Raw genomic sequence first — 56,326 nt, forward strand, 5'->3', positions numbered from 1 at the left:
CGCTCAAGCAATTGAGCGAAGGCATTTTCCTGGCCGGCAATATAAAGCGAGATGAGAGCGGAGTCGCTCGGCTGCATGGTTTCCATAAAGACTACGAGAAGTAAGGGACGTAGAGCTTTAGGCCATAGAGTGCAGTTACCGGGAAATCCCAGGGTGAAGAAAGAATGAAGAACTCGCTGAAACCAAATGTAGAGAACCGCCGGACGAAACACAACGGGTAAGCGCGGGAAATGCCAGAATTTTTTTGGGCAATCGAAAAATTAAATAATAGCCATCCTGAATCAAGGATATACTATTGCTATTCCCCAGCTGCAGGTAAGTCGGAAACAGGGCAAAAAAGGCTGGTTTTTACCAGAAGAGGAAAAACCAGCCAGTGCTGAACTATCAAAGCAAGAACCGTGCGTTTATGGCCGGAGCTGTTGGCTGAGCTGTTGAATGCGGGCCTCCGATTCGGGGGGGAGGGCGGTGCCGGATGCCGCGGCAGTGGCCCGCTCATTCAGCAGCACGCTGAGCTGGCGCAGCTGCTCCAGCCGCTGAGTAGTGCTCTGCAGCATTGGGGCCAGGGCCGCCAGGTTGGTAGCCGTTGGAATACTGACGGTGGTGGTGCCTGCCGAACCGGTCGTTTGCTCATCATGTTGGTAAATGGCCTCGGGCGTCATCATATCGTCGCGGTAGATGACTACGTCGCCCTGCATATTCACGGCTTTGCCGTTCTCCAGCAGCTGGCGCGTCCCATTCCTGCCCACCATAATGCCATCGGGCCGCAGGGTGAGGCCGTTGGAAAAGCGTAAAGGGGCCGAAAGCGGCGACGCTTGCCCGGCTTGCAGGCGGAAAATTTTGCCGTCGCGCCGGAAGGCTCCGTCCTTAAGCTGAGCGGTAGCAGCAACAGCGGGCACAGTCTGGGCGAGGGTCGTTGCTTCGGCCACCAGCAGTAGTGCGCCCAGCAGGGCATAGCGAAGGAAAGTGGAAGTGTGCAACATATGTGAAAACGATACGGGGTGAGGTATGAACCAGACGCAATGAACTACGCCCGTAGTATCAGGCGCTGTCGTGGTGCTGGCGGCCGTTGAGCCAGGCCAGGGCACTAGTTTCTTCGGTGAAGAGACGTACATGCGCTGTTTCATCGAGCACCATCGGGGAACCGGTTGCCTGCGCTTCGGGGCTGAGTTGCCCGGCGGCTACCAGAAAAGCTAGGTACACGCGGCCTCCCAGCTTAGCCGCCAGGCCGGGCACAAACTCGGTGAGCACCCAGTGGGTGTCATCTTCGCTGGCGGGGCCACGTCTGTGCAAATCGAGCAGCCAGTACCGCGTGGGGCGGGCTGCTGCCAGAGCCTCATAGCTCTGTTGCAGCTCCCGGGCCGAAACCGGCCGCAGCCACCGCCCTGTCAATATCCCCAGCTCAGGCCGGTAGTGGAACTCAATAAACTCGGCAACGGACGTGGGGAAGGAGGCAGGCATGGCAGCAAAAAGAGTGAGGCACCCGGAAGGCCGTTGATCCAGACGCATAAATCGGGCGGCGTACACGGAATATAGGCATACGTTAAACAGCCCGCAACGGCTTGCCGGGCTTATGAAGCTGGCTCCCGTAAGCTATAAAAGTACCGTGGCTGAGCTTAGCGGGCGGGCGGTGCGGCCTACCTTTGCCATGCCGCTGCTTCCCGGCTTTTTGCTTCATGTCAGTACCTGCTTCCGATACCCCGCGCCACGACCCGTACGCCGCCCTTCACATTCCGGACTTTCGCAAGCTGATTTCGGCGCGGGTATGCCTCACGGTTGCCACCCGGATTCAGGGGTTGGTCATCAGCTGGCAGATTTTTCGGCTGACCGATGATCCGCTGGCGCTTGGTCTGATTGGGCTGGCGGAGGCTGTTCCCAGCATCGGAGTATCGCTCTATGCCGGTCACGTAGCCGATTCAGTGCGCAGGAAGAACATTATCATTGCCTCGGTGGCCACGCTGCTGCTGTGCGCGGTGGCCCTGGCACTGCTTTCCTCGCCCAAAGGGCTGCAGCTGCTGGCGCGGGATTCCTTTTATACGATGCCGCTCTACAGTGTCATCTTTGTGAGCGGCATTGCGCGGGGTTTTCTGGGGCCGGCCTTGTTTTCCTTTATGCCCCAGCTGCTGCCCGACCGGGAACGGCTGGCCAATGCCGTCACTTGGAACAGCACCACTTACCAGGCCGCCTCGGTGCTGGGGCCGGCCATTGGAGGGTATCTGGTGGCGCATCTGGGGGTAGGCAATTCTTACACGGTGGTTGTGGTTCTGCTGGGGCTGGCTTTGCTGCAGTTTGCGGCCATTGCCTCGCGGCCATTGCCGGAACAGGTAGGAGAGAAGCTGGGCCTGCGGGATAGTGTTCTGAGCGGGCTGCGCTTCATCTGGCACAATCAGCTGGTGCTGGCAGCTCTTTCGCTGGATCTGTTTGCGGTGCTTTTCGGGGGCGCCGTGGCCCTGCTGCCGGTATTCGCGGTAGATATTCTTAAGGTGGGCGCGGCCGGTCTGGGCCACCTGGAGTCAGCGCCGGCGGTGGGCTCGGTATTGATGGCTGCTTTCCTGACGTACTTCCCGTTGCGGCGTCATGCCGGCCGTAAGCTGCTGTGGGCGGTGGCGGGCTTTGGGTTGGCCACCATTGCGTTTGCGCTGTCTACCAATTTCTGGCTGTCGCTCTTCCTGCTGTTTCTCACCGGGGTTTTCGATTCGGTGTCGGTAATTGTGCGTTCCACCCTGCTGCATACCTTCACCCCGGAGCATATGAAGGGCCGCGTATCAGCCGTCAACAATATTTTCATCGGCTCTTCCAACGAAATAGGCTCCTTTGAATCGGGCGCGGCGGCCCGGCTGCTGGGCGTAGTCAACTCCGTGGTGTTCGGCGGGATTATGACCATTGGCGTAGTTGGCCTTACGGCATTGCGCGCCGACAAACTACGCCGCCTGGACATGACACCCGAGAAAAAAGAGTAGCCTGAAATGAGGCTCCCCTGCAGCGCAACCGGCCCTGATACATAAGTGGTGTCAGGGCCGGTTGCGTTGCAGGAGAGTGCCGGTGTCTTATTTCACGGCCTGTGGGCAAATAGGATCAGGCTTCATTTCCAGAATTTTATCGACTACCAGAGCTTCCTCGGTACCAGTGCCGGCTTGGGCCGTTTGACTTTTTACGGTAGCTGATACGCGCAGAAATACGGCCTTGCCAGCTTCCTTGCGGGTGGTGCCGTACTGGCGCTGCAAATCGGAGTTAAGGTCGGCGGGGGCCACGGCGTAGCGTTTGTCGGAGCCGCATTCCACAAAAACCGCCGCATCAGCTAAGTAGGTGTAGCGGCCCGTGAATTCGCGCCGGGTACCCGTTTCGCTCAGGTTGCCGTCGGTTTGGTAGTTCAGCGTGTAGTCAGCGTTGTCGGCCTGCATGGGCTTGCCATCGGCATCCAGCAGCCGCAGCTTACGGGCGGCCTCTACCTGATAGCGGCGCACCGGGTCATTTCCGCTCGGGGCCAGCGTGACTACCTGCCCGCGCACCCGCCACGGTCCCCGACGATAATTGGTAGGATTGGGGCGGCCCAGATACACCTCCTGAAGCTCGTAAAGGCTATCGGGTTTGAGCGTGAGGCGGGTGGCAATGCCTTGGCAGTCGTTGCAGGGAACCGTATCGGTGTAGACTCCTGCCAGGGGAGTGGCTGCCGCCCCGGTGTCTTTGTCGGCGGCCGGGTTATCGGGACCGGTACCGTAGGGCTGCTCGCGGCCCTGGCAGGCAGCAAACAGCAGGCATGTGATGGCGGGTACAAAGAAGCGGGAAGTTTGCATAAAGATCGGCTGGTGAAGGAATCAGTTCCTACGCAGCCCCCTTCTGAATAGATGCACAAGGAGGAAGGGCCTTCCTGCGAAAACTGAATGTGGATAAGTGTGTGGATAAACCTGTTCTTATGCACATTTCTGAAATTATGCAAGTTGCTTTTGCTGAAACTTATAGATAATAGCCAACGGCAACTTGTGCAAAGCGGTTGACTAGGCGCGCATTGGAACCAGAATAAAGGTGCCCTGCAGGCAACGTACGAAGCCGTGGCGGCGGTTGTCCTGATTCAGGTCGTGGCGTTGGTAGCGGCCGTTCAGCGAGGCCTGTCCCAGCACGAGAATGGTGTAGCCCCGGCGCCGCACCAGGTAGCGCCGCTGGCCACTGGCCCGCACCGGAAGGTAGCGTTGCTCGAACTGCTGGGTGGCTTCCCAGGCAGCCAGCAACGGCTGGGCATCGGTACCGGCGGCGCGTGCCTGCTGGTAAAGGGTAGCCAAGCGGATATCGGTAGTGTAATGAGCTTCCGGGTGATGGCGCACTACTAAATCGTGGGCCTGCCAAAGATGCTTCAACGCATTTTTCCGCAGCAGAATCTCGCCGCAGTGCCGGCAGATGTGTTCCTCGGCACCACACACTAGCTGGCCCGGCTGCCGGGCTGGCTCCCCCGAATCCGGGGTAGTCCGCTGCTCCCGCAGCACCTGCATCAGAGCCGAAAATAACTCTCCCTCACTGGCTCCGTGTTTGCGCCGCAGAATCTCCAGCGTGTGCCGGCTGAGCATCCCGAAGGAAAGGACATCGTGCAGATCGGTACGCAGGTGCAGCATGGGAGCATATAAACCCAGCCGAGACCAACGGGTTCCGCCGGAAGCTACAGTTCACCAAACAAAAACGCCGAAGCTGGCTCCGGCGCTTTCGTTTGGCTTCTGGCAATGACTAACGACTAGCCTGCGCGGTTTTGGCGTTTTTCTTGGCCGCTTTTGGTGTGGCGGTGGTTTTTTCGGCCGCTCCACCGGTAGTGGGCAGGGGCTGGGGCTGCTCGGTGTTGGCGAAAATCCATTCGCGCAATACGTTTAGGGTTTTGGGCGAGAAAACGGGCTGCTGCTCGCCGTTTACCAGCGGCCAGTCTTTCATTTCTGGTTGGTACCAATGGTTGATGCCTGCCATTTTCACGGACTTCACTTTCGCATTCTTCAGGCCCTGCTTAAGCGGGCCCATGTTCTGCTGCGGATCCACCTGCAGGTCGCTGCCGCTGCCTAGTAGCAGCACGGGGCATTTCACCGAGGCCAACGAACGGGTGGGGTCGAAATCGAGGAAGTAGCGCGACCAGGGCGAGGTGAGCTGGATGGCGCGGGCGCGGGCCATATGCGGGTCGAGGTCCACGTTGTTAAAGCGCAGGGTGGCGGCTACTTTGCCCCGGGCCTGATTGTCGTTGGGCGTCTGGCGGATGATTTCCACCATTTCCTTGTGCAGCTCCAGGGCGGCTTTCACCTGGGCCGGATTGGAGCCGATCAGGCGCATAATTTCCAGCTGCTGGCGCATAATCACGTCGCGCCCGGGTACGCCGTAGCCCGAGAGCGACACGATGAAGGCTGGGGTAGCGGGTTGCTGCTCGGCGGCGGCCAGCAGGGCCACATTGGCCCCTTCGCCGTGGCCCAGCAGGCCAATGTAGCGTTGGTCGATGAGCGGGCGGCTGCGCAGGTACACCATGGCGGCCTGCGCATCGCCCACCAGGTCGGCGGTAGTGGTCGAGAAGTGGTTGCCCTGCGACTTTCCCACGCCCCGGTCATCAAAGCGCAGCACGGCAATGCCCCGGCGGGTCAGGTAATCGGCCAGGGAGCCGAACATGCGGTAATCCTGCTGCTCCACGTCGCGGTTCTGGGGGCCGTTATCGGAGAGGAGTACCACGGCCGGAAACGGGCCGGGGCCGGCCGGCGTGGTAAGCGTACCCGCCAGCAGCAGGTTGGCTTCCACGTTCCGGAACATCACGTCGTCTTCGCGGTAGGGTGGGGTGAGGCGGGGCTTGGCGACGGTGGCCGGTTGCTTGGCGGCCGCCATTCGGGTGAGCGTCAGGGGAGCCGTGAGGCCGGGCTGCGTCCAGGTGCCTTGCAGCACCGTGCCACCGTTCTTGACTTTGCCCACGAACCGGCTGCCGGCCTGTTCGATACTGATGGTCAGGTCGAGGCCTTTCAGCGTGACTTCGGCCGGCATGCGGCTGATGCGCTGTTGGGGCGCGTCAAGGGCCGCATAATACGCGCCGTTTGACAGTGGAACGATGGTAATGATCAGCTCAAGCTGACCACCCGGAACCTTCAGCGGGCCCTTCCACTGGCCGTTCAGCACAGTGGGCGTATCGGCCGCCGCCCGGGTACTGGTAGGTAACCAATATAGCAGCCCGAGTAAGAAAAATACGGGTATGAATTTCTTCATAAAATGAAAGTCAACAAGGGTATTTTACTGCCGTAAGGGCAACTAGAGAATGAAAATATCAAACTTGACGGATACATGCCAGCCCGGGTTACGCTGGCAGTTCAAGAACGTGCCGCAGAAGATCAAAACGCCTAAAAAACTTTTGAAAACCGATCCGCCAGAGGCCCGAAAAGTATTCGGGGGGGGCTATGCTTAAGCAAGCCCCACCGCAACCTGGCGCTAACTGGTTTTCGTAGCGTATGGAGGACCAACGCAACCTGCTGCCGTTGCCTGCCGACCTTGCCCGACGCCTGTCTGCCGGTCACGGCCGCTTTCTTCGCCTTTCATCCCTTTGTGCCTGATGCTCACTACCGCTTTCCACCGCTTTTTATGCGCCAGTTTGCTACTGCTGGCCGTAGCCGGTTCTACCGCCACGGCTCAGGCCCAGGTGCAACCCGTCAACCCCAGCCAATGGACCCCCGAGCTGCGCGCTTTCACCCGCCAGGATAGCCTTACACCGCCCCCCCAAAGGCCCGTGCTGTTCTACGGCAGCTCCTCCATCCGCAAGTGGGAAACGCTGGGCCAGGATTTTCCGGGCCGGCCGGTGCTGAACCGGGGCTTCGGTGGCTCCCGCTTCCCCGACGCGCTTTACTATTTCGATAAGCTGGTAGTGGCCTACAACCCGCGCCAAGTGATACTCTATGAGGGCGACAACGACATCGGGTCGGGAGCTACTCCTCAGGAGGTATTCCGGTCGTTTCTGGCTTTCGAAAAGCTGATGCAGCAGCGGCTGCCCAAAGTGCCGCTGGTGTTTCTGGCCATCAAGCCCAGCCCCTCCCGCTGGGCGCTCTACCCGCAAGTGCAGGAAGCCAACGGCCTCATCCGGGCCTACATTACGGCTCACCCGAAATACCTGCACTATGTGGATACCGCCACGCCGCTGCTGGGCGCCAACGGCCGGCCCCAGCCGCAGTTCTATGTGTCCGACAGCCTGCACATGACGCCCGCCGGGTACGAGGTGTGGCAGCGGGCGGTGAAGCCAGCGTTAAAGAAATAAGGTAGCCCATTTCAGCCCCCACCAGCCGCACAGGTGTTCCAAGTACATACTTCTATCTCTCTCTCGACCCGGAGGGAGGATAAACAAAGAAGGGCCGGCAACTACAGTTGCCGGCCCTTTTTACGGGGGAAGAAACGTCTATTTGCTTAGCAGAAACCCAATGGTGAAGTTGGCATCCCAGTCGAAGACGAACTGCTGGCAGCCAGTGGCTTCCTGCACAGCCCGGTAGATGTTCTGACCAGCTTTCGACTTGGCGTTATCGAGCTTGTAGGCATCAGCGGCGTTGAGAACGGTATACCGCTCGTCGCCCTTACGGCTCTGCTTAGCCAGCTCATATGGAATGCCACCAATGATGAAGCAGGTTTTCCGCAGTCCGGCTGGCACCTGGCCGGCTTTGGCTTTCACGTCGGCAGCCACTGCCGCGTCGTCGGTACCGTTCTGGAAATACTTCGCGCCGTAGGTTTCCAGCGCCTTTGGCGTACCGCTTTCCAGCCAGGAGATTTTTGTGTTGCCGGAGCCGATATCCACTACAAACGACTTGTCGGCGTAGTCGCGGGGCAGCACCGAACGGAGGGCCAGCTGGCCTTCGCGCTCCGGCGTTACGGTGTTTACCACGTAACCCAGCCCTTTCAGCGCCTTGATGATTTTCTGGGTTCCTTCCGCTTTCAGTGCGCCCGAGCTGACCACGAACTGAATGTCGCGGCCGGGTACGCCGAAGTCCAGCATCTTGGCAATGTAAGCCTTCAGACCCGTGCGGATGTCGTTGTCGGAAGCCATGTTTTCGATGGCCAGGCTGGTGCCGAACTCCGCCTTTTCCAGCTTCCAGTTCTTCTGCTCATCAATGCGCACAATGAACGAGTTGAAGCCGCTGGCCCCCAGCTCCACCACGCCTTTCAGCTTGCCATTCACGGGGGCCGGAGCCGCGTAGGTGAAGGCCGTCGCCGCGGCTGTAGCGGCGGTATTCGTGGTGATGGGGCTGCCATCGGCCGCCGTTGGGGTGGTGCCCGGCGTGGTTACTTCGGTGGGCGTGGCCGTGGTGGAGTCCGGCTTCAGCATTTTGTCGCCGAGGAAGTAGCGGACGCCGAAATACGCGGCTACCAGCACGATGGCCGTGATAATGAGCCGGCCGGCTAAGGTTAGTCGTTGCATGTTTTTGAGCTGTGAGTAGGAAGGAAGAGAGAGTTTTGTAGCCGGATAGCCCGAAGAGCTCAGTCCAGCAGGCTGCGGTAGTTGGCGTCTTTGGCGGGGAAGGTTTCCCCGGGGCGCGGGGCGGTGGGCGAGTTGGCGGGGTTAGTATCCAGGCTCACCAGCTTGAACTCGCCTTTGTTGTAGGCGTCCAGCATGGCCTCGCCCTTATCGGAGAGGATGCCGTTCTGCACGTCCACGGAGTTGATGAAATCCATTGATAAATCCATGGCCCGCTTCATTTCGCCTAGCTTCTGGCTCATGTCATCCTGAATGTATTCCATCGACTCATCGAAGTAAAACTTCTTGTCCGGGTCGCCCTTGAAGATGCTCACGGCCGTGCGCAGGGCGCTGGAGCTTTCCTTCACAATCTTGTACTCCACTTCCTTCAGGCGCACCTTGATTTCGGTTTCCTTGATGATGTAGTCGGCGCTCTGGTTCACCTTTTCCATGAAGGCCAGTACCATCTGCATGTTGCGCTGCAAGGGCAGCAGCTTCTGGTTCATGTCCTGCAAACCGGCGCCTTCAATGGTGGCCAGGGAAGCCGTTTCCTTCATGCCGGGCCGGTCGAGCATGGTGCTGGCCTTGTTGGCCTCCGCGAATTTCTGCTTGATTTCTGCGTTGTTCTCGTTGATTTTCTTATTCAGTTTCACCAGCTGACCGGCCAGCGTGTCAATCTGGCCCTGCATCTTCTGGCGCTTTTGCTTGAGGTCGTCGATGTAGATTTTGAGGATGGCAATGGGGTTGAGCTGAATCACGAGCCCGGCAATTTTGCGCATCAGCGTCTTGAACAGGAAGAATGTGGCCGTGCGCACGTCGCGGCTCGTGACCAGGAACACCACCACGCCCAGCGCCCCCAGCAGAAACGCCAGGTGCAGCGTGTTGGTCGCCACTTTTATCAGGAACTCGACTATCTGGTTGAAATAATACAGGCCCGTGCCCGCCAGTCCGGCCAGCACCACCAGCCCCAGAATACCCTCGGGGCGCGACCAGAACGAACGTTTTTCCACGTCCGTCCCCCCGCCCAGCTGCGAAAAATCAGGAGTTGCCATGAGAGGTGAAATTGTGAAGTGGTGAAATGGTGAGTTGATGTTGAGGCGGCGCGGAGGCGGTGAGATGGAGCCCACGGGCGTTTGCACGGCGGCCTTACGCTACGAAAGGTAAAATGATGCAGGCAAGCAGAACGTCAGACTCACCATTTCACCATCTCACCATTTCACCTACCGCAGGTGCTGCGCTATTTTGGTGAGGTCGTCCTTGATTTGTTGGGTGAAGTGGGCGTAAGTGGCCTCGTAGTTCTGGCGGTTCTGCTGCAGCTTGCCGCTCTGCTCCGTTATTTCGCCCCCGATGGCCGTGAGCCGCTCGGTATTGGCGGCCATCTTCTGCTGAATTTCGGTGAGCTGCCGGGCCAGGGCCTCGTTTTCGGTCTGCAGCTGCTGCTGCTCGGTCTGGAGGCCGCCCACGCGCTCCGCAATGGCGGCTTCCACGCTCTTACCGAACGCCTCCCGGTCCTGGCTCAGGGTGGTGAGGTACTGGTTGGCGGTGCTGCTGAGCTGGTTTACATCCGCTGAGCCGCCCAGCGCCTTGAAGCTGGCCCAGGCCGCCTGAAACTGCTTACTCTCGCTCAGCTCCAGCCCCGCCAGCCCCCGCAGCGCCTCCCGAAACTCAAAGTAATCGGGGCCGGGCAGGTTGTGTTTGGCCAGCACGTTGGCAAAGTGCTCGGCAAAGCGCGGGTCGATGGTGCCGGGCGGGAGGGGTGCGCGAACCGGAGCCACGCCGGCCGGGGGCGCGGGGCTACCGGCGGCCGGTTGGCCCGGCGTGGTGGGTTCATCCTTGAGGAAAAAGCCCAGGATTTTGCGCCCCAGGGTGTCGTCAGCTTCTGCCATGTGCATCCGGCGTGAATAGTGGATGCGCAATGTTACAGGTTTGGCGGATTAGTTGGCCGGAAGAAGGGAAGAACATCCGGGACCGGTAGAACCTACTGACTCCACACCAGCAGCTCCGGTATGACGGCCCATACGCCAGTCGTACGCTTTTCCCGGGCACTGCCTACCCGCTGCCGCCCTTGCTCGGCTGTGCCGAATGAGGCGCACACTTCGGCCACTGTGCTACGCGCATTTGCGCGGTTGAGGTACCGATGCGTCTCTACCCGCTTCAGGCAAATACAGCAATAAGCCCGCCGTGCAGCGCACAGCGGGCCTGAAATAGTGAAACGCAGCGTGGCCGCACCGGCCTAGCTGGGCCCCGACGGCGTGGGCAGGGGCTGAAGCCTGGGGCCGGCATCCACCACGTATTCGGCCGCTTTGGTGGCATCGGTGAGTTTCCAGTAGGCTTCGCCGGCGGCGCAGAGCCGCACCAGCTGCTGGTAGAGGCCGTTGGCAAACAGGATGCGCGCCCGGGTGGCCCCGGTGCGGGTGCTTTCGGCCTCCTTGCGGTCGGTGAGGCTCTCCACGAAGTCGGCGTTCTGGCTTTCGATGGCCGCCAGCATGGCCTCCGTGAGGCCCACACCCGCGTATTCCGCCAGGTACTTGCGGCCCTGCTTCACCAGCATGGTAGCCGCCAGGTGCAGCTTGGCGTCGGAGAGGTTCTCCACGTTGCTGGCCCCGAACCGCTTGTAGCGGGCCGTGCGGGGCGGGTCCTGCGCCCCGATGATGCCCAGCGCCTCCTGCATAGCCGTTTCCAGGGCGGTGCGCACGGCCTCTTTCTCGGCCGTCACGGTAGCCCCTTCCTGTTGCACCACCGTATCGGGGTCCATTTCCCCGAACTCGGCGGTGTCGTCGATAAATTGTTGAATGCGGGCGGCCGTGATGCCCCGGCTGGCCAGCAGCGCCGCGTCGCGGGTCAGGGCCGTTTGCAGGTCCAGGCTTCGCTGCCACAGCGCGGCCTGGGTAGAGGGGTACTCGGCAATCGGGGTTTTGTCAAGCATACTGATAAGCGGAAAAAGGGATAGAATAGTCCGAAGCCAGCGTGACTCCGGCGGCGGGTAAACTACTAAATAGTAGGGCCTGCCGCAACCACCCTCCCCGAAGTTCCAGCCACCGCCCCCGAAGCTCCGCCCACCGCCTCCGAAAGTCCGCCCACCCTACCCGAAGGTTCCGCAACACCACCCGAAGCTCCGCCCACCGTACCCAAAGCTCCGCCCACTGCATCCGAAGGTCTTCCAACAGCAACCGAAGGTCTTTCAACAGCTATTTGCACCGTTTCGGGCGTGGGGGCCGGGGTTTCGGGCAGGGCGCGGCGGGCTACGGGGGCGGGGCCGGCCGCTTACGCTGGGGTGGGCGCGGTGTTGGGTGGGGTTGGGGGCGGGGTGGGGGTAATGGCGCGGTTGTCGTTCGGGGTGACGGTACCTGCCCGCCCTGAACGTCCCGTATCTGGCCCCGTACCTGGCGCGAGTTTAGCGCAGCGTAACTCGTGTCAGCCTATGACGCGAGTTTTCAACTCGCCCGCCAGAACCACCTGCCCGGCCGGCGCGGTGTTGGTTTGCCGCGTTGCGGCAGTGGAGGCGCAGCCTCCACGTCATAGGCTGGTCACGAGTTACGCTACGCTAAACTCGCGCCAGTTGGATTAGATTAGTAATCATAAAAATATTTTTTCCATAATTCATATAACTCTGTCTGCTGTTCTATTGTGATATTTTTATATTCAATCAGCTGTCCAAGAGAAAAATTAATCAACGTATATATTATTGATTTTTTTAATTCTGTATTTTTAATTTTGTATTTGTCTGTAAATTCCAAATAGCAAAGATTTATTATTTCCCAAGTTTGTATTTCTCTTTCTGGTCGTAAATCAAGCTCGTAATTATATATTGATTCATCAATATTGCATTCTATAACTTGCCCTACTCCGAAATGTATATTTCTTGCTCTTACCTCTAATCCTTTTGATAATTTGCTAAGGGGCTTCTTCTGTGGTTTTAATTCGCTTAACTTTGCTGTGGATTTGACGCTTTTTTCTAAAATTTTTTTAAATAAAAAATAGCCTTTTATGTTTTGATATATATCTGGCCTTATCTGTTCTGTTAGGGTTAGTGCTAATTTATTGATAGACATTGTTGAAGTATTCAGTGCAAACTTATCGTGAAGATATAATGAAAAATCCCTTATCTCCTCGCTGGTTATATTATGCCAGATAGGAAGTATTATCTTTTTCCCCTTGTCTTCTTTAGAAAGCAATGATCTATATTCATAATCTGTCCATTTCTTTTTTAAAAAGTCTTTGGATATAATAACAATGCCAAATTTAGATTTAATTAAGCCATTGTCTATTGATTCAGAAAGACTATCACCTACTTTGAGAGAGAATTCATCATACCATATTTTTATACCTATTTTTTCTAAAATCTCTGCTAACTGCCTGACTATAGTGCTTTTGTCTTCTGAGGCATGCGAAATGAAAGCGTCCCAATGCTTATCCATTCTGATTTTTATTATTCGTGCCGATTCATCGGTACGAGTGCGAATATCGGCGTCATGTCTTAGTACGCAAGATAGTAACACTAACCTGCATTTTGCACTACCATGTACGCTACCTTATATCATTCCAAACCCCGCGTAAAGCAACCCAGCCGCCCCCGCCGTACCTTCGCCTACCCCAAACTGAACCGGGCCGAAACCAAACCCGGCCCGCTTGCTGTTTACCGACCTATGGCCGACAATTCCGCTCTGCAAGTAGCCGCCCCCGCGGCCGACCCCATTGACCAGCTCGACCCGCGCGAGTTTATCCTCATCAAAAACGCCCGCGTCCACAACCTCAAGAACCTGAGCGTGGCCCTGCCGCGCAACAAGTTCATTGTGGTCACGGGCCTGTCGGGCTCGGGCAAGTCGAGTCTGGCGTTTGATACGCTGTACGCCGAGGGCCAGCGCATGTACGTGGAGAGCCTCAGCAGCTACGCCCGCCAGTTCCTGGGCCGCATGGACAAGCCCGACGTGGACTACATCCGGGGCATCTCGCCGGCCATTGCCATCGAGCAGAAGGTCAGCATCAAGAACAACCGCTCCACCGTGGGCACCAGCACCGAAATCTACGACTACCTGAAGCTGCTGTTTGCGCGGGTGGGCCGCACCTACTCGCCCGTGAGCGGCGAGCAGGTGAAAAAGGACAACGTGGCCGACGTGGTGGACTACCTCATGCGCCTGCCCGCCGATACCCGCGTGATGCTGCTGGCCCCCTTGCAGCCCGCCCAGGACGGCCGCCCCATGAGCAAGGAGCTGGATCTGCTGCTCCAGAAAGGCTACAGCCGCGTGGTGGTAAACGGCGAAACCGCCTTCATCGAGGAGCTCATTGCCGAAGGCCAGCCCGAAGTGAAAGGCGAAGTCTTCATCATGATTGACCGCGCCGTCATCATCCCCGGCGACGAAGACCTGACCTTCCGCCTCGCCGATTCCGTGCAAACCGCCTTCTTCGAGGGCCACGGCAGCTTGCTGGTTAGCGAGCAGGCCAGCACCGCCACAGAACCCACCACCAAACAGTTCTCCGACCGGTTCGAACTGGACGAGGTGGTGTTTGAGGAGCCGAGCGTCAACTTCTTCTCTTTCAACAACCCATACGGCGCCTGCCAGACCTGCGAAGGGTTCGGCTCGGTGCTGGGCATTGACGAGGACCTGGTGATTCCGGACAAGAGCATGACGGTGTACGAGGGCGCCATTGCCCCCTGGCGCACCGATAAGCAGAGCGAGTGGCTGAAGCCGCTGCTCAAGAACGGCATCCGCTTCGATTTCCCTATTCACCGGCCATACAACGAACTGAGCGAAGCCGAGCGCACTCTGCTCTGGAAGGGCAACAAGTACTTTGAGGGCCTCGATACCTACTTCAAGTGGGTGAGTGAGCAGACCCACAAAATCCAGTACCGCGTGCTGCAAAGCCGCTACCGGGGCCGCACCACCTGCCCCGACTGCCGGGGCACCCGCCTGCGCAAAGACGCCCAGTACGTCAAAATCCAGGGCCAGAGCATCACCGATATCGTGCTGCTGCCGGTGAGCCGGGCCCTGGAGTTTTTCCAGACCCTCGACCTGCCCGAGCACGAAGCCAAAGTAGCCGAGCGCCTCGTGACGGAAGTTACCAACCGCCTGGAGTACCTGAACCGCGTGGGTCTGGGCTACCTCACGCTCAACCGCCTCAGCAGCACGCTGTCGGGCGGGGAAAGCCAGCGGATTTCGTTGGCTACCTCCCTGGGTTCGGCGCTGGTGGGCTCCATGTACATTCTGGATGAGCCCAGCATCGGCCTGCACCCCAAGGATGCCGAGCAGCTGATTGGCGTGCTGCGCTCCTTGCAGCAGCTTGGCAACACCGTAATTGTGGTGGAGCACGAGGACAAGATGATGGAGCAGGCCGACCAGATCATCGACATCGGGCCCGAGGCCGGCAGCGGCGGCGGTATCCTGCAGTTCCAGGGCACTTACGCCGAGGTCCTGACCTCCGATACCTACACCGGCCAGTACCTGAGCGGCCGCATGGCGGTGGAAGTGCCCAAAACCCGCCGCCCCTGGCGCAACGCCCTGGAACTGACCGGCGCCCGCGAAAACAACCTCAAAAACGTATCGGTGAAGTTTCCGCTGAACGTGATGACGGTAGTGACGGGCGTATCGGGCTCCGGCAAAAGCACCTTGGTGAAGCGGATTCTGGCACCGGCCCTGCTCAAGCAGCTGGGCGGCGGCGCGGGCGAAGCCACCGGCAAGTTCGACCGCCTCACCGGCGTGAACGGGCAGGTAACGCACGTGGAGTTCGTGGACCAGAACCCTATCGGCAAGAGCAGCCGCTCCAACCCCGTCACCTATGTAAAGGCCTACGACGCCATCCGGACCCTGTTTGCCGATCAGCCGCTGGCCAAGGCCCGGGGCTTTAAACCCTCGCACTTCTCGTTCAACATCGACGGGGGCCGCTGCGAGGTGTGCCAGGGCGAAGGCCAGGTGAAGATTGAAATGCAGTTCATGGCCGATATCTACCTGACCTGCGAAGCCTGCGAGGGCCGCAAGTTCAAGCAGGACGTGCTGGACGTGAAATTCCAGGACAAGGCCATCAACGACGTGCTCGACATGACCATCGAGGACAGCATCACCTTCTTCAAGGACCAGCCCAAAATCGTGGAGCGCCTCAAGCCGCTGGATGACGTGGGGCTGGGCTACATCCGTCTGGGGCAGTCGGCCAACACGCTGTCGGGCGGGGAGGCGCAGCGCGTGAAGCTGGCCTCGTTCCTGACCAAGGGCAACACCCTGCAGAACGATAAAATCCTGTTCATCTTCGACGAGCCCAGCACCGGCCTGCACTTCCACGACATCAACAAGCTGATGACGGCCCTCAACGCGCTGGTGGAGCAGGGCAACTCGGTACTCATCATCGAGCACAACATGGACATCATCAAGTGCGCCGACTGGCTCATCGACCTCGGCCCCGAGGGCGGCACCAACGGCGGCCACCTGCTCTTCGAAGGAACCCCCGAGGATATGATCAAGCACAAGGACACCAACCACACCGCCCGCTTCCTGGCCGAGAAGCTGTAAAAAGATCAATGCGTACAGCCGTTTCGTGAATGACGCACCGGTCCGGCGGCTGCAAGCCGTCGGGCCGGTTGTCGTAAGGCTCGTCAGCACGACAACGTAATAGCGTCAGCTTGCGGTAACCGGCCCGACGGCTTGCAGCCGCCGGACCGGTGCAACGGCGCTAAAACTGTCATTCCGAGCGGAGCGAAGAATCTGAGTCGGTCCCCAAGTGGGTAACCCAGATTCCTCGCTTCGCTCGGAATGACAGTTTTAGGAGCATATTCGTCCTATGAACACTTCTACTTCTACCGCCGCCTTTGAGGCGCTGACGGCTCCCACGGAAAGCCGGGCCTGGCGTTGGGCGGCTTCGGCAGCCATTGTGGGCAATATTGCCCTGAACTACGTGTCGCAGCGGTTTCCTTTCAATGGGCAGACCAACGCAGTGGTTTCCGGCAAATACCCCACGCCGCTCACGCCGGCCGGCTACGCCTTCAGCATCTGGGGCGTGATATTCCTGAGTCTGCTGGTGTACGCCGTGTGGCAGCTGCTGCCGGCCCAGCGTCGCCACCCCCTGCCCGATGCCGTGGCCCGGCCGCTGGTGCTGGTAAACCTGCTGACCGGGCTGTGGCTGGTAGTATTCGCCTACGAGCTGCTGCCGCTGAGCGTGGTGGTGATGCTGGGCATCCTGGCCGGGCTGGCAGTAGTGTACGGCCGCGTGCGGCATTTTGCCGCTCGGGGCGAGGCGCCGGCCTGGGTTAACATTCCCTTCGGACTATACCTGGGCTGGATTTCGGTGGCGCTGGTGGTGAATGCCACCGTGGCCCTGGGAACCCGCTGGCAGGTAAGTGAGGCCAAGGGCGCAGAACTGGCCATTATCATGGTAGGCATCGTGGCCGGGCTGGCGCTGAATGTTACCAAGCGGTTCCGGGAGCTGGCTTATCCGGCGGCCGTTACCTGGGGCTTGGTAGGCATCTGGGCCGCCCGCCGGGCTGATGCCGATACGCTGGTACTGGCCTGGATGGCCCTGGCGGCGGCCGCGCTGGTGGCCGTGGCGGCGCTGGGGTTGGTATGGTGGGGCAGGAGAGAAGCGAAGTAGAACGCTCCGGTCCGGCGGCTGCAAGCCGTCGGGCTGGTTGCCGCAAGCTGACGTTGCTACGCCGTTGTGCTGACGAACCGGACGACGACCGGCCCGACGGCTTGCAGCCGCCGGACCGGAACCACTACCCCGCATTCCCCTAACTTGCGGGCCAACTCCCAACCTCAACCCTTTCCGCAATGCGTAAGAATATTGTCGCTGGCAACTGGAAGATGAATACCACTCTCCAGGATGCCCAGGCCCTGATTTCCGAAATCGTACACATGGTGCAGGACGAAGTAACCGGCTCCTCGGTAGAGGTGGTGGTGTGCCCGCCGTTCCCGTTCCTGTCGGCCGTGGGCAAGCAGCTGCCCGAGGGCGGCCGGTTCCACTTGGGCGCACAGAACTGCCACCAGAAGGAAAGCGGCGCGTTTACCGGCGAAGTATCGGCTAAGATGCTGCAGTCGGTGGGCGTGGAGTACGTGATTCTGGGTCACTCGGAGCGTCGCCAGTATTTCCGCGAGGACGACGAGCTGCTGAGCCAGAAGCTGAAAGCCGCGCTGGCCGCCGGCCTCAAGCCTATCTTCTGCGTGGGCGAAACCTTGGAAACCCGCGAGGCTGACGAAACTTTCAAGTACTTGGAGAAGCAGCTGAAAGACGGCCTGTTTCACCTCAGCAATGAGGAGTTCGACCAGGTAGTTATTGCCTACGAGCCCATCTGGGCCATCGGGACCGGCAGAACGGCTACCAGCGCCCAGGCCCAGGAAGTACACGCCTTCATCAGGGAGCAGATTGCCCGCGCCTACGACGCCGAGGCGGCCCTGAACACCAGCATCCTCTACGGTGGTTCGGCCAACGCCCAGAACGCCCGCGAGCTGTTCAGCCAGCCCGACGTCGACGGCGGCCTTATCGGCGGTGCCGCCCTCAAGTCCCGCGACTTCACGGAAATCATCAAGTCGTTCTAAGTATAGAAGTGAGCGTTTAGAACCGAGAGCTTAGAATTGAGAAGTAGTCGGCCACATTTTTGCTTCTCACCTCTTGGCTCTCAGCTCTCACTTCTACCATTCCGCCTCCATGCTCCCAACGCTGCTTCTCTCCGGCCTGCTGGCCCTCAACCCGTTTGCCTCCGCGCCCCGCGTGCCGCTGGCGGCTCCGGCCGTGGCGGTTTCCGTGGATGGGTGCCGGATCTTCGGTTCCGTCTTCCTGGAAACCGACCCGCGCCGCAAGAGCCAGTGTTTCGGGGTGGTGTATCTGGAGCCGGAGGAAGCCTTTGCCGACGTGCTCATCTACCCGGAAACCAACAAGCTATTTGCCGACAAAGCTGGCCTCTGGTATCTGGCCGATTCGCCCCACTTCGCCGATTACGCGCTGTTCGTGACGGACAACCGCAACCTGGCCGACTTCTCCATTCACTATACCAAAGTGCGCAGCTACGCTGGCTGCCGGAAGCAGTAAGTTAGCAGTGAGGTATAAAAAGTGAGCGGTGAGACGCTCGTTCTGAAACCCAGTTGGGCCAACAGAACGAGCGTCTCACCGCTCACTTTTTATACCTCACTGCTGTAACAGTTACAGCTTCACCAGCTCCACCCGGCGGTTTTTGGCCCGTCCTGCTTCCGTGGTGTTGTCGGCTAGTGGTTTGGTCTGGCCGAACCCGGCGGGCTGGAGGCGACTGCCGGCAACCCCTGCTTTGGTAAGCTCGGCAACCACCGTAGCGGCGCGGTCATCGGAAAGCTGCTGATTCCGGCCTGGGGTGCCCACGTTATCGGTGTGGCCCTGCACGGCTAGGCGCAGCTGCGGGTTTTGCTGCAACAGCTTCAGGACCTCCGCCATCGTGCCCGCCGACTCGGGCCGGAGGGTGGCTTTATCCGTGTCGAAGTTGAGGTAGAGGGCTATGTGGCCTTCCGTATCTAGTTTTTTTTTAACTCTTCGGCCGGTAGCACCGTGGCCTGTTGCGGCATGGCGGCGCGCTCCGTCACGGTGAGGTTATAGTCCCCGTCGCTGCCCAGCGGCGTTACCTGCGCCCATACTTCCTTATCCTTTTGCCGGATAACGTAGGTGCTGGTTTCGTGGTCGGTGCTCACGCTCCATTTGCCGTGCTTGTACACCGCATCCGAGCCGATTTTGTCAATAGCTTCCTGGGGTACTTTGCCGGCAAACACCTTCACTGCCCCCAGCCCGGTTAGCAGCGTTTCATAGTTACGCTGAATCATCAGCTCAGAAGCTTTTTTCTCGCCGCTGCTCTCATCAAATAGCCGCTGCGACACTTTGCCTTCTATCGGCACCAGGTTCTTGCCATCATACACGTAAGCCATTTCGAAGTCGTAGTCCTCGCTGTTGCTGGTATTGACTTCGTAGCCCTTCAGCGCGCTCAGGTAAGGAAAGCCGCCCAGATTGGCTGCTGTAACGGGTACGGTATTGATATCGAAGGTGGCCGCCGGAGCGGTAGCAGGCGTGGCCTCAGGCGTTTCCGTAGCGGCCGGAGCCGCAGTGCTGGTGGTAACGGTTTGGGTTTCGGTGGTGGTTTCTTCGGCTTTGTCCTTGCTGCCGCAGGCGGAAAGCGTGGCAGTAATGGCGAAAGCCAGGGAGAGGTAGCGCAGTGTGCGTTTCATAGGAGGGGAGTGGACTTGGTTGCTCAAATAAAGATATTTTTATATTAAAATAGTCTGATGCAGGAAAGGTCTAGCTGGCATTTGGGATGGGTAAGCCGGTTTTTTGGCCGAACTTTGCCTGCCCGGTTCAGCCGGCTTTCCCGATTTGCCTTTTTACCGAACAACTGATGGATTACGTTGAACTGCGCGTACAGGCTCCCCGCGAGCTGAGCGACATACTGGTGGCCGAGCTGGCCGAAGTCGGCTACAATACCTTCGAAGACAACGACGAAGGCTTCTGCGCCTACATTGATGAGGACCAGTTCTCAGCCGATAGCGTAGCCGAAATCATGAGCCGCTACGAGGGCCTGGGCGAGCTGGAGTTCTCGCACCGCGTGATTACCCGCCAGAACTGGAACGCCGAGTGGGAAAAGAACTTCCAGCCCCTGGTCATTGCCGATCAGGTATCGGTGCGCGCGCCTTTCCACGAGGCCCGGCCCGATCTGAAGCACGAAATCGTGATTATGCCGCGCATGTCCTTCGGCACCGGCCACCACGATACCACGGCCCTGATGATTACCAACCAGCTCCGCATCGACCACCAGGGCAAGCGGGTATTGGATATGGGCTGCGGCACCGGTATTCTGGCCGTGATGGCCGTGCAGTTGGGCGCGAGCTACGTGCTGGCCGTGGACGTGGAGCCCTGGACCGCCGAAAACGCCGCCGATAATGCCGCCGAAAACAACGTGCAGGACCAGGTGGAGGCACGCCTTGGCGACGTAACCGCTTTGGAAGGCGAGGAGCCTTTCGACCTGATTCTGGCCAACATCAACCGCAACGTGCTGCTGGAGGATATGGGTGCCTACGCGCAGTACCTCCGGCCCGGTGGCCCCATCCTGTTCAGCGGCTTCTACGAGGACGACCTGCCCCTCATTCGCGAAGCTGCCGAAAAAGCCGGCTTTCTATATGAAAGTCACCTGGTGCAGAACCACTGGGTATCGGCCGTGTTCCGGCAGCCGGCCTAGCGGCCTGGTCCGGATTTTGAGGCGTGCCGTGCAGCCTGGGCTATCTAGCCCAGGCTGCACTGTTTTCGGGGCAAACCGGCTGCTACTCAGAATTGAACGAAAGCCGGGCGGAGTATGATTGTGAGGAGGCCGGTATCCAAAGACCTCGGAAAGTGCCGGCTTTTCCTGAAATTGTAGGCGAGTAATCAGGTTTCTGCGAAAGAATTATATGAAGCACTTTGCTTTTAGATGGGTTTGCGCGCTGGTGTTGGGTATGGGGCTGAGTGCGCCGGCCTGGGCCCAGCAAAAGCCCCAGGCTACCAAACCCGGTACGGCCCCGGCGGCTCCGGCTCTTCCCAAATTTGCCGGTAAGCTCAGTTCTGAGCCCGCGCAGTTTCTGGTGGATGTGCAGTCGATGATGGCGACTACCAACAACGCGGCGGCCAAAACGGCTGGCACGCGGTTGCAGCAGGCCTGGGCTACCAATAAGCTCACGAGCGTGCAGCAGGGATACATCATTTCCCTGAGCCAGTACATGCTGGGGCGCAAGTTTCGGCCCAAGCCCCACTTCGAGCAGTTCTACACGGCCATTGCGGCCGGCGTGCTGGTGCAGAACTTCACGGAGCAGCAGATGACGGAGTTTCTGGACGTGACGGGCAAAACCCTGGAAAAGGAGCAGCCCGCCGACGCCGAGAAGTTTCTGGCCAGCGCGGCTCTGTTTCTGGACACCAAATTTCTGCACCGCTCCCGCTATAGCTCGTTGCAGGTAGTGGGCGGCTCGTTCAGCTTTGCCTACAACAAGCAGGACATGCCCCCGATGGCCCCGCCGGCTCCTGCGCCGGCTGCGCCCACTACGCCGGTGGCTACCACATCCAAGCCCATTAACACCAAGAAAAGCAGTGGCTGGGGCAACGAGGACCCCTGGGCCAGTGCCGATGACGGCTGGGGCGGCAGCGCCAAAAAGCCGGCTGGCACTGCCGCCAAACCCGCCGACTCCGGCTGGGATGCCACGGCGCAGCCTTCCTACGACACTTACCTGACGCCGCCTACGCGTGGGCCGGTTATTCTGCTCAAGGACGCCGACCTGTTCCTAGCTTCGCCTTCCGACTCGGTGTACATCCGCAAGACCAGCGGCGCGGTGGTGGGCACTACCAACCGGTTTGTGGGCTACGGCGGCGAGTTTGCTTGGCAGGTGAATGGCAACCCCGCCTCGGTGGCCCTCGCCAGCTACGACTTCGATTTGGCGAAGTCGGAGTTTGTGGCCAACCCGGTCACGCTGACCTACGTGGCTGTGCTAGAAACGCCCATCAAGGGCTGGTTTGCTTACAAGAGCGTGCAGCGCAAGCCCGGTGTGAAAGACACGGCCTATCCGCGCTTCATCTCCAACACCAACGACGCCCGCGTCAAGAATATCGGCGACAACATCCGCTACTTCGGGGGGTTCTCGCTCACGGGTAACCGGGCGCTGTCGGCTTCTTTGGACGGGGCGTTGTCGCGCATCATTGTGGATGTGGACGGCAAGCCTAAGTTCCGGGCCTCATCCCGGGCCTACGTGCTCGGCGACTCGCTCATCACGGCCCAGCACGCGCAGGTGTCCATTTTTCAGGATAAGCAGGACTCGCTCACGCACCCCGGCGTGCAGCTCAAGTACAACAAGAACAAGCAGATTCTGCAGCTGACCCGCGAGGCCGGCCTCTACAAATCGACGCCGTACTACGACTCCTACCACCAGATGGAGGTGGCCACCGAGCTGCTGACCTGGCCCGTGCGCACGCCCTACATCGACTTCAGCATCCTGACCGCCAAAAACCAGGTGACGGCCAACTTCGAGTCGAAGGAGTTCTACACCAACACCCGTTACCAGCAGATTAAGGCCATCAACAAGCTGCACCCGCTGCAGATGGTGGTAGGCTACAGCATGGAAAACGGCAATAAGCGCCTGTTCACGGTGCAGGACGTGGCCACCTTCCGCAAGCTCAAGCCCGATAACGTCCGCTCGGCCGTGGCCGGCCTGGCCCGCGACGGGTACGTGGCCTGGTACCCGCAGACGGAGCAGATTGTCCTGCTGCCCAAGGCCCTGCACTACGTAAATTCCTCGCGCGGCAAGAAGGACTACGACCACATTGCCATCAAAAGCCTAGCCCCGAACGGCAAAAATGCCACGCTCGACCTGAACACCAACGACCTGATTGTGCGGGGCGTGGACCGCTTCAACTTCTCTGATGACTCCGTGACGGTGTTCGTGAAGCCCGATTCCAGCATCATCCGCATCCAGAAAAACCGGGGCGTGCAGTTCAACGGCACGGTGGTGGCCTCGGCTTTTATCTTTAAAGGCAAGGAGTTCAAGTTCGATTACGACGGCTTCTACATTGACCTGGTCAAGATTGACTCCATCATCGTGAAGGGCAAGGGCTCGAAAGGCTCGGTGATGAAGGCCCGCAAGGACCTCGACTGGACGCTGACCAACAAGAAGAAGAACTCGGCTGGCCGCCTCTACATCAATGCGCCCAACAACAAATCGGGCCGCAAAAAGCTGGGCGCGTATCCGTCGTTCGATGCCAGCACCGGCGCGTACGTGTTCTTCGACAAGCCGGAAGTGCTGGGCGGTGCCTACGATACCACCATGTACTTCGATATTCCGCCCTTCAAGCTGGATTCGCTCAACAACAAGAACCGGGCGGCCGTGGGCTTCAAGGGAACCTTCGTGAGTGGTGGCATTGTGCCCAACTTCAACACCAAGCTCAGCATGCAGGATGACGGCTCGCTGGGCTTCGTGTACAACGTGCCCAAGGACGGCTTCCCGCTGTATGGCGGCAAGGGCCGGCTTTTCAACAAGGTGGCCATGAACAACAACGGCTTCCAGGGTATCGGCAATATCAAGTACCTGACCGGCGACTTCCAGAGCGACCAGTTCATCTTCTATAAAGACTCCGTGGTAACGGTGGGCAAAACGGCCACCATTCTGCCCGGTCCGCTCAACGGGACGGAGTTTGCCAAGGTGAACTTCCTGCCCGGCTACCAGATGAAATGGGCCGTGAAGCAGGACTCCATGTACCTGACTACTCAGGACAAGGGCGAGGCGTTTAAGGTGTACGACACTACCTACGGCTTCAAGGGCACGCTCACCTACACGCCCGGCGGCCTGCTGGGCGACGGCCGTATGGACGGTCCGCAGTCGTTTATCCGCTCCACCTCGTTCGTGTTCAAGCCCACGCGCTACACGGGCTCCAGGTCCACGCTCAATATCAAATCGGCGGAGGTGAACAAGCCGGCCCTCACGGCCAATAACGTGAACTTCACCTACGACCTGAAAGCGGGCAGCACCGAATTTGCCCGCGAGTCGGACGACAGCAAATCCAGCATCGAACTGCCGTACTCGCAGTACCGCACCACGCTGTCGGGCGGGAAGTGGGATTTCAAGACGAAGCTGGTGCAGCTGCGGCTGGCCCCCGGGGCCGATTCGTCCCGCTCGTTCTTTTACAGCACCAAGCCCGAGCAGCGCGGCCTCAAGTTCCAGGCCGCTACCGGCCAGTACGACCTGAGCCGCTACCGGCTGGTAGCAGGCGGCGTGCCGCGCATTTCCTCGGCCGATGCCTGGATTATGCCTGACTCCAGCAAGGTATACATTCTGCCCAACGCCGAGATGCGCGCCTTCCAGAACGCGGGCATCGTGATGGACACGCTGCGCAAGTACCACAACCTGTACAAGGGTGAAATTCGGGTGCTCTCGCGCACGGCGTTCAGCGGCAACGCCCTCTATAACTACAAAACCACCGCCGACTCCTTCGCCATCAAGTTTGCCAACTTCCATGTCGATTCCACGGCTATGGCTATGGCCTCGGTGGGCCGCAAAGGTGGCGTGGCGAAGGGCCTGCTGAAGCGCAGCCCCGCCGGCGACGAGACGGAAACTCCGCCCTCGCCGCCCACGCTGGCCGTGGCCACCCTGGCCGCCACCGACAAGTTCAACCTCGCGCCCCGCATCGGGTATCGGGGCGGCATCACCATGAACTCCCAGAAGAAGGGTTTCACCTTCGACGGACAGGCCAAGCTGAACTTCGTGAAGTCGGCCGCCGCTTCCGAGTGGTTTGCGGTGCAGGATACCATCGACCCCAAGGCCATCCGCATCAAGCTCAACAAGCCCAAAACCGAGGACGGCACGCCCATGCTCTCGGGCCTGTTCATGGCCGATGCCACCAACAAGATCTACCCGCTGTTTGTAGCTCCCAAGCCCGGCGTGACGGATATGAACCTGTTCGAGGTGGATGGTACGCTGCGCTACAACCCCAAGAGCCGGGTGTATGCCATTAGTCAGCACGACCCCGCCGACCCCGACGTGTACGAGGGCGCGGTGATGAGCGTGCAGGACTCTACGGGCCAGCTGAATTTCCGGGGTAAGCTCAACCTTATCAACTCCAACAAAGACTACACCCTCACCGCCGCCGGCCTGGGCACCGCCAAACCCGACAGCAACCTCTACGACCTGGATACCTTCCTGGCCTTCGATATTGTGTTGCCGGAGAAGGCCCTGGAGGCTATGGGCACCGACCTGGCCACCAACGCCAAGGGTGCACCCGAGGCCCTCACCGGCTCGCCGGCCCAGCTCTACAAAATGGGCGAGTTTGTGGGCAACAAGGTGGTGCAGGATTATAGCACCCGCAAGGGCGGCTACGTGCCGCTCCAGAAGGTATCGGCCAAATTCCTGCATACGCTGGTACTGAGCCAGGTGAACCTGCGCTGGAACGACAAGCGCAAGGCCTGGTACTCAGTGGGCAAAATTGGTTTGGTGAGCGTGGGCAAGAAGGACATCAACGCCCTGATTGACGGCTACATCGAAATCAAGAAGGAAAGCACCGGCGACGCCGTGGAGCTGTACCTGGAAGCCGAGCCGCAGACGTGGTACTACCTCAAGTACTCCAACAACGTGATGCTGGCGAAGGCCCAGCACGGCTCCTTCGATGAAATCATCGGCCTCAAGGCCAAGGGCGACTACAACACGGCCACCGAGTACGGCTTCTACCTCGGCGACGATATGGAGGTGCAGACTTTCCTCAACCACTTCCGCAAGGACTACCTGAACGAGACGGCCAAGAAGAAGATCAACATCACCCAGCCCGAGCCCACCGGCAACTTCGATTTTGACCAGGATGCCAACAAGAAGAAAAAGAAGAAGAAGGACCCGGTAGAAGAAGCCCTGGAAGCCGACCCCAACGCCGCCCCACCCGTGGAGGAGCCCACCGGCAAAAAGAAGAAGAAAAAGGACGAACCGGTAGAAGCCGCTCCGGCTCCCGCCGCCGATGCCGCTCCCGCCGAGGACACCGGCAAAAAGAAGAAGAAAAAAGACGAAGCCGTAGAGGCCACTCCGCCCGCCGACGCGCCGACGGAAGAGCCCAAAAAGGAGTCGAAGAAGAAAAAGAAGAAAGACGCCAACGACCCCTTCGGCGAAGAGTAAGCAAAGCCCCGGCCGACTTTCGGCCGGGGCTTTGCTTTTGTCAGGCCAGCCCCGAGCCGGCGGCTTTTTCAGCCGTCGGGCCGGTTGAAGCAAGCTGATGTTGGTGCGTCGTCGTTCAGGACCAGCAGCCGATAACCGGTCTGACGGCGTACCGCCGCCGGACCGGGGCGATGTTTCGGTTTCTGCCAACGCCCGTGCCCCGGCTCCGTATCTTTACCCCATCGACTGAACCGCTACCCTTTTCCCGCATGAATCTCCCCTTAGTGCTCGGCCTGCTGGTGGCCGCTTACCTCATCGGCTCCATCCCCACGGCTTTGTGGGTGGGCCGGGCATTTTTCGGGCTGGATATCCGGGAGCATGGCTCCGGCAACTCCGGGGCCACCAACACCTTCCGGGTGCTGGGCAAGAAGCCGGGTTCCTTCGTCATGGCCGTGGATGTGCTCAAGGGCTGGGTGGCTACCTCGTTGGCAATGGTGATGTTGAACCAGGGCGCCATCCTGCCCTCGCAGCTGCTGTACTACCAACTGGCCTGCGGGGTGCTGGCGGTGGTGGGCCACATTTACCCCATCTGGGCCGGGTTCCGGGGCGGCAAGGGCGTAGCCACCATTCTGGGCGTTATGCTGGCCATTGCCCCGGCTACCGTGGGCGTGTGCATTCTGGTGTTTATCGGGGTGTTGCTGGTGTCGCGCTACGTGTCCTTGAGCAGCATGACGGCCGGAGTAGTATTTGCACTGCTCCAGCTGCTGCCCCCGTTCCGGCCCGATAACCAGCTGCTGCTGTGGTTCGGCTTCGTGGTGGCCGGGCTGCTCATCTACACCCACCGCGCCAACATCGGCCGCCTCCGCGCTGGCACCGAAAGCCGCGTGCCCATGCCCTGGGATAAGAAGTGAGTAGATAAATCTGAAGTACTTATTGTTTTATCAATCTTCTTTGAGGTATCTGTACAGGTTGTAACCTAAGAATGCTACCAACCCTAGTCCTAATGCGGCCACTACGTAAGGCCCAATTGCCAGCGTTGTATATACCCAATCGGGGCCGCCGTGGGCATAGGCGTTATGATTGCTGCTCCACAGTAGCAGAAGCAGTAGGTGAAACGCATATGGAATAAAAATTTAGAACGTAACAAGTTAACACTATTGAAAGTGACGAGCATTCGAAAAAGGCAGCACACCCGGCTGACGTACTGGCCTAAATATGGAGTGCCTGTTATGTTGCTCCTGGCCATTCTTGCTGTAACCCTGCTGGTGCGGTGGGAGAAGTTTCCGGCTGAAGTGTATGTGCCCATAGTCGCCTCTCTGGCAGTGCTGTTTCTGCTCGCAGCAGCAGTCAGCTACCTGCTGCATTTCGTGTTCCTAACTGATGAAGAGGTAATAGTTAGGCGTTACGGCAAAGACTTGATGTATCCACGCGCGGCCATTAACTCCACGCACAGCGTTTTCATCAATCTATATGTGGTGGAAGTGCGCGACGGCAGAAAGTACTACTTCTTGCCCCGGGTGTCACGCGTAGTCAAGGATTTGCTTAATTTTTAAAGCGGCGGCAGGGCTGCTCATCTACCCCCGTCGCGCCACCACTCAGCGCCTGCGCGCCGGCACTGAAAGCCGCGTGCCCATGACCTGGGATAAGAAGTAAATGATAGTTACTAGATTCTAATTTATGAAAGCAGGAATTACACTTGGCAGTTTCTTAGTAGTGATGGTGTGTAATCTGCCACCGGTACAGGCTCAGGCAAATTTAACAACATCACAGAGTCAGTCAGTGAGCAGCAGACAATATGTTCCCGATAAAGCCACCGCCATCAAAATAGCTGAAGCAGTATGGCTGCCAATTTATGGGAAGAAGATTTATAAGGAAAAGCCATTCAACGCAGTGTCAAAAGGCACTAGCTGGATTGTTGAAGGCTCTCTGCCTGAAGGCATGGAAGGTGGGGTAGTATTTATTGAAATAAACAAAGCTGACGGGCGTATTGTCCGAGTTACGCACGGTAAATAGAAAAGTAGTGCTGACTTACTTGACACAAGTCAGCATAAAGTGATTCTCTTTCAACTTTGATTACATATGGAATTTGTTTGCGCCTGTTGTGGAAAACGCACGACTACCTGCCGGATATTGGTTTTGATAAACCAGATCATTATTTCGGTGTGCCCGAGGAGGAACGCAGTAGTCGAGTGCAGTTGACTGGCGACACATGTATCATTGACAATGAGGACTTTTTTATTCGTGGTGTTATTAAAATACCGATTACGGATGAAGAAATGTATTTTGGGATAGGTGTTTGGATTAGCCAGAAGAAGGAAAACTTTGAGAACTACCAGCAGCATCCGGACTCAGCCGAAATTGGACCTTACTTTGGTTGGCTGTGTTCTGATATTTCGGAATTCGGGGACACGCTGTCTTTGAAAACAGAAGCTCATTTTCAAAGTGGAAATCTGCGACCCTGGATAAAGCTGCACACGAGTGATCATCCGCTGGCAGTAGCGCAACGGGAAGGCATAAGCTTGGCGCGGGCTTGGGAGATTGTACACGAATACCTCCCAAAGGACTAATCCTCTCCTCGACGGGCTCCGCATTCCGTCGGTTTCCGCTGACCCCAGGTTTCATTTGCATCTTAGGGCCGCAGCAATCAGATAATCTACCGCTGCTGTATTTTGTGACCAAATGAAGTGTGATAAGATAATTTGTCACACTTCATTTGGTCACAAAAAGTAAGACAGCACTTATTAGCCCGTTATGATATGGATGCAACTAGAGGGTATTTTGCGCTTACCCAGACCCGCTACGCCGCGTGGCTCGGCGAGAACCGCAGCACGGTGGCCATGGTGGAAGCCGGCCACCGCGCCGCGCCCCTGCGAATAGGCAACCGGCAGGGAATACGCCTGGACTTGGCCACGGTGGGTAACACGCTCACCCCCGAAAACGAGCTGCGGACGCTGCCGCCCCTGCCGGAGCCCGCGCCGGAACCCGGCCCGCTGCACCACCGCCTGCGGGAGCTGCAGCACCAGCTCACCAACCTGCGCTACCGGCTGGAAAACCTGCAACGGCAGGCACAGCCCTACCTCAACCGGCTGCTGGCCGTGCCGGCCCTGCGGGCCTGGCCCGGGCCGGTGTCTAACCCCGAGCGAGAAGCACGCTGGCTCGATTCGTTTGAGCAGGAGGCCGTGCAGATGCTGCGCGACGTGTGCGGCCGGGGGCCGCAGCTGCTTCTGCAAGCTCGCATTGCCGGGCTGGAGCAGGAAACGGCGCTGCTGGAAGCCGCCCTCGGGGCGGGGCCGCCCGCTGCATAGGACGGGAATAGAACGGTGCGCTACTGCCCAACTTCCACTACTTTTACCCCCGTATTTCCAACCCCACTACCACCCCGTATGGCCTCTTTCCTCCAGCAGAACCAGGAGCGTTTCCTGACCGAACTCCTCGACTGGCTCCGCATTCCGTCGGTTTCCGCCGACCCCAAGTTTCACGGCGACGTACTGCGGGCCGCCGAGTACCTGAAGGCCCGCTTCCTGGAAGTAGGCCTGGAAAACGTGGAGCTGTGCCCTACGGCCGGTAACCCCATCGTGTACGGTGAGAAAATCATCGACCCCGCCCTGCCCACCGTGCTGGTGTACGGCCACTACGACGTGCAGCCCGCCGACCCTTATGAGCTGTGGGATTCGCCCCCGTTCGAGCCCGTTATCAAGGACGAGAAAATCTACGCCCGCGGGGCATGCGACGACAAAGGCCAGGTGTACATGCACGTAAAGGCCCTGGAAATGATGAACCAGGACGGCGGTTTGCCCTGCAACATCAAGGTGATGATTGAGGGTGAGGAGGAAATCGGTTCCAACAACCTCGGCATCTTCGTGCGCGCCAACAAGGAGAAGCTGAAGGCCGACGTCATCCTGATTTCCGACACCGGCATGCTGGCCAACGACGAGCCCAGCATCGAGGTGGGCCTGCGCGGCCTGAGCTACCACGAGGTGGAAGTAACCGGCCCCAACCGCGACCTGCACTCCGGCCTCTACGGCGGCGCGGTGGCTAACCCCATCAACGTGCTCTGCAAGATGATTACCAGCCTGCACGACGAAAACAACCACATCACCATCCCCGAGTTCTACAACAACGTAGCCGTCCTCACCGACGAGGAACGTGCCGAGCTGAACCGCGTGCCGCACTCCGACGACGAGTTCAAGAAGAGCATCGGCTTGCCCGATACCTACGGCGAGCAGGGCTACACCACCGTGGAGCGCATCGGCATCCGGCCCACGCTGGACGTGAACGGCATCTGGGGCGGCTACACCGGCGAGGGCGCCAAAACGGTTATTGCCTCCAAGGCCTACGCCAAAATTTCGATGCGCCTGGTGCCTAACCAGACCTCGGAGGAAATCACCCAGCTGTTCCAGCAGCACTTCGAGCGGATTGCGCCCAGCGGCGTGACGGTGAAGGTGAAGCCCCACCACGGCGGCGAGCCAGTGGTAACCCCCACCGACTCGGTGGCATACAAAGCGGCGGCCGATGCCATGGAAACCACCTTCGGCAAGCGCCCCATTCCGACGCGGGGGGGCGGCTCCATTCCCATCGTGGCCATGTTCAAGAGCGAGCTGGGCTTGGATACCGTGCTGCTCGGCTTCGGGCTGGACTCCGACGCCATCCACTCGCCCAATGAGCACTACGGCGTGTTCAACTTCCTGAAAGGCATCGAAACCATCCCGCACTTCTACCGCAACTACGCGGCGGCCGTGAAGGGCTAATGCAAGGCTAATTTCCCAACACAAGAAGAGCCCCTGCCGATTGTCGGTAGGGGCTCTTCTTGTGTTGGGAAGTTCATGGATGAGAGTTGTGAAATTTCTCCATCTTTACACCCTATCCTGCGCAGCCTTTTATGCCTGATCCGGCTGCGTTCCTACACACCTGTATTGCCTGCCCTGTAGTGGTTCACCCAATGAATCACTCCCCACTATCCCGCATCTATTTCAGGATGCGCAGGCTTTGCGTGTCACCTCTTCCTTGTTTTTTGATGACTTTCGCTGTATTCAGTGGCCGTAGAGCCCTGTATTCGATGCTTCTCCTGCTTTCTTTCCTCCGTGAAAAAATAAATCATGAAAAAAGTAATCGAAATGGACACATGGTCTTATCTTTTTGGTTCATGGGGAAAATTTTTATGGTATTCATGTCAAATATTTGTGTATATAATAATAGGGTATGTTTTAATTAATTTATTTAAAGTCGCAAAAAAATATTTTTCAATTAATAATTTTATAAACTAAATAAAGATAATATAGACGGTAACTATAATTGAGATAATGAAGAAACTGAATGATAGTATAAAACGCAAGGAGGTTCTTCTAGTCGCTGTCGTTAATCACAAACGATAAAATAAATAATCATGAATAACAAAATGATTTATTTTTCCGGTCTTCTTTTATTTGTAATAACTTCTATCTCAGGTTGCAGTACCGAGCGAAGTATTGTAAAGACGCCTAGCGTAGGAGAATAAAGCGTATATCGATTAAAGTCAAAAAATAATATTAATATGCCTATTGTTTTTGGTCAAATAAATTTATTGGAAAAGGGAGTTGTATATCCGGTGTCGGCTGCTATCATAACACTAGACGATGTTATGTTATCTGCTAATGAGAGAGGTGAATATAACATGACGATGAATCCGGGTATTCATCGTATTATGGTTGGTCAAATAGGAATGCACCAATCCAGAGTAACCTTAAAAGTTGTTCCGGGAGATTCTATTCGTATTGACTTTCAATTGCGGCCGGATTTGCGTCCGTTGTAATAGGTATGAAAGATAGTTGAATTTTGCCTGCCTAAATTTCCTCATAAAAGTAAGCGTCGGTTTATGGATACGTATCCATAAACCGACGCTTACTTTTATGAGGAAATTTTTGGCCTCTTTACAACGGTTTTGTGAAGGGTATCTAGGTAATGTAGAGACTTGATATTTCACGTCTCCTCGTTGCTGATGTTATTTCGTTAAACGGCGCAACTTCGGCCGTTTAACGGGGAGATACCGCTCCTTCCTTCTCCTAATTCCCTTGGAACGAGTACGTGAGGTACAGCTGGAAGGCACTGTTGCGGATGTTGTTCTGCACTTTGGTAGTGCCTACCGTCACCGATTTCTCCACGTTCGTGAGGCCGCCATTGTAGCGCAGGCCTACGCCCAGGCCGGTTTTGCGCTGGTAGCCCAGGCCGAACAGGTAACCCGCGTCCACGATGTTGTAGCTGGGCTTCACGTCGAGGCTCTGGTTGTCGGTTTTGCGGCGGGCGGCTACCAGAAAGCCCACCTGCGGGCCAGCCTCGAAGAACAAGCCATCCACGTTGACGTGGAAAACCAGCGGCACGTCCACGTAGTCGAGGCGGGTGGCTACCTCGGGGGAGGAGGGAAGCTTGGCTCCTTTGCGGGAGTAGATAACTTCGGGCTGGAAGGCAAACAGCTTCGAGAGGCCGATATTGGCGAAGCCGCCGGCCTGAAACCCGAAGGCGTTCTTGTAGCTGTCGGCCTGCTCGCCCACAAAGTTAGAGAGCGTACCACCGGCTTTCAGCCCCAGGGACACATTGCGCTGGGCCTGGGCCGCGCCGCTCAGACCGGTGAGCAGCAACAAAGAGAAAAGAGCTTTCTTCATGCGAAAAGGAAGGAAGAACGAAAAGGGAAACGGAGCGCGAAACTACGTGCAAACACCGTAGTAACGGCGGAAAGACGCAAAAACGGCCTCCCTCCGCATGGAGAGAGGCCGCTGGATAAGCTGGCAGGAACCCCGGCCTATTTGCCCGGCAGCAGGAAACCTACCGACGCTTGGAATACTGAGTTGCGGGCGTTGCGCACATCGGCGTCGCCGGTGTAACCGTCCTTGGCGAAGTCGGTGAACGAGCCGTTGTAGCGCAGGCCCAGCATGAAGCCGTTATCGGCCTGGTAGCCCAGCCCGGCCGCGTACCCGATTTCGTTGCGGTTCACGTTGCTGAGGTCGGCCACGCCCTGGCGCTGGATGGCCGTGTTACCGTTGATGGACACGCTGGATTCGTCCTTCACTTTCAGCAGATAGCTATACTGCGGGCCGGCCTCAAAGTAGGCCCCACCGGCGCGTATTTTCAGCAGCACCGGCACATCAATGTAGTTGTAGGTCCGGTCGCCGTCGTACTTTACTTTGGTGCCGCCCACGGTAAACTCGTCGTCGGCGTAAGTAAAGCCTTTCTGCGAGAACAGCACCTCCGGCTGCACCGACAGGAAACCATCGTCGAGCAGGCCAATGTTCAGCATAGCACCGCCGTGGAAACCGAATTTGTTCTTGTACTGGTCCTCGTTCGTCAGATCACCCGAGATATTGGAGAGGTTGCCGCCGGCTTTGAGGCCGAAACGGATACCCTGGGCCTTCGATTCGGAAACGGCAACAGTGGCCAGCAGGGCCGCAGCGGCCAGTAGTGACTTTTTCATGAGCGCAACAGAAGTTAGGGGTGGTGAGGGAAAACAAAAAAGTTCACGGCTGGCGTACGAAAAATGTGCCAGCCTGCTGCCTTTAACGGCTGTAACCGGGTAAAGGCATATAAATCAGCTGAAAAAAATGGCTGCCCTCCCGCAGGAAAGCAGCCATTCAGGTCGGCCGGGGCCGGTTATTTGGTCGGAATCAGGTAGCCGAGCTGCAGGGTGAAGGCGTTGTTAAACGCCTTCGGCTCGTTGTCCGTATTCTTGGTGTCGATGAGCGAGTTGAAGCCCCGGGCGTAGCGCAGACCCAGGCTGATGCCGCCGTCGGTCATGTAGCCCACGCCCGCCACGCCGCTGATGTCGAACTGCGCGAGGTCGGATTTGTAAGCGTCGTCGCGGCTGATGCCGGTGTAGTCGAGGAAGGCACCGTCGTTTTCTACTTTGTCCTTGTCACCATTGGTGAATTTGGTCGTGGTCTGCGACTTATTCTTAGAGCCAAAGAGGTAGCTCACCTGCGGACCCAGCTCAAAGAACAGGCCACCGGCGTTGATGCGGGCCAGCAACGGCACATCCAGGTAGTGCAGTACGCGCTGCTGCTCCTGCTCTACCGATTTCACGTTGGCGGCCAGATTCGTTTTCTGGGTCGTGCTAATTTCGTAACCCTTGCGGTTATAGAGCAATTCGGGAGCGAAGGAGAAGAACCCGTCGCTGCTAAGCGGGATGATTACGCCTACACCAGCATTATAGCCCAGTTTGTAGTCACCCAAGTCGGTGCTGTAGTTAGCGCCGGTGATCTGGCTCACATTGTCGCCGGAGATGTTGGAGTAGGTACCGCCTACTTTCACCCCGATGCGGAAGCCGCCGGCATCCTGTGCATTTACTACGGAAATGGAGGCAACGCCTAAAGCGGCCAGCAGTGCAATTTTTTTCATGACAATAGGGGGATTTGAACGCACAGATCAACAACCACTTCACCGACCACAACAGCCACGTTCCTCGTGGTTTTCAGGGGCTCATAGCGTAAAGCAACACCGTAGGGTTGCAGCATAAATCATATTTTCTCTGAAATTCACCAAAACGTAACAGCGGCGTTTCCGGCTAACTGGTACAACGGCAAGGAGTTAGCCAGGCGGATAAAAACGGGAGTTTCCAGCGGGCTAACAGGCTGATTTTGCTACTTTTGACGGAAAGTCGGCGCGTTGTTTTTATGAAGATTCGGTACAGATGGCTGCTCGCCGGCTTGCTTTTGGCGGGTGCTCCGGGCCTAGTGTGTGCCCAGCGCGTGGCCGAGCCGTTGGTAGTGGGGGCCTACGCGCAGGGTAGTTTCATTCTGGCCCATACGGCTTCGGTAAAGCACCTGGCCGTGTCGCACCCCACCGGTCTGGAGCTGAACGTGCAACGGCAAACCACCGGCGCGCAACCCTGGCACGCGTGGTACAAGTACCCGAAAGTGGGGCTGGCCCTGGTGTATTACGACTACCACAACGCCCGCCTGGGCCGCTCCTACGCGGCCAGCGTGTACATCAGCAAAACGTTCTGGCGGACCCGGCGGCAGGAGCTGAACTTCCGGCTGGGAACGGGCCTGGGCTACTTCCCGGAGCGGTTTGACGCCGAAACCAACCATAAGAATACCATCATCGGCTCCCGCCTGAACGCCACGCTGCAAACCCGCCTGGAGTACGATGTGGCCCTGACGCCACACCTGGGCCTGCTGCTGGGGCTGGGCCTGAACCATTATTCCAACGGGGCCACCACCAAACCCAACTTCGGCGTGAACCTGCCCACCGTGTTGCTGGGCCTCAACTACCATCAGCAGCGCCCGTTCCGGCCGGTAGATGCACCGCCCGCCCCTGAACCCACCGACATCGGCCGCAATTTTCTGAATCTGAGCGCCTCCACGGGCTGGAAGCAGCGCAACGAGGTGGATACCCGCGCTTATCTGGTCAACTCCGTGACGCTGGCCGCCGGCCGCCGCCTCAACCGCAAAAGCAACGTGGTAGCCGGCCTGGAAGGCTTCTACGACCGGAGCCTGACGGCCGAGTTCCGCGACACGGCCCGCGTCACCACCCGCTCGCCCGACGTGAAAAAGGCGGGGGCCTACGTGGGCCATGAGCTGCTGTTCGGGCGGCTGGCCTTCGTTTCGCACCTCGGGTTTTACGTGTATAATCCGTACAAATCCAACCGCTTCTACTACGAGCGGCTGGGCCTCAAGTACAACTTTACCGACCGCCTGTTCGGCAACATCGACCTGAAAGTACACGGCGGCTCCGCCGATGTGATTGAGTGGCGGCTGGGCTTGAAGCTGTGAGGTGACCAGTGTATAACCGGGTGCAGCTGAACGGCAGTAAATGGCGGTTCAGGCAGCGAGTCTGACGCTTGGGTAAGATGGAACGGGCGTTGTCGCGCCGCCACGCCATCTTGCCTGCACAACGTCACCCCTTACTGTTATGGAAACCTTTCTGCTGCTGAACCGCTGGCTGCACATTGCGGCCGGCTTTACCGGATTCTTTGTAGCGCCAGTAGCGCTTATCGTGCGGAAGGGCGGGCCGGCGCACCGGTTCTGGGGGAAGGTGTTCTTCTACGCCATGCTGGTGGCGGGCACCACGGCCCTGGCGGCGGCCAGCCTCAAAGGGCTCACGTTTCTACTGCTCACGGGCGTATTCAGCCTGTACCTGGCGCAGTTCGGGTACCGCTCGTTGCGGCACAAGCTCATGGGCCAGGGTCAGCAGGCCAGCCTCTACGACTGGGTAAGCGCGCTGCTGGGTCTGGCGGTGTTTGCCGGCACGCTGGGCTACGGCCTGTGGGCGCGGCCTTTCAACGTGGTGATGGTGGTCTTCGGTGCCATTGGCCTGATGACGACGGGGCGGCAGCTGTGGGCCTTTCGGCGGCCGGGGCCCTGGCCCGCCGGTCAGTGGCTGCGCAACCACATTTCGGGTTTTATGGGCTCCTACATTGCGGCCGTATCGGCATTTTCCGCCACCAGCCTCACGTTCATTCCGTTTCCGCTCAATTTCCTCTGGCCCACGCTGGTGCTGGTGCCCGTCCTGATATGGATGCAGCGCCGCCACGTTCCTAAAGGTGAAGTTGCGAAATTGTGAAGTGGTGAAGTTGTCATTGCGAGGCGGAGCCGAAGCAATCTATCCTTTACGCAGCCCGCCGCCCTTACCCACGCAAAAGCCCCTGACGCCAGTACAGACGTCAGGGGCTTTTGCGCAGGTCAGGGTTTTGTTCTTTGAAAAGGAAGGACTAACGCCGCTCTATGCGCGCAATATCCTTCGTCCTCGCAAGGGCAGCACAATTTTACAACTTCACCATCTCACTATTGATACTCCGCACGAGGCCTGGGCCTTCGTAGATGAAACCAGTGTAGAGCTGAAGCAGGCAGGCACCGGCCTCCAGTTTCTCGCGCGCATCGGCGGCCGAGTGGATGCCGCCGACGCCGATGATGGGCAGCTGGCCCCGGCTGTGCTGGCTCAGGTAACGGATTACCTCGGTGGCGCGCCGGCGTAGCGGTCGGCCGCTCAGGCCGCCCGCGCCCAGGGCCGTTACCCGCGCTTCCGGAGTGGTAAGGCCGGCCCGGCTGATGGTGGTATTGGTGGCGACCAGGCCGCTTAGGTTGGTTTCGCGGGCGATGAGCAGAATGTCGTCGAGCTGGGTGTCGGTGAGGTCGGGGGCTATTTTGAGCAGCAGCGGCCGGGGCACGGGCAGCGCCTGATTGCGCTCCTGCACCTGCTGCAACAGCCGGATTAGTGGCTCCCGCTCTTGCAGCTGCCGCAGGCCCGGCGTATTTGGCGACGATACGTTCACCACAAAGTAATCGACCACCTCGTGCAGGGCCTCCACGCAGGCCACGTAGTCGTGGGCCGCCAGCTCGTTGGGCGTGTCCTTGTTCTTGCCGATGTTACCCCCGATAATCAGGTGCTGGTTGCGGCGCTGGCGCAGGCGGGCGGCAGCGGCCTCGGCCCCGTGGTTGTTGAAGCCCATCCGGTTCACCAGGGCCGCATCCTGGGGCAGCCGGAACAGGCGCGGAGTCGGGTTGCCGGGCTGGGGGCGGGGCGTCACAGTACCAATTTCCACGAATCCGAAGCCCAGCGCGCCCAGCTCGTCGGTCAGCTCGGCATTCTTATCGAAGCCGGCCGCCAGCCCCACGGGGTTTCGGAACCGTAGCCCCAGCACATCGCGCTCCAGGTTCGGGTGCTGGAAATCGTAGAGCCCCCGCAACGCCGCCGCCGCCCCCGGCAGCCGGTAGGCCCGCTTCAGGTTGTCAAATACCAGATGATGAGCCTTCTCCGCATCCAGGCGAAAAAGCAGGGGCTTAACCAGGGAGTCGTATATCACGCCGCAAAAGTAATGGTGATTTAGTGAGTTGGTGATTTAGCGAGTGTACTGCTTGCGTGGTGTAAACAGACAGTAAACTCACTAAATCACCACTCACCCCGCCCAGCCTTCCCGGTCGAGGCTGCGGTACTGGATGGCTTCGGCCAGGTGGGGGAGCTGAATTTCTTTGGAGGCGGCCAGATCGGCAATGGTGCGGGAAACCTTCAGGATCCGGTCGTAGGCGCGGGCCGAGAGGCCGAGGCGCTCCATGGCCGTTTTGAGCAGGGTGATGCCGGCCGCGTCAATCCGGCAGATGTCCTTCACCATCTGGGACGGCATCATGGCGTTGGAGTGGATGTCGGGAAACTCCCGGAACCGTTCATTCTGCCGCTGCCGGGCCTGTTCCACCCGCTCCTGAATGGTGCGGCTGTCCTCGGCGCGGCGGGTTTCCGTCATCTGGTCGAACGTAACGGGCGTGACTTCCACGTGCAGATCAATGCGGTCCAGCAGCGGGCCGCTTACTTTGTTGAGGTAGCGCTGCACCACGCCGGGGCCGCACACGCACTCTTTTTCGGGGTGATTGTAGTAGCCACACGGGCAGGGGTTCATGCTGGCAATGAGCATGAAGTTGGCCGGAAAATCGATGCTGAGCTTGGCCCGCGAAATGGTCACGCGGCGCTCCTCCAGCGGCTGGCGCATCACCTCCAGCACCGTGCGCTTGAACTCCGGCAGCTCATCCAGAAACAGCACGCCGTTATGGGCCAGGGAAATTTCGCCCGGCTGCGGATTACCGCCCCCGCCCACCAGGGCCACGTCGGAAATAGTGTGATGGGGGCTGCGAAAAGGTCGGGTGTTGATCAGCGACGCATTAGCTCCGAGCTTACCTGCCACCGAGTGAATCTTGGTGCTTTCCAGGGCCTCCTGCATGTTCAGGGCCGGCAGAATACCGGGGAGGCGCTTGGCCAGCATGGTTTTGCCCGCGCCGGGCGGCCCGATCATGATGACGTTGTGGCCGCCGGCCGCCGCAATTTCCAGGGCGCGCTTGATGTTTTCCTGGCCCTGCACGTCGGCAAAATCGGCGGCGTACTGGTTGGCCGCCTGCTGAAAAAGGTCACGCGTGTCCATCACCACCGGCGCAATATCCAGCCGACCTTCCAGGAAATCCACGGCCTCCTGCATACTATCCACCGGAATAACATCCAGGTTATTGACAATGGCAGCTTCCTGGGCGTTTTCGCGGGGCAGAATAAAGCCTTTAAAGCCTTCCTTGCGGGCCTGAATGGCAATGGGCAACACGCCCCGAATCGGCCGCAACGCCCCATCCAGCGCCAGCTCGCCCATAATCACGTACTCCGGGAGCCGCTCGGTCGTCAGCTGCTGGGAGGCGTGCAGAATGCCCAGCCCGATGGGCAGATCGTAAGCGGAGCCTTCCTTGCGGATATCGGCCGGGGCCATGTTCACGACCACCTTGGTGCGCGGCATCCGGTAGCCCCGGAACTTGAGGGCCGCTTCCACCCGCTGCTGGCTTTCCTTGATGGCATTATCGGGCAGGCCCACCACAAAAAAACCGGTGCCCTGCGAAACGACGACTTCAATGGTAATAGTATAGGCGTTAACCCCTTGCACGGCCGAGCCGAAGGTTTTGGTAAGCATAAATAGAGAGGGTAGAAATGTGTCGGAGGGAAGATAGGCAGAAGTTGAAACAGAAATAGGGTAAGCATAAAAAGAACTGTCATCCTGAGCGGAGCGAAAGATCTTACCTGGTCAGGACGGCCCTTGGAACGGGCTATTTCGGCTTAAGTAAGATCCTTCGCTCCGCTCAGGATGACAGTTCTTCGGGAGTTCAACTCTGTTAATTCTCTGCGTCCACCAGCTGCTCGATGAGCATAATCATAATGTGGATGGCCTTGATGTGGATTTCCTGAATCCGGTCGGCGTAGCCGGTGTGCGGGGCCCGGATTTCCACGTCGCTGAGGCTGGCGAGCGGGCCGCCGTCCTTGCCGGTCAGGCTGATGACCTGCATCCCGGCGGCGCGGGCGGCCTCGGCGGCCCGCAGAATGTTGGGCGAGTGGCCGCTGGTGCTGATGGCCAGCAGCACGTCGCCGGGGCGGCCCAGGGCCTCTACAAAGCGGCTGAACACGTAATCATAGCCGAAATCATTGGCCACGCAGCTCATGTGCGAGGCTTCGGTGAGGGCAATGGCGGCTAGGGCGCGACGGTTCTGGCGGTAGCGGCCCGAGAGTTCCTCGGCAAAATGCTGGGCGTCGCACAGGGAGCCGCCGTTGCCGCAGGTCAGGACTTTGCCGCCTTGGCGGAGGCTGGCGGCTACCAGCCGGGCGGCCTGCTCAATGGCCTGCAGGTTGGCCGGATTCTGCACGAACCGGTCGAGGACGGACTGGGCCTCGGTAAGCTCGGCGCGGATAAGATCAGTAAGCGAAGCGGACACGGGGAGAAAAACGGGTTAGGCCAGCGGCTGGTTGGCGGCGTCGGTAGGAGGGATGATTGGCGCGGAGGCCGTAGCTACGTAGCCTTCGGGCAGGGTGGTGGTACCGGTGCGGGGCGCGCCCAGCGGCCGGTCGGGGCGCTGCTCCAGCTGGTGGTCGTAGAGGCGGGCTTTCAGCTCGTTGATTTTACCCTCGCGGGCGGCCACGTCGCGACGCAGTAAGGTGCTGTCGAGGTTTTCGGTGATGAGCTGGAGGCCCAGCAGTACCACGGCCGCCACCAGTAACCCGAAGTACAGGCTTTCGGGCGAACCAGCCATGCCGGCAAAGCTGCTCTTTACGGATGGCAGCAGCAGGACCAGCAAAGCCAGCAGCAGGAAAACCATCACCAGAATTGTAACCAGACGTTTGAGAGCGAGCATGAGCGAAGAGAGGTTGTGGTGGAAAGAAATCAGCTCATCATACGACGAAGCCCGGTTTTGGGACTAAATATAGACTTTTGATAGTGCTTTGAGCAGTTCCGGGGGTGAACTTAGGCCAAGGCCGCGTTGGTGGTCTGCATCATGTTCAGGCGCTGGTAGAGGCCGCTTTGGCGCAATAGCTCGTCGTGGGTGCCGCGCTCCACAATGCGGCCGTGCTGGAGCACCACAATCTCGTCGGCGTGCTGCACGGTGCTCAGGCGGTGGGCAATGACGAGGCTGGTGCGGTTCTGCATCAGGCGCGTGAGGGCTTCCTGCACCAGCTTTTCGCTCTCGGTATCGAGGGCCGAGGTGGCTTCGTCGAGGATGAGAATGGGTGGGTTGCGCAGAATGGCGCGGGCAATGCTCAGGCGCTGCCGCTGCCCGCCCGACAGCCGGCTGCCCCGGTCGCCAATCATCGTCTGGTAGCCTTCGGGTGCGGCTACAATGAACTCGTGGGCGTTGGCAATGCGGGCGGCTTCCATCACCTCGGCCTCGGTGGCCTCGGTATTGAAGCGGATGTTGTTGAAAATGGTATCGTTGAACAGAATGCTTTCCTGGGTCACGATGCCCATCTGGTCGCGCACGGAATGGATGGTGCAGTCGCGTACGTCGTGGCCGTCGATGAGAAGCTGGCCGCCGGTAGGGTCGTAGAAGCGCGGGAGCAGGTCGGCCAGGGTGCTTTTGCCGCCGCCGCTGGGGCCTACTAAGGCCACGGTTTTGCCTTTCGGAATGGTCAGGTTGATATCCTGCAACACGGGCGCATCGGCGTAGCCGAACTGGAGGTTGCGCAGCTCAATCTGGTGCTCGAAGGCGGGCAGCAGCTTGGCGTCGGGCTTGTCGCGGATAGCGGGTTCGGTGTCGATAATCGACAGCACCCGCTCGCCGGCCACCAGCCCGCGCTGAATGTTGCCAAACGACGACGACAGCGCCTTGGCCGGCGTGAGCACCTGCGAAAACAGCACCACGTAGCCAATAAACGTTTCCCCACTCAGGCTCGATTGACCACCTAAAATCAGGGTGCCCCCAAAGTACAGCAGCCCGGCTACCACCGAAACGCCCGCAAATTCCGAAAACGGCGAGGCCAAGTCGCGGGTATTGTCGATGGCGCGGGAGGTGCGGGCGTATTGGTCGTTCTGGTCCTCAAACTTGTCCTTGATGTACTCTTGCGCATTAAATGCCTTGATGACGCGGATGCCGCCCAGCGTCTCGTCAATCACCGACAGCATGGAGCCCAGCGTACTCTGGCTCTGCTTGGCCTGGTTGCGCAGACGTTTGGCAATGGTGGCAATGATACCGCCCGAAATCGGTAGCAGAATCAGGGTAAACAGCGTGAGGGGCACCGAAATATGGAACAGCACCACGAAATAGGCAATAATGGTCAGCGGCTCTTTGATAACGGCCGTCATGGTGTTCACCACCGAGGTTTCTACTTCCTGCACATCGGAGGTGAAGCGCGACATCAAATCCCCCTTCCGCTCGTTCCCGAAAAAGCCCAGCTGCAACCCGATAATGCGGTGGTACAGGTCGCGGCGCAGGTTTTGAATCACGCGGGCGCGTATGGTGGCCAGCAGCCGCAGGCTCAGGTAGCGAAATACGTTGCTCAGCAGCACCGACACCACCACCACGCCGCACACGAAGGCCAGTGCGCCCAGCTTGCCGCGCTGGGCCAGAACTTCGGCGAAGAAGTAGTTGAACGTATCCGTTATCCAGCTGATAGTGGGAGCAAAGTCCGGAATTCGGGCGGGCGCTTTCAGGGGAACCTTGTCCGTCTTATCGAACAGCACACTCAGCAGCGGAATAATGAGCGTAAAGTTGCCGATGCTGAAAAAGATGGTCAGCACGGTGAACAGCAGGTACTGCGGCAGAAAGGCGGCCCAGGGGCGGGCGTATTGCAGAATGCGGAGGTAGGTCTTCATCGGAACGGGCAAAGGTACGGTATCGGGCCGGGTGGGCCGTTGGTCGGGGAAAACGGGCCATTCTGCTGGCAATAGCTCGCCTTCATATAATAGGGGCGCTTCAGTCTGTTACAAAGCCGTTCGCCTGAGTATCTTCCGGGAGCTACGGCTGCCCTGGTTAACGGACTCGCCAGCCGTTTACTTTTTCTGTTTCCTCCTTCCCCTCAATTTCCCACTTCCCCATGGACCGTAAGGATTTCCTGCAGCTTTTCGTGCTGGGTACCGCCGCCGCTGCCACTGGTTGCCTGGGCGCCTGCAGCAAAGACGAGAGTACCGGCCCCACCACCGGGGCCGCCAACGTGGATTTTACCGTGGACCTGGCGGCGGCTGCCAGTGCCTCCCTGGTGGCGGGCACCGGGTACGTGTACAGCTCCGATAACGCAGTGATTGTGGCCAAAACCAGCGCCGGCAGCTACGTGGCCGTGCAGGCACCCTGCACCCACGAAGGCGTGCGCGTGACGTTCAACTCCAGTCGGCAGCAGTTCTTCTGCGCCCAGCATTCGGCGTATTTCAGCCCAACCGGAGCGGTGGTGAGTGGTCCGCCGCCCCGGGCACTTAAGCAGTACACCGTCACGCAAACCGGTAACTCTTTGCGCATTACTGGTTGAGGGAGCCAGCAAAATAGTTGCTACAGAAAGGGCCGACGCAGCAGTGCGTCGGCCCTTTCTGTGGCAAGTTGCGGCCGGGTAGCCAGTTGTTGTACAGCCAGCGTCAGGCCTCGAAAATGCTGATGACTTCGATCTGTCCCACAATGTGCTGGTTGAACTGGGGTAGCTCTTCAGCCGGCACCCACAGTTCGTTGTGCTCCCGGTTGCCCACGTTCTGCACCGGAAACGTAGCGGCGTAGTCGGCCTCCACGGCAAAGCGCAGCACGTAGCCCACGCCGTAATAGGCCACGTTCCAGTCGCGGGCAATTTGGGCGGCGTACTGCTCATTCAGCACCGGGTAGAAGAACGGCTGCTCCGGCAGGCACGGCGGAAACTCCAGCCACCCCGAGGCCGCAATCAAATCCAGCTCCGCCTGATTAACGGGCCGGTATAGCAACGTAGTAGCCGGTTCGTGACGCACGTTTTTTCGGTTAAAACTCGTGGAGGCGCTGGGCAATGTTCCAGCGCAGGGCCACGGAGGCCAGCACGCCGCCGTCGGCGGTGAAGAAGGGGGCTACCGGGCCGTCGAAGGTGCGGCGACGGTACACCAGCTTGCCATCGAGCCAGAGGTTGTGGGCCGCCTGCCAGGTGGCGGTCAGGTCGCCGTGGAAGAGGTAGGAGGTGAGGCCCGCGCCCACTTTGTAGCCGTACTCGGTGGGGCGGGTGTTGTAGGAGCGCAGTACGTCGTTGCCATAGTTGGTGAGGGCCGAATCGGGGCCGGCGGGGTCGAGGCCCTGCTTCACCAGGAAGCCCTTGGCCACCACGTTCAGGCGGGGCAGCGGCTGGTAACTGGCAATGCCGATCAGCTCCCACAGGTTGGCGCCCATGGGGTGGGCGAGGGGCTGGGCCGCGTGCTGGTAGTTGCGGAACTGATCCTCGTGCTGGTAGGTGAAGGGCCGGATGAAGTTGAACTCGCCCTGCACATCAAAGTTGCGGATGCCGGCCACGTTGAGGTATTTGGCCCCCAGCTGCACGGCCTGCTTGTTGGCCCACCAGCCGTCACCGCTTCGGATTTCGCTCAGCACAAACTCATCCAGCACCAGCTGCCCGTACAGCTGCACCCGGTTCCGGATGTTCCATTTGAAGTCGGCCCCCAGCAAGGCGTTGTCCTCCGAGCCGGCGCTCTGCTCCACGGCCCGGTAGAAGATAATCGGGTTGAGGTACTGCAGCTCCAGGCCCCGGCGCGCCCGGCGGTTTCGTGCTACCGGGGCGGTTTGCGGGTCTCCATCGTCATCCACGTAGTCGGTTACCGTCTTGTAGCCGCTGTAGGTCACGCTCTCGAACAGGCCTACGTTCAGGTTGGGCTTGATATCGAGGCTCAGGTGATGAAAGGCCAGGTACTTGCGCTGATAGTCTTTGTCGAGGGCGGGGTTGTCGGCCACCAGCTGGGCAAACAGGTTCTGGTAGTGAAACTTCCAAATGCGGGTGTTCACCTTCAGAAACAGATAGGGCGCGGCGTAATCCGACAAGATCAGGCTGCGGTAGCCGTTGCCGATCTGGTTCCGGTCGTGGCCCAGCTGCAGGCTCACGTGCCGGCCGGCGGCGTAGCTCAGGTAGCCCCGTGCCGAGAGGAAATCGTACTGGCCGGGCGTGTTCTTGAATGGTTTCCAGAATCCTTCGTGGGCCACGGCGCTGTCGCGCTCCGTGCGCTGCTGCACGTACAGCGGCACGGCCATCTGGTTGTCGGCCAGGAAGGTGTAGAAGCCCAGGCGCTTATCAATGGTGCCTTCTACCTGTACGCCGCGGGTGTTCAGGAAGGCGTAGCTTTTGCTGCCGTCGGAGTTGCCCAGGCTCAGACCCAGCACCGGGTTCACCCGCAACGAAAACTCGGGTTGCTCTACGCTGTACAGGTCGGAGTGTCGCTCGTAGAAATACTTCAGTCGTGGCTGCGGCCGCAGGTTGGTAGCCGAGTCCTGGCGGGCCTCGTGCCAGTTATCGCGCAACAGATACCGGATGTTAAACCGGTCCTGGCGCGAAAGGCCGGCCGTGGAATCCTGCAACAGCCGCTCGGCCAGCCAGGCCACATCGGCGCGGGTGTAGGGCCGGATGCTGGTGTGCAGCTGCACCAGCGAATCGGAGCCGTGCAGAATGGCATATCGGTCGATAAGGCGGTACACGTCGGCATCCAGGGGCACGTAGGTGGTGCCCATCGTGGTTTTGGTCTGCTCCTTGGCCCGGTTCGTGGCGGCTGGCCGCAATTCCTGAGCTGGAGTTACTGGTTTCTGGTAATCGAGCCAGGTTCCGGTGCCATCGGTGGGGCGGGTGGGCACGTCCTGGGCAACCGCGGCACGGGTGAGCAGGCCGGTCAGGCCCAGGGCAAGCAGGTAGGAATTCTTCATAAGCAGAGCGGTATACGCCGAAAGCGGCAGCCGGTGGGCAAACCTACGGAGTTTACGCAGTATTGGGTGAGGCCCCTAACGCCGGAAGTTGCGCGGCAGTACCTTTGGGCATGTCTGTTCGTCTATTGCGCACCGCCGAAATCGACCTGGATGCCTGGGACGCCTGCGTGCAGGCTGCCCCGCAGGTGGTGCCCTACGCCTGCTCGTGGTGGCTGAACGCTACGGCGGGCTCTTGGGAGGCACTGGTAGAAATAGACGATGCTACCGGACGCTACCAAGCCGTGTGGCCGCTGCCAGTGAAGCGCCGCCCCTGGGGCCGGCAGGTGTTTCAGCCGCCCTTCACCCAGCAGTTGGGCATGTTAGGGCACCCAAAGGATAACGCCGCGTGGCTGGCCCACGATGCTATTCGCACGCGTTACTGTTGGTTCTACGCCCAACTCAACACCGAAAACGGCCTGCCCGCCACGGTACCGCCGCCGCTGACGGTGCAGCCCCGCCAGACCTACCACTTGCCCCTGCACCAGCCGTACGACGCGCTCCGGGCCGGCTACTGCGCCGACTACCGCCGCCGACTGCGGCTGCACGCCGAGGCGGCCGCTCCACTGACCGTTCGGGCGGTGGCCAGCGCGGAGCCGCTGCTGGTTCTGTTTCGGCAAACGCAAGGGGAGGCAGCCGGGCTGAAGGCGCGCCACTACGCGGTACTGCGCCGGCTGGTGGCCGCACTACAGCAGCGGCAGTTGGCCGAGTTGCACGAGGTGCGCGACCAGCAAACCGGCGAACTGCTGGCCGGGGCGTTGTTCGTGCGCTACCGCTCCCGGCTGATTTATTTATTCGCGGCGGCTTCCGTAGAAGGTAAAAAGGCCGCCGCGCCGTTATTGCTGGTAGATGCGGCCGTGCGCCGCCATGCGGGCACCCCCGGCCTGCTCCTCGATTTTGAAGGCGGCATGATACCGTCAATTGCCCGTTTTTTCGCCAATTTCGGGGCCGCGCCCGTTCCTTACGCGGCCTTGTCCTTTACTCCCCCACGACCCTGGTACCGCTTATGGATGCGCTGACGCCCCCTTCCGCCGATTCTTTCGCCACCGCCGCTGAGGCTGCTGCCGCCAACCCCCGTGTGCATGTGGTGTGCGCCGAGCCATCCATTGCCAACCATTTCCTAGCCGAGCTGCGCGACGTCACGGTGCAGCAGGATTCGCTCCGCTTCCGCCGCAACCTGCAGCGCTTGGGTGAAATCATGGCCTACCGCATCAGCTCCCAGCTCAGCTACACCGATAAAACGGTGAAAACGCCCCTCGGCGAGTCCAGCAGCAAACACCTCCACGATTTCCCAGTGCTGGCCACTGTGCTGCGGGCCGGTCTACCGTTTCACCAGGGCTTCCTCAATTACTTTGACCAGTCGCCTTCCGCCTTTGCCGCCGCTTACCGCATCGAGGGCACGGCCCAGGTGCAGGTGCAGGTCGATTACCTCTCGGCCCCGAGCCTCGATGAGCGGGTGCTGATTCTGGTAGACCCCATGCTGGCCTCGGGCAAGAGCCTGGTGCAGACCTACCGGGCCATGCTGCGCTTCGGCACGCCGCGTCAGATACACATTGCGGCCGTCATTGCCAGCCCGCAGGGCGTGGAATACGTGACCCGCGAAATACCCGAAGCTACCCTGTGGGTGGCCGCCATTGATGAGGGCCTCAACGAGCAGGCCTACATCATTCCCGGCCTCGGCGACGCCGGCGACCTGTCGTACGGCAGCAAGCTGTAAGGCCAGATGCGTAACAAACTCCTAACGCGGCGGAACTAACCGGGCGTTAGCAGAACTGTTACCTGATATCTGCCCGCTTCATTCCCGCCATTTTTCCTTCTTATCGTGCTACCGGCTCTACTCAAATACGCCACCGTTTTTATCATCGGCATGTTCAAGTTCGTGGCTGCGCCTGTTGCTGGCGTAGCGGCCGGGCTACCTATGCCGCTGGTCTGGGGGCTGTCGGTGGCAGGTATGATGACAACGGTTATCCTGATTTCGGGGCTGGGCCGGCAGTGGGCGTTGCACCTGCGTCGTCGGCGCGAGGCCAAAGGCAAACCGTTGTTTAGCCGCCGCAGCCGCACGGTAGTGGGTATTTACCGTCGCTTCGGCATGGTGGGCATTGCCTTCCTGACGCCCATTCTGTTCAGCCCGGTGGGCGGTACCGTCATAGCTACCCAACTGCACGTACCGCGCTGGCGGATTCTGCTGCATATGGCCTGGAGCGCGGCTCTTTGGGGATTTGCCTTCACGCTACTGGCCGTCAAGTTCAGTCACTTGCCCATTTTCGACCACTATCGGTAAAGGTGAAATGGTGATTTAGTGAGATAGTGAAATGGTGAGTGGCCGTTCTGATAGCGCATTTCGCGCCTATAGAACGGCCACTCACCATTTCACTATCTCACTAAATCACCTTATTTGCTCCGTTTGGCGCGGGCGCGGCCCTGGGCGGCGCGGAAGGCTTTGGAAGAGTGGGAGGAGGCTTTGCCTTTTGAAGGATTGGCCTTTTTGCCTTTCTGGCTGCGGTTGGGACCCACTTGGAACTCCCGGCCGGTGCGCTTATCAATGGTCACGCCGGGCTTGATCCACTCTTTCCGCTCGTGGAAAGCGCCCTGAAAACTCGGATCTTCGCGCTTACGCCGTTCGTCCTTTTCGCGGTCCATGCCCTGCTGCTCATCGAAAGAGGTTTTGGCTACCACTACTTCCGCCGGCATCGGCAACACCGGAATCTGCTGGCGGATCAGCTCCTCAATCCGCTGCATGTGGTGCATTTCGGCCTCATTGGCGAAGGTGATGGCCGCGCCCGTGTGCTGGGCCCGCCCGGTGCGCCCGATGCGGTGCACGTAGTCGTCGTACACCAGCGGCACATCGAAGTTGATAACGTGCGATACCAGCGGCACATCAATGCCCCGGGCCGCCACGTCGGTAGCTACCAGAAAGCGAATATCACCGGCCTTAAAGGCCTCCATGGCATTGATGCGCACGTTCTGGCCCTTGTTGCCGTGAATGGCGCGCACTTCGCCGTGCGCTTTACGCTTCAGGAAGCTGGCCACGTTTTCGGCGTGCTCCTTGGTGCGCGTAAAAATCATCACGCGGTGGAAGGCGTCCCAATCGAGTAGCAAATACTCCAGCAGGTTGATTTTAGTGAGCAGGTTGGGCACTTCGTAGAGCGTCTGCGTCACGTTCTGGGCCGAGGTGGCGGCCGGCGTCACTTCTACCCGCAGCGGAAATTCCAGAAACTCTTCGCTCAGCGTCGTCACCTTATCTGGCATCGTGGCCGAGAACAGCACGTTCTGGCGCTTGCGCGGAATTACCTCCAGCAGGCGCCGGATCTGGGGCATGAAGCCCATATCCATCATCTTGTCGGCCTCGTCCATCACCAGCGTTTTCAGCTCTTTCAGTACCAGGTCGCCGCGCAGGTACAGCTCCATCAGGCGGCCGGGCGTGGCAATTAGGATGTCGATGCCCTTGGCAATGGTTTCAATCTGGGTTTTGGGTCCCAGGCCGCCGTAAATGGCGAAAATGCGCAGGTCGGTGTACACGGCCAACTTTTGCAGGTGGCTTTCCAGCTGCATGGCCAGCTCCCGGGTAGGAGCCAGCACCAAAGCGCGCGGGTGAGTACCCTGAGCGTACTTCACCTTCATCAGCAGGGGCAGCCCGAAAGCGGCGGTTTTGCCCGTGCCCGTCTGGGCGATGCCCAATACGTCGTGGCCGGCCAGCAACAGCGGAATCGTCTGCTCCTGCACGGGGGTAGGCTCGGTAAACCCTGCCTCGGCCACGGCCGTGAGCAGTTGTTTGTTGAGCTTGAAATCGGCGAAAGTGAGCGGCTGCGGCGTATCGGACATGATGAAAGCGTGTTGTAAACCACAAAGGTACGCGGAATCTGAGCGGGTTCGGTGCAAGCGGCCACATATCCGGCAGTCAGCACTCGGTGAGTGAGGCAAGGCTGGCGCTAGCTGCCAGATGGGCTTTCCGGTCCGCCGCCAACGGGTGGCGGAGGCGCTGAAACACAGTCAGCTGACTTCTGTGCGCCAGGGAATTACCCGAATTTCAGAAAAAAAGACAGACAATTCTTTGCAAATACCCGGGCCAGGACTACTTTTGTGACACAATACCCAACACGGTAGATATAGCTCAGCTGGTTAGAGCGTCGGATTGTGATTCCGAAGGTCGTGGGTTCGAGCCCCATTATTTACCCATAGTTCCTAAAAAGGCCTCTCCTCCTCGGCAGAGGCCTTTTTTATTTTCGCACTGGTACGGCTCCGGGCTTTTCTGCCCTGCGGCGGAAGGATTCGGCGGCGCGTGTTGCCACCCGGTAAATAGAGTAGAACCCTGAACCACTTTTTTCCTTTTGATTCTATGAGTCTGGTTGTTATTGGCACGGTGGCCTTCGATGCCCTGGAAACGCCCTTCGGCAAAACCGACAAGATTGTTGGTGGTGCTGCCACGTACATTGGCCTGTCGGCCTCGTACTCGGTGAAACCCGTGAAAGTGGTGGCCGTGGTCGGCGACGACTTCGCGCAGTCGGACATTCTGCTGCTCCAGGAGCACGGGGTGGATACCGAGGGTCTGCAGATCAAGCAGGGCGAGAAGTCGTTCTTCTGGTCGGGCAAGTATTCCAACGACCTGAACTCGCGCGAAACCCTCGTGACCGAACTGAATGTGCTGGCCGATTTCGACCCCATTCTGCCCGATTCCTACCAGGATTGCAAGTACCTGATGCTGGGCAACCTCACGCCCCAGATTCAGCGCCTCGTGATTCAGCGCCTCGTAAACCGCCCCAAGCTCATCGTGATGGACACGATGAACTTCTGGATGGACGTGGCCCTGGACGAGCTGAAAACGACTATCGAGATGGTGGACGTGCTCAGCATTAATGATGAGGAAGCCCGCCAGCTGTCGGGTCAGCACTCGTTGGTGAAAGCCGCCAAAATCATCATGGACATGGGGCCGAAGTACCTCATCATCAAGAAGGGCGAGCACGGCGCGCTGCTGTTCCACAAAAACCAGATCTTCTTCGCCCCGGCCCTGCCGCTGGAGGAAGTCTTCGACCCCACCGGTGCCGGCGACACTTTCGCGGGTGGCTTCATCGGCTACCTGGCCGCCACCGACGACATCAGTTTCGAGAACATGAAGCGCGCCGTGATTCACGGTTCGGCCATGGCCTCGTTCTGCGTGGAGAAGTTCGGCACCGAGCGTCTACTAAACCTGACCCAGGACGAAATAGAAGCCCGCGAAAAGCAGTTTGGTGAGCTGGTGGCCGTGCAGCCTCTGGCAGAAGTAGCTGGCTAGGTTACGGGCTTTGCTTCACGTTTCAAAAAGGCTCCATCCGAAAGAATGGAGCCTTTTTTATGCCCCAAATTTTATAGCAACTTCCGCTAGGGCTACCGGGTAAAAGGGGTATTCATCCACTCGTAAATCCCACGACTATGAGCATGAGCAAAAAGCAAACCGACCTGACCAACGAGCAAACGTCCGTCAATCCGGCCGCCAATACCAAGAAGAAAAGCACCCAAGTGCAGAGCCCCAATACTATGGACGTATCGGCCCACGGCAATACTACTGATGGTAACTCTGCCGGTGAGGGCGTTCATAACATCCGCAACAACCCTCAGGGCAACAACCCCGCCTCCGTAAACAGCGGCAAAGTAGGCAAAGGCGGCGACGCCAAACACTAGGCGGTGACATAGTGAGATAGTGAAATGGTGAGTTTGATGTTCTGCTTGCGCCACTTGCGCGCAAGCAGAACATCAAACTCACCATTTCACTATCTCTCCATTAAGGCACTACCGTCAGCCGGACCACGCGGGTATCCACGTCGCCTTTATCGAAGAAGTCCTGCTCGAACAGGATCGTTTTATTGTCGAGCCAGCGGGGCTGAGTGCAGCCCCATTCGGTTTGCCGTTCCCAGAGCAGGCGGGGTGCTTTGTCGTCGAGGCTCCAGAGTTGCAGGCCGCTGGGCTCGAAGCGGGCCAGCACGTCGGAGTTGCCGCACACGAAGTGGCGGCCATCGGGGGCAATAACGGGCGGGGCCATGAGCTGGGTGCGGCGGCCGCTGCGCTGGTCCACCAGCATGTAGTAGCCGCCTTCGTATAGATGCACTGAAACTAGCCATTGATGAATGGCCGGTAGTGTTGCGAGGTATTCGTAGCTGACGTTTCGTTCGTCTTCGGCCGGGTTATTTACCAATTTTACTTCGGGCGCAGCTGTTGGGCGCAGGCGTAGCGCCCGGCCGGTGCGCAGTACGCGGGCCCCGGCTTTTACCAGCCGGTTCCGCTCCTCGGCAGCGAAATCCAGAAACGAATCTTCCTCTGCGGCCGAAGCCGGTTTGGCAGCCACCCACTCGGGACTTTGTAGCCGGTCGTACACGGGCCGGGTGGCCGGGTAGATATGCAGCACGCGCCCGGGCAGCTGCACCAGCGTATCGAGGTGCTGAAGCCGGTAGATGCGGGGCGGTTTGGGAGCCGGCAAGGGAGGTAATGCTACACTGGGCCGCGACTTTTCGGTGGGCTGCATGCGCAACGAACAAGCCGGTAGCGCCACCACCAGCGGCAGGGCAGTAGCTACGGTACGAAACCGGAACATGAGGAGTAGTGTAGACTTGGATCGAAAGGCGCGTCGTTGTCGGGTGGACAGAGAGCGAAAAGAAAAACGCATGCGGAGAGTTCCCGAAAGCACAAACTCAACAAAAAGTTTGCGCGACTCCGGCAGCCGTAACTAATACGTTAGCAGCAGCGGCCGGGATGTAGCCGAAAAATTAAAAGTCCTGCTTCAGCCACTGGCGGAAGCTGGCCTGTTGCTCAGAGCTTGCCGAGGGTAGTTTCTCCACCGTGACCTTCTGCCAGAAGCGGTGCGCCGGGTCGGCGGCCAGCGTCACTGTGAGCAAACGGTTCTGACGGAATACCGTCACCTCGTGGTGGTCGGCCCCGTCGCTGAGCAGGCTGTGAAGGTTCATATCCACGCGGCGGCCGTTGATGGCCACGATTTCGTCGTCTACCGTAAAGGCCAGAGCGGCGGGGGCGTCGGGCAGAATGTCGGTTACCTCGGTCCGCTCGTTTTTCACCACCGTCCGAAAACCGTACATGCCTTCCGAGGTCGAGGCATTTTCCTCAAGACGCAGGCGGCAGCCCACGAAGCCTAACACCCGGTTCAGAGGCTCCTCCAGCGGGGCCGTGCCGTAGATGAACTTATCGAAGTAGGCCTGCATGTCGCGCCCGGCCACTTCCTGCACCAGACGGGTGTAGTCTTCCTCAGTGTAGCCCACGCCGGTTTGGCCAAACTCCTCCCACAAACGGCGCATCACATCATCGAGGCTGCGCTGGTGGCCCGAGAGCTGCCGCAGCGTAAGATCGAGCAGCAGCGCCACCAAGGCACCTTTGTGGTACACTGATACTTTACGGTCGGGCACGCCGGGCTTGTAGCCATCCAGCCACAGGTCCATGCTGGCATCAGCCACGGAGAGGTGGTAGCGGCCGTAGTCGTCGTAGTGCTTGCGCAGCACCGTGTTCAGCTCGGCAAAGTACTGCTCAGCGGTTCGCACCCCGGCCCGGGCCAGCAGGTACTCGCCGTAGTAGGTGGTAATGCCCTCGGCAATAAAGCAGGTGCGGAAGTAATTCTCGCGGGCGTAGTCGTAGGGCTGCATCTCGGCCGGCCGGATGCTCTTGATGTTCCAGGCGTGAAACAGCTCGTGGCAGCTCACGCCCAGCAGCTCCTTGTACAGCCCTTCGGTCATCAGCAGCTCGGCCGGACCCAGCACGATAACGGTGGAGTTGAGGTGCTCCACGCCGTGGTAGTGCTTGTAGGGCAGAATCTGGTTAAGAAAGTGGTAGTCCTGCGCCGGAAACGAGCCGAACAGCTGTAACTGCTCCTCACTGAAGGCTCGGAAATCCCGCACCAGCCGCGCCCAGTCCACCGGGCATTCGCCCTGAATCCAGATGTAGAAGGGTAGTCCGTTTACCTCGTAGTTGCGGTATTGCAGCGTGGGGCTGGCAATGAGGGGCGAATCGGCCAGGTGGTCGAAGCTGCGGGACTCCAGCAGGTTGGGGCCGCGCTGGGGCAAGCCGCAGGCCAGCTGCCAGCCCTCGGGCAGATCCAGCAGCAGCTGGCAGGTTTCTTCCTGCCGATCTTCCACGTACATGAGGGCCTGCACCGGGTTCAAATACACCTGGGTTTCGTCGAGCCAGGAGCCGCCGGCGTCCATCTGGTGGGCGTAGAAGTTGTAGCGCACCCGCACCGTGCGGCCCGCCGCCCCGCTCAGCTGCCACCGGTCCTTCGTGATTTTACGCGCCGTCAGCGGCTCACCGGAGGCAGCGTCTTCCAGCACCACGCGTTGCAGCTTCTGGGCGAAGTTCTGCAGCTCGTAGCGGCCTGGTCGCCACGCGGGCAACTGTAGCTCCACGGGCGTCTCGGTGCCGGCGGGCACCTCAAACGTCATCTGAATCTGGAGGTAGAAGGTGAGCGGGTTCTCGAAGGAAACGTGGTAGTGAATCATGGAAAAGCGGGTGCGGCAATGGCCGGTAAACCTGACGTAAAGCTACGCATTACGGGGCGGCTGTTTGGGTAAACTGTATAGGTTCAACTGGAAAAATACCAGGAGAACGAGGCGGCCACTTCGCTAACCAGCAGACAGGAAGGCCAGAAAAAGCCGGATAAAGCATTGCCAATTCCGAATCATCCTGTTACCTTTGCCGGCCTAAGTTGTAACAAGAGTCACTTACCCATACCATGAAACGTACTTTTCAGCCCTCGCAGCGCAAGCGCCGCAACAAGCACGGTTTCCGCTCGCGCATGGAAACCGTAAACGGCCGTAGCGTAATCGCTCGTCGTCGTGCCAAAGGCCGCAAGCGCCTGACCGTATCTGACGAAGGTCGTCATAAGCGCTAAGCCGCTGCCGGCGGCTGAATGGCCGCTGCTCCCGCCGATGACGACTCCTGTTTCAACGCCGGGCGCGCGCTCCTACTCGTTTCCGAAAGAAGAACATCTGTGCCGAAAAAAGCTCATTGAAGCGCTTTTCGGGCAGGGTTCTTCTTTTGGTTTGTACCCCCTGCGCCTCACCTGGCGGGCCACCGAAACGCCCACCACTGAGCCGCCGCAGGTGCTGGTGAGCGTGAGTAAGCGCAACTTTAAGCGCGCCGTCGACCGTAACTACCTCAAGCGTCTGCTGCGTGAGGCCTATCGGCTGAATAAATACCGGCTACTGGAGGCCCCCGGCGGGCATCGGGTGGCCCAACTGGCTATTATCTATACCGGCAAGGAAAAAAAGCCCTTGACGCTTATTGAAAAGAAATTAACTTCAGGGCTGGAGCGTTTGCTGACCGAGGCCGGTGCAACTGCGTAGGCAGGAGCGGGGTCTTGACAACAAATGCGCTGGGGGGCGGCTTTTCAGGTGTGAAACGCAAACCGACCCTCCGGCCTTCCATTTAGGGTCGTACAGTTGCCTTCAGCCCCTTTTATGCGCAAAAAATCCTTGGCCGTGGCTGCCCTGCTGGGCGGTGCCGGTCTGCTCGTATCCTTCCGCGCAGCTACCGACAATGAGCGGTACTTCGAAATTGCCAAGAACCTCGACATCTTCGCTACCTTATTCAAGGAGGTGAATACGTATTATGTGGACGAGATACCGCCGGCTAAGCTGGTGAAAACGGGCATCGATGCCATGCTTAAGTCGCTCGACCCGTACACCAACTACATTCCGGAGGACGACATCGAGGACTTCCGCACTATGACGACCGGCCAGTACGGCGGGATTGGGGCGGTAGTGCAGAAGCGCAACAACAAAACCGTAGTGCAGGCCGCTTACGAAGGCTACCCGGCCCAGAAAGCCGGCCTGCTGCCCGGCGACGAAATCCTGACCATCAATGGCGTGAACGTGGACAAAAAGTCCAACGCCGATATCAGTAAGCTGCTGAAGGGGCAGGCCAACTCCCAGGTGAAGCTGATGGTGACCCGCTACGGCCAGGATGCCCCGGTGGAAATTGCCATTACCCGCGACAAAATCCAGGTCGACAACGTGCCGTACTACGGCATGCTTACGCCCGAAATCGGCTATTTCCAGCTCTCGGGCTTTACCGTGGATGCCGGCAAGGAAGTGCGGCTGGCCGTGGCCAAGCTAAAGGAGCAGGGGGCCAAAAAGCTGATTTTCGATATTCGTGACAACCCCGGCGGGCTGCTTAACGAGGCCGTGAACATCTCCAACCTGTTCGTGGACAAGGGTAAGGATATTGTGAGCACCAAGGGTAAGGTTTCCGATTGGAACAAGACGTACAAAGCCCTGGATGCCCCGCTGGATACCCAGATTCCGATTGTGGTGATTACCTCCAACCGCTCGGCCTCGGCTTCCGAAATTGTATCCGGCGTGCTGCAGGACTACGACCGGGCCGTGCTGGTAGGGGAGCGGACGTTTGGTAAAGGCCTAGTACAGGCCACCCGCCCGCTAAGCTACAACTCGCAGCTGAAGGTGACGACGGCCAAATACTACATCCCGAGCGGCCGCTGCATTCAGGAAATCGACTACTCACACCGCGCCGACGACGGCACGCTGGGCAAAGTGCCAGACTCGCTGCGCACGGCCTTCAAGACGCTGGCCGGCCGCACCGTGTATGACGGCGGCGGCGTGGCTCCTGATGTGGAAGTGGTGGACCGCGAAATTGCCGACATCACTCGGGTGCTGCTCCAGAAAAGCTATCTGTTCGATTACGCCACGCGCTACCGCTCCGAGCACGCCACCATT

At 59.2% G+C, this 56,326-nt stretch carries 52 protein-coding genes and 1 tRNA gene (2 of these 53 running past the window's edge); 27 read left to right on the forward strand and 26 right to left on the reverse strand.

Going from position 1 to position 56,326, the window contains the following annotated elements; all coding sequences use genetic code 11:
- The 3 genes from EI293_RS14280 to EI293_RS14290 all read right to left on the reverse strand — a co-directional run.
- A protein-coding gene (locus EI293_RS14280; protein ID WP_125438965.1) for an RNA polymerase sigma factor crosses the window boundary here: on the reverse strand, window positions 1-86 show its 5' end (the start). It extends 550 nt beyond the left edge of the window; 86 of the gene's 636 nt are visible here — the first part of the coding sequence; the start codon lies at window positions 84-86; its stop codon lies off the left edge, out of view.
- Window positions 87-404: 318 nt separating this feature from the next.
- Window positions 405-980 carry a DUF6799 domain-containing protein gene (locus tag EI293_RS14285; RefSeq protein WP_125438967.1) on the reverse strand — a complete coding sequence of 192 codons (576 nt, stop codon included), beginning with the start codon at window positions 978-980 and terminating at the stop codon, window positions 405-407.
- A 58-nt stretch (window positions 981-1,038) separates the two neighbouring features.
- Window positions 1,039-1,458, reverse strand: a complete 420-nt coding sequence (locus EI293_RS14290) for a hypothetical protein (protein WP_125438969.1) — start codon at window positions 1,456-1,458, stop codon at window positions 1,039-1,041.
- Window positions 1,459-1,673: 215 nt separating this feature from the next.
- On the opposite strand from EI293_RS14290, the gene EI293_RS14295 reads away from it, so the two are divergent.
- Window positions 1,674-2,957, forward strand: a complete 1,284-nt coding sequence (locus tag EI293_RS14295; protein ID WP_125438971.1) for an MFS transporter — start codon at window positions 1,674-1,676, stop codon at window positions 2,955-2,957.
- Window positions 2,958-3,044: 87 nt separating this feature from the next.
- On the opposite strand, the gene EI293_RS14300 is transcribed toward EI293_RS14295, so the two are convergent.
- The 3 genes from EI293_RS14300 to EI293_RS14310 form a co-directional block, all read right to left on the reverse strand.
- Window positions 3,045-3,791, reverse strand: coding sequence for a copper resistance protein NlpE N-terminal domain-containing protein (locus EI293_RS14300; RefSeq protein WP_125438973.1), 747 nt, complete (start codon window positions 3,789-3,791; stop codon window positions 3,045-3,047).
- Between the two features lie 201 nt (window positions 3,792-3,992).
- Window positions 3,993-4,601 (reverse strand): hypothetical protein, encoded by a 609-nt coding sequence (locus EI293_RS14305; protein WP_125438975.1) that lies wholly within the window; start codon window positions 4,599-4,601, stop codon window positions 3,993-3,995.
- Between the two features lie 109 nt (window positions 4,602-4,710).
- Window positions 4,711-6,204, reverse strand: a complete 1,494-nt coding sequence (locus EI293_RS14310; RefSeq protein WP_125438977.1) for an alpha/beta hydrolase family protein — start codon at window positions 6,202-6,204, stop codon at window positions 4,711-4,713.
- 340 nt (window positions 6,205-6,544) lie between these two features.
- On the opposite strand from EI293_RS14310, the gene EI293_RS14315 reads away from it, so the two are divergent.
- Window positions 6,545-7,240, forward strand: a complete 696-nt coding sequence (locus EI293_RS14315; RefSeq protein WP_125438979.1) for an SGNH/GDSL hydrolase family protein — start codon at window positions 6,545-6,547, stop codon at window positions 7,238-7,240.
- Window positions 7,241-7,378: 138 nt separating this feature from the next.
- Here EI293_RS14315 and EI293_RS14320 read toward each other — a convergent pair whose 3' ends face one another.
- From EI293_RS14320 to EI293_RS14340, 5 genes are all read right to left on the reverse strand, one after another.
- Window positions 7,379-8,389, reverse strand: a complete 1,011-nt coding sequence (locus EI293_RS14320) for an acetate and sugar kinases/Hsc70/actin family protein (RefSeq protein WP_125438981.1) — start codon at window positions 8,387-8,389, stop codon at window positions 7,379-7,381.
- A 59-nt stretch (window positions 8,390-8,448) separates the two neighbouring features.
- Window positions 8,449-9,477: a hypothetical protein gene (locus EI293_RS14325; RefSeq protein WP_125438983.1), complete on the reverse strand. Its 1,029-nt coding sequence runs from the start codon at window positions 9,475-9,477 to the stop codon at window positions 8,449-8,451.
- 168 nt (window positions 9,478-9,645) lie between these two features.
- Window positions 9,646-10,311: a hypothetical protein gene (locus EI293_RS14330; protein ID WP_125438985.1), complete on the reverse strand. Its 666-nt coding sequence runs from the start codon at window positions 10,309-10,311 to the stop codon at window positions 9,646-9,648.
- A 347-nt stretch (window positions 10,312-10,658) separates the two neighbouring features.
- Window positions 10,659-11,351 (reverse strand): hypothetical protein, encoded by a 693-nt coding sequence (locus EI293_RS14335; RefSeq protein ID WP_125438987.1) that lies wholly within the window; start codon window positions 11,349-11,351, stop codon window positions 10,659-10,661.
- Between the two features lie 643 nt (window positions 11,352-11,994).
- Window positions 11,995-12,843, reverse strand: a complete 849-nt coding sequence (locus tag EI293_RS14340) for a toll/interleukin-1 receptor domain-containing protein (protein WP_125438989.1) — start codon at window positions 12,841-12,843, stop codon at window positions 11,995-11,997.
- 228 nt (window positions 12,844-13,071) lie between these two features.
- Between EI293_RS14340 and uvrA the strand changes: the two genes are divergently transcribed.
- The 4 genes from uvrA (at window position 13,072) to EI293_RS14360 (ending at window position 18,433) form a co-directional block, all read left to right on the forward strand.
- On the forward strand, window positions 13,072-15,924 hold the full coding sequence (gene uvrA / locus EI293_RS14345) for an excinuclease ABC subunit UvrA (RefSeq protein ID WP_125439091.1): 2,853 nt from the start codon (window positions 13,072-13,074) through the stop codon (window positions 15,922-15,924).
- 268 nt (window positions 15,925-16,192) lie between these two features.
- Complete coding sequence (locus tag EI293_RS14350) at window positions 16,193-16,999, forward strand: TspO/MBR family protein (RefSeq protein WP_125438991.1); 807 nt, start codon at window positions 16,193-16,195, stop codon at window positions 16,997-16,999.
- Between the two features lie 179 nt (window positions 17,000-17,178).
- Window positions 17,179-17,943 carry a triose-phosphate isomerase gene (gene tpiA / locus EI293_RS14355; protein WP_125438993.1) on the forward strand — a complete coding sequence of 255 codons (765 nt, stop codon included), beginning with the start codon at window positions 17,179-17,181 and terminating at the stop codon, window positions 17,941-17,943.
- Window positions 17,944-18,052: 109 nt separating this feature from the next.
- Window positions 18,053-18,433: a DUF6150 family protein gene (locus EI293_RS14360; RefSeq protein ID WP_246010652.1), complete on the forward strand. Its 381-nt coding sequence runs from the start codon at window positions 18,053-18,055 to the stop codon at window positions 18,431-18,433.
- Between the two features lie 111 nt (window positions 18,434-18,544).
- On the opposite strand, the gene EI293_RS14365 is transcribed toward EI293_RS14360, so the two are convergent.
- Window positions 18,545-18,871 (reverse strand): OmpA family protein, encoded by a 327-nt coding sequence (locus EI293_RS14365; protein ID WP_125438995.1) that lies wholly within the window; start codon window positions 18,869-18,871, stop codon window positions 18,545-18,547.
- A 14-nt stretch (window positions 18,872-18,885) separates the two neighbouring features.
- Window positions 18,886-19,587 (reverse strand): hypothetical protein, encoded by a 702-nt coding sequence (locus tag EI293_RS14370; RefSeq protein ID WP_125438997.1) that lies wholly within the window; start codon window positions 19,585-19,587, stop codon window positions 18,886-18,888.
- A gap of 167 nt (window positions 19,588-19,754) precedes the next feature.
- Here EI293_RS14370 and prmA point away from each other — a divergent pair, with 167 nt between their 5' ends.
- The 9 genes from prmA to EI293_RS14420 all read left to right on the forward strand — a co-directional run bounded on the left by prmA (window position 19,755) and on the right by EI293_RS14420 (window position 31,786).
- Complete coding sequence (prmA, locus tag EI293_RS14375) at window positions 19,755-20,591, forward strand: 50S ribosomal protein L11 methyltransferase (RefSeq protein ID WP_125438999.1); 837 nt, start codon at window positions 19,755-19,757, stop codon at window positions 20,589-20,591.
- 208 nt (window positions 20,592-20,799) lie between these two features.
- On the forward strand, window positions 20,800-26,019 hold the full coding sequence (locus EI293_RS14380) for a hypothetical protein (RefSeq protein ID WP_125439001.1): 5,220 nt from the start codon (window positions 20,800-20,802) through the stop codon (window positions 26,017-26,019).
- Between the two features lie 248 nt (window positions 26,020-26,267).
- The gene (plsY, locus tag EI293_RS14385) at window positions 26,268-26,909 is read left to right on the forward strand and encodes a glycerol-3-phosphate 1-O-acyltransferase PlsY (protein WP_125439003.1); all 642 of its coding nucleotides are present in this window, start codon (window positions 26,268-26,270) and stop codon (window positions 26,907-26,909) included.
- A gap of 318 nt (window positions 26,910-27,227) precedes the next feature.
- Window positions 27,228-27,551 (forward strand): hypothetical protein, encoded by a 324-nt coding sequence (locus tag EI293_RS14390; protein ID WP_125439005.1) that lies wholly within the window; start codon window positions 27,228-27,230, stop codon window positions 27,549-27,551.
- A gap of 124 nt (window positions 27,552-27,675) precedes the next feature.
- Window positions 27,676-28,011 (forward strand): YbbC/YhhH family protein, encoded by a 336-nt coding sequence (locus EI293_RS14400; protein WP_125439007.1) that lies wholly within the window; start codon window positions 27,676-27,678, stop codon window positions 28,009-28,011.
- Between the two features lie 77 nt (window positions 28,012-28,088).
- Complete coding sequence (locus EI293_RS14405) at window positions 28,089-28,565, forward strand: DUF2199 domain-containing protein (protein ID WP_170170381.1); 477 nt, start codon at window positions 28,089-28,091, stop codon at window positions 28,563-28,565.
- A gap of 189 nt (window positions 28,566-28,754) precedes the next feature.
- The gene (locus tag EI293_RS14410; protein WP_125439011.1) at window positions 28,755-29,303 is read left to right on the forward strand and encodes a hypothetical protein; all 549 of its coding nucleotides are present in this window, start codon (window positions 28,755-28,757) and stop codon (window positions 29,301-29,303) included.
- 78 nt (window positions 29,304-29,381) lie between these two features.
- On the forward strand, window positions 29,382-30,746 hold the full coding sequence (locus tag EI293_RS14415; protein ID WP_125439013.1) for a dipeptidase: 1,365 nt from the start codon (window positions 29,382-29,384) through the stop codon (window positions 30,744-30,746).
- Between the two features lie 782 nt (window positions 30,747-31,528).
- On the forward strand, window positions 31,529-31,786 hold the full coding sequence (locus EI293_RS14420; RefSeq protein ID WP_125439015.1) for a carboxypeptidase regulatory-like domain-containing protein: 258 nt from the start codon (window positions 31,529-31,531) through the stop codon (window positions 31,784-31,786).
- A gap of 250 nt (window positions 31,787-32,036) precedes the next feature.
- Here the strand turns inward: EI293_RS14420 and EI293_RS14425 are convergent, their stop codons facing one another.
- From EI293_RS14425 to EI293_RS14435, 3 genes are all read right to left on the reverse strand, one after another.
- Window positions 32,037-32,633 carry a porin family protein gene (locus EI293_RS14425; RefSeq protein WP_125439017.1) on the reverse strand — a complete coding sequence of 199 codons (597 nt, stop codon included), beginning with the start codon at window positions 32,631-32,633 and terminating at the stop codon, window positions 32,037-32,039.
- Window positions 32,634-32,770: 137 nt separating this feature from the next.
- Window positions 32,771-33,439, reverse strand: coding sequence for a porin family protein (locus tag EI293_RS14430; RefSeq protein WP_125439019.1), 669 nt, complete (start codon window positions 33,437-33,439; stop codon window positions 32,771-32,773).
- Window positions 33,440-33,615: 176 nt separating this feature from the next.
- On the reverse strand, window positions 33,616-34,359 hold the full coding sequence (locus EI293_RS14435) for a porin family protein (protein WP_125439021.1): 744 nt from the start codon (window positions 34,357-34,359) through the stop codon (window positions 33,616-33,618).
- Between the two features lie 275 nt (window positions 34,360-34,634).
- On the opposite strand from EI293_RS14435, the gene EI293_RS14440 reads away from it, so the two are divergent.
- Both EI293_RS14440 and EI293_RS14445 read left to right on the forward strand, forming a co-directional pair.
- Window positions 34,635-35,735, forward strand: coding sequence for an acyloxyacyl hydrolase (locus tag EI293_RS14440; protein ID WP_125439023.1), 1,101 nt, complete (start codon window positions 34,635-34,637; stop codon window positions 35,733-35,735).
- 139 nt (window positions 35,736-35,874) lie between these two features.
- A complete protein-coding gene (locus tag EI293_RS14445; RefSeq protein ID WP_125439025.1) occupies window positions 35,875-36,525 on the forward strand; it encodes a DUF2306 domain-containing protein in 651 nt (216 codons plus the stop codon).
- Between the two features lie 202 nt (window positions 36,526-36,727).
- Here the strand turns inward: EI293_RS14445 and EI293_RS14450 are convergent, their stop codons facing one another.
- The 5 genes from EI293_RS14450 to EI293_RS14470 all read right to left on the reverse strand — a co-directional run bounded on the left by EI293_RS14450 (window position 36,728) and on the right by EI293_RS14470 (window position 42,562).
- A complete protein-coding gene (locus EI293_RS14450) occupies window positions 36,728-37,762 on the reverse strand; it encodes a quinone-dependent dihydroorotate dehydrogenase (protein WP_125439095.1) in 1,035 nt (344 codons plus the stop codon).
- A 96-nt stretch (window positions 37,763-37,858) separates the two neighbouring features.
- Window positions 37,859-39,397, reverse strand: coding sequence for a YifB family Mg chelatase-like AAA ATPase (locus EI293_RS14455; RefSeq protein ID WP_125439027.1), 1,539 nt, complete (start codon window positions 39,395-39,397; stop codon window positions 37,859-37,861).
- Between the two features lie 199 nt (window positions 39,398-39,596).
- Window positions 39,597-40,190 carry a D-sedoheptulose 7-phosphate isomerase gene (gene lpcA / locus EI293_RS14460; RefSeq protein ID WP_125439029.1) on the reverse strand — a complete coding sequence of 198 codons (594 nt, stop codon included), beginning with the start codon at window positions 40,188-40,190 and terminating at the stop codon, window positions 39,597-39,599.
- A 15-nt stretch (window positions 40,191-40,205) separates the two neighbouring features.
- Window positions 40,206-40,607, reverse strand: coding sequence for a hypothetical protein (locus EI293_RS14465; protein WP_125439031.1), 402 nt, complete (start codon window positions 40,605-40,607; stop codon window positions 40,206-40,208).
- 110 nt (window positions 40,608-40,717) lie between these two features.
- Window positions 40,718-42,562 carry an ABC transporter ATP-binding protein gene (locus EI293_RS14470; protein WP_125439033.1) on the reverse strand — a complete coding sequence of 615 codons (1,845 nt, stop codon included), beginning with the start codon at window positions 42,560-42,562 and terminating at the stop codon, window positions 40,718-40,720.
- Window positions 42,563-42,783: 221 nt separating this feature from the next.
- Between EI293_RS14470 and EI293_RS14475 the strand changes: the two genes are divergently transcribed.
- Window positions 42,784-43,209, forward strand: a complete 426-nt coding sequence (locus EI293_RS14475) for a QcrA and Rieske domain-containing protein (protein WP_125439035.1) — start codon at window positions 42,784-42,786, stop codon at window positions 43,207-43,209.
- Window positions 43,210-43,312: 103 nt separating this feature from the next.
- Here the strand turns inward: EI293_RS14475 and EI293_RS14480 are convergent, their stop codons facing one another.
- Window positions 43,313-43,669 carry an ADP-ribosylation/crystallin J1 gene (locus tag EI293_RS14480; protein ID WP_125439037.1) on the reverse strand — a complete coding sequence of 119 codons (357 nt, stop codon included), beginning with the start codon at window positions 43,667-43,669 and terminating at the stop codon, window positions 43,313-43,315.
- 10 nt (window positions 43,670-43,679) lie between these two features.
- Window positions 43,680-45,587 (reverse strand): hypothetical protein, encoded by a 1,908-nt coding sequence (locus tag EI293_RS14485; RefSeq protein WP_125439039.1) that lies wholly within the window; start codon window positions 45,585-45,587, stop codon window positions 43,680-43,682.
- 110 nt (window positions 45,588-45,697) lie between these two features.
- On the opposite strand from EI293_RS14485, the gene EI293_RS14490 reads away from it, so the two are divergent.
- From EI293_RS14490 to EI293_RS14500, 3 genes are all read left to right on the forward strand, one after another.
- A complete protein-coding gene (locus EI293_RS14490; protein ID WP_125439041.1) occupies window positions 45,698-46,642 on the forward strand; it encodes a GNAT family N-acetyltransferase in 945 nt (314 codons plus the stop codon).
- Window positions 46,630-47,340 carry a uracil phosphoribosyltransferase gene (gene upp / locus EI293_RS14495; protein WP_125439043.1) on the forward strand — a complete coding sequence of 237 codons (711 nt, stop codon included), beginning with the start codon at window positions 46,630-46,632 and terminating at the stop codon, window positions 47,338-47,340. Before EI293_RS14490 ends, upp begins: the two co-directional genes overlap by 13 nt.
- Before the next feature lie 105 nt (window positions 47,341-47,445).
- Window positions 47,446-47,904 (forward strand): hypothetical protein, encoded by a 459-nt coding sequence (locus EI293_RS14500; RefSeq protein ID WP_125439045.1) that lies wholly within the window; start codon window positions 47,446-47,448, stop codon window positions 47,902-47,904.
- 110 nt (window positions 47,905-48,014) lie between these two features.
- Here the strand turns inward: EI293_RS14500 and EI293_RS14505 are convergent, their stop codons facing one another.
- Window positions 48,015-49,445 (reverse strand): DEAD/DEAH box helicase, encoded by a 1,431-nt coding sequence (locus EI293_RS14505; protein WP_125439047.1) that lies wholly within the window; start codon window positions 49,443-49,445, stop codon window positions 48,015-48,017.
- Window positions 49,446-49,723: 278 nt separating this feature from the next.
- Here EI293_RS14505 and EI293_RS14510 point away from each other — a divergent pair.
- The 3 genes from EI293_RS14510 to EI293_RS14520 all read left to right on the forward strand — a co-directional run bounded on the left by EI293_RS14510 (window position 49,724) and on the right by EI293_RS14520 (window position 51,278).
- Window positions 49,724-49,797, forward strand: a tRNA-His gene (locus EI293_RS14510).
- Between the two features lie 162 nt (window positions 49,798-49,959).
- The gene (locus EI293_RS14515) at window positions 49,960-50,892 is read left to right on the forward strand and encodes a PfkB family carbohydrate kinase (protein WP_125439049.1); all 933 of its coding nucleotides are present in this window, start codon (window positions 49,960-49,962) and stop codon (window positions 50,890-50,892) included.
- Window positions 50,893-51,035: 143 nt separating this feature from the next.
- The gene (locus EI293_RS14520; RefSeq protein WP_125439051.1) at window positions 51,036-51,278 is read left to right on the forward strand and encodes a hypothetical protein; all 243 of its coding nucleotides are present in this window, start codon (window positions 51,036-51,038) and stop codon (window positions 51,276-51,278) included.
- Window positions 51,279-51,378: 100 nt separating this feature from the next.
- Here EI293_RS14520 and EI293_RS14525 read toward each other — a convergent pair whose 3' ends face one another.
- On the reverse strand, window positions 51,379-52,185 hold the full coding sequence (locus EI293_RS14525) for a hypothetical protein (protein ID WP_125439053.1): 807 nt from the start codon (window positions 52,183-52,185) through the stop codon (window positions 51,379-51,381).
- Window positions 52,186-52,357: 172 nt separating this feature from the next.
- Complete coding sequence (locus EI293_RS14530) at window positions 52,358-54,091, reverse strand: M61 family metallopeptidase (RefSeq protein WP_125439055.1); 1,734 nt, start codon at window positions 54,089-54,091, stop codon at window positions 52,358-52,360.
- A 233-nt stretch (window positions 54,092-54,324) separates the two neighbouring features.
- Between EI293_RS14530 and rpmH the strand changes: the two genes are divergently transcribed.
- The 3 genes from rpmH to EI293_RS14545 all read left to right on the forward strand — a co-directional run.
- The gene (gene rpmH, locus EI293_RS14535) at window positions 54,325-54,483 is read left to right on the forward strand and encodes a 50S ribosomal protein L34 (protein ID WP_044000868.1); all 159 of its coding nucleotides are present in this window, start codon (window positions 54,325-54,327) and stop codon (window positions 54,481-54,483) included.
- Between the two features lie 37 nt (window positions 54,484-54,520).
- Window positions 54,521-54,937, forward strand: coding sequence for a ribonuclease P protein component (locus EI293_RS14540; RefSeq protein WP_125439057.1), 417 nt, complete (start codon window positions 54,521-54,523; stop codon window positions 54,935-54,937).
- Between the two features lie 114 nt (window positions 54,938-55,051).
- Window positions 55,052-56,326: the 5' portion of a S41 family peptidase gene (locus EI293_RS14545; protein WP_170170382.1), read on the forward strand. It continues 438 nt past the right edge of the window; only the first 1,275 of its 1,713 coding nucleotides appear in the window; it begins with the start codon at window positions 55,052-55,054; the stop codon falls past the right edge of the window.

It is taken from the genome of Hymenobacter perfusus, assembly GCF_003944765.1.
GTDB classification, from domain to species: domain Bacteria; phylum Bacteroidota; class Bacteroidia; order Cytophagales; family Hymenobacteraceae; genus Hymenobacter; species Hymenobacter perfusus.

Excerpts from the sequence above, each read along its gene's own strand:
- EI293_RS14285 (WP_125438967.1), bottom strand. The coding sequence starts at position 980 with ATGTTGCACACTTCCACTTTCCTTCGCTATGCCCTGCTGGGCGCACTA.
- EI293_RS14290 (WP_125438969.1), bottom strand. The coding sequence starts at position 1,458 with ATGCCTGCCTCCTTCCCCACGTCCGTTGCCGAGTTTATTGAGTTCCAC.
- EI293_RS14295 (WP_125438971.1), top strand. The coding sequence starts at position 1,674 with ATGTCAGTACCTGCTTCCGATACCCCGCGCCACGACCCGTACGCCGCC.
- EI293_RS14300 (WP_125438973.1), bottom strand. The coding sequence starts at position 3,791 with ATGCAAACTTCCCGCTTCTTTGTACCCGCCATCACATGCCTGCTGTTT.
- EI293_RS14305 (WP_125438975.1), bottom strand. The coding sequence starts at position 4,601 with ATGCTGCACCTGCGTACCGATCTGCACGATGTCCTTTCCTTCGGGATG.
- EI293_RS14310 (WP_125438977.1), bottom strand. The coding sequence starts at position 6,204 with ATGAAGAAATTCATACCCGTATTTTTCTTACTCGGGCTGCTATATTGG.
- EI293_RS14315 (WP_125438979.1), top strand. The coding sequence starts at position 6,545 with ATGCTCACTACCGCTTTCCACCGCTTTTTATGCGCCAGTTTGCTACTG.
- EI293_RS14320 (WP_125438981.1), bottom strand. The coding sequence starts at position 8,389 with ATGCAACGACTAACCTTAGCCGGCCGGCTCATTATCACGGCCATCGTG.
- EI293_RS14325 (WP_125438983.1), bottom strand. The coding sequence starts at position 9,477 with ATGGCAACTCCTGATTTTTCGCAGCTGGGCGGGGGGACGGACGTGGAA.
- EI293_RS14330 (WP_125438985.1), bottom strand. The coding sequence starts at position 10,311 with ATGGCAGAAGCTGACGACACCCTGGGGCGCAAAATCCTGGGCTTTTTC.
- EI293_RS14335 (WP_125438987.1), bottom strand. The coding sequence starts at position 11,351 with ATGCTTGACAAAACCCCGATTGCCGAGTACCCCTCTACCCAGGCCGCG.
- EI293_RS14340 (WP_125438989.1), bottom strand. The coding sequence starts at position 12,843 with ATGGATAAGCATTGGGACGCTTTCATTTCGCATGCCTCAGAAGACAAA.
- uvrA (WP_125439091.1), top strand. The coding sequence starts at position 13,072 with ATGGCCGACAATTCCGCTCTGCAAGTAGCCGCCCCCGCGGCCGACCCC.
- EI293_RS14350 (WP_125438991.1), top strand. The coding sequence starts at position 16,193 with ATGAACACTTCTACTTCTACCGCCGCCTTTGAGGCGCTGACGGCTCCC.
- tpiA (WP_125438993.1), top strand. The coding sequence starts at position 17,179 with ATGCGTAAGAATATTGTCGCTGGCAACTGGAAGATGAATACCACTCTC.
- EI293_RS14360 (WP_246010652.1), top strand. The coding sequence starts at position 18,053 with ATGCTCCCAACGCTGCTTCTCTCCGGCCTGCTGGCCCTCAACCCGTTT.
- EI293_RS14370 (WP_125438997.1), bottom strand. The coding sequence starts at position 19,587 with ATGAAACGCACACTGCGCTACCTCTCCCTGGCTTTCGCCATTACTGCC.
- prmA (WP_125438999.1), top strand. The coding sequence starts at position 19,755 with ATGGATTACGTTGAACTGCGCGTACAGGCTCCCCGCGAGCTGAGCGAC.
- EI293_RS14380 (WP_125439001.1), top strand. The coding sequence starts at position 20,800 with ATGAAGCACTTTGCTTTTAGATGGGTTTGCGCGCTGGTGTTGGGTATG.
- plsY (WP_125439003.1), top strand. The coding sequence starts at position 26,268 with ATGAATCTCCCCTTAGTGCTCGGCCTGCTGGTGGCCGCTTACCTCATC.
- EI293_RS14390 (WP_125439005.1), top strand. The coding sequence starts at position 27,228 with ATGTTGCTCCTGGCCATTCTTGCTGTAACCCTGCTGGTGCGGTGGGAG.
- EI293_RS14400 (WP_125439007.1), top strand. The coding sequence starts at position 27,676 with ATGAAAGCAGGAATTACACTTGGCAGTTTCTTAGTAGTGATGGTGTGT.
- EI293_RS14410 (WP_125439011.1), top strand. The coding sequence starts at position 28,755 with ATGGATGCAACTAGAGGGTATTTTGCGCTTACCCAGACCCGCTACGCC.
- EI293_RS14415 (WP_125439013.1), top strand. The coding sequence starts at position 29,382 with ATGGCCTCTTTCCTCCAGCAGAACCAGGAGCGTTTCCTGACCGAACTC.
- EI293_RS14420 (WP_125439015.1), top strand. The coding sequence starts at position 31,529 with ATGCCTATTGTTTTTGGTCAAATAAATTTATTGGAAAAGGGAGTTGTA.
- EI293_RS14425 (WP_125439017.1), bottom strand. The coding sequence starts at position 32,633 with ATGAAGAAAGCTCTTTTCTCTTTGTTGCTGCTCACCGGTCTGAGCGGC.
- EI293_RS14430 (WP_125439019.1), bottom strand. The coding sequence starts at position 33,439 with ATGAAAAAGTCACTACTGGCCGCTGCGGCCCTGCTGGCCACTGTTGCC.
- EI293_RS14435 (WP_125439021.1), bottom strand. The coding sequence starts at position 34,359 with ATGAAAAAAATTGCACTGCTGGCCGCTTTAGGCGTTGCCTCCATTTCC.
- EI293_RS14440 (WP_125439023.1), top strand. The coding sequence starts at position 34,635 with ATGAAGATTCGGTACAGATGGCTGCTCGCCGGCTTGCTTTTGGCGGGT.
- EI293_RS14445 (WP_125439025.1), top strand. The coding sequence starts at position 35,875 with ATGGAAACCTTTCTGCTGCTGAACCGCTGGCTGCACATTGCGGCCGGC.
- EI293_RS14455 (WP_125439027.1), bottom strand. The coding sequence starts at position 39,397 with ATGCTTACCAAAACCTTCGGCTCGGCCGTGCAAGGGGTTAACGCCTAT.
- EI293_RS14465 (WP_125439031.1), bottom strand. The coding sequence starts at position 40,607 with ATGCTCGCTCTCAAACGTCTGGTTACAATTCTGGTGATGGTTTTCCTG.
- EI293_RS14470 (WP_125439033.1), bottom strand. The coding sequence starts at position 42,562 with ATGAAGACCTACCTCCGCATTCTGCAATACGCCCGCCCCTGGGCCGCC.
- EI293_RS14475 (WP_125439035.1), top strand. The coding sequence starts at position 42,784 with ATGGACCGTAAGGATTTCCTGCAGCTTTTCGTGCTGGGTACCGCCGCC.
- EI293_RS14485 (WP_125439039.1), bottom strand. The coding sequence starts at position 45,587 with ATGAAGAATTCCTACCTGCTTGCCCTGGGCCTGACCGGCCTGCTCACC.
- EI293_RS14490 (WP_125439041.1), top strand. The coding sequence starts at position 45,698 with ATGTCTGTTCGTCTATTGCGCACCGCCGAAATCGACCTGGATGCCTGG.
- upp (WP_125439043.1), top strand. The coding sequence starts at position 46,630 with ATGGATGCGCTGACGCCCCCTTCCGCCGATTCTTTCGCCACCGCCGCT.
- EI293_RS14505 (WP_125439047.1), bottom strand. The coding sequence starts at position 49,445 with ATGTCCGATACGCCGCAGCCGCTCACTTTCGCCGATTTCAAGCTCAAC.
- EI293_RS14515 (WP_125439049.1), top strand. The coding sequence starts at position 49,960 with ATGAGTCTGGTTGTTATTGGCACGGTGGCCTTCGATGCCCTGGAAACG.
- EI293_RS14520 (WP_125439051.1), top strand. The coding sequence starts at position 51,036 with ATGAGCAAAAAGCAAACCGACCTGACCAACGAGCAAACGTCCGTCAAT.
- EI293_RS14525 (WP_125439053.1), bottom strand. The coding sequence starts at position 52,185 with ATGTTCCGGTTTCGTACCGTAGCTACTGCCCTGCCGCTGGTGGTGGCG.
- EI293_RS14530 (WP_125439055.1), bottom strand. The coding sequence starts at position 54,091 with ATGATTCACTACCACGTTTCCTTCGAGAACCCGCTCACCTTCTACCTC.
- rpmH (WP_044000868.1), top strand. The coding sequence starts at position 54,325 with ATGAAACGTACTTTTCAGCCCTCGCAGCGCAAGCGCCGCAACAAGCAC.
- EI293_RS14540 (WP_125439057.1), top strand. The coding sequence starts at position 54,521 with ATGACGACTCCTGTTTCAACGCCGGGCGCGCGCTCCTACTCGTTTCCG.